The 56,320-nt window shown below is 40.7% G+C and carries 52 protein-coding genes (1 of these 52 cut by a window edge); 26 read left to right on the top strand and 26 right to left on the bottom strand.

What is annotated here, in order from left to right; translation table 11 throughout:
* Positions 1-354: 354 nt before the first annotated feature.
* On the bottom strand, positions 355-600 hold the full coding sequence (locus AC27JL_RS07240; RefSeq protein WP_006794873.1) for a YfhL family 4Fe-4S dicluster ferredoxin: 246 nt from the start codon (positions 598-600) through the stop codon (positions 355-357).
* A 416-nt stretch (positions 601-1,016) separates the two neighbouring features.
* Complete coding sequence (gene trhP / locus AC27JL_RS07235; RefSeq protein WP_487195248.1) at positions 1,017-2,405, bottom strand: prephenate-dependent tRNA uridine(34) hydroxylase TrhP; 1,389 nt, start codon at positions 2,403-2,405, stop codon at positions 1,017-1,019.
* A gap of 227 nt (positions 2,406-2,632) precedes the next feature.
* Between trhP and ndk the strand changes: the two genes are divergently transcribed.
* From ndk to der, 9 genes are all read left to right on the top strand, one after another.
* Positions 2,633-3,064 carry a nucleoside-diphosphate kinase gene (ndk, locus tag AC27JL_RS07230; protein ID WP_008111339.1) on the top strand — a complete coding sequence of 144 codons (432 nt, stop codon included), beginning with the start codon at positions 2,633-2,635 and terminating at the stop codon, positions 3,062-3,064.
* Positions 3,065-3,247: 183 nt separating this feature from the next.
* Positions 3,248-4,381 (top strand): dual-specificity RNA methyltransferase RlmN, encoded by a 1,134-nt coding sequence (rlmN, locus tag AC27JL_RS07225; RefSeq protein ID WP_006793574.1) that lies wholly within the window; start codon positions 3,248-3,250, stop codon positions 4,379-4,381.
* Between the two features lie 116 nt (positions 4,382-4,497).
* Positions 4,498-6,369, top strand: a complete 1,872-nt coding sequence (pilW, locus tag AC27JL_RS07220; protein WP_487195247.1) for a type IV pilus biogenesis/stability protein PilW — start codon at positions 4,498-4,500, stop codon at positions 6,367-6,369.
* Entirely contained in the window at positions 6,366-7,226 is an 861-nt protein-coding gene (locus AC27JL_RS07215; protein WP_039037221.1) for a RodZ domain-containing protein, read from the top strand. Before pilW ends, AC27JL_RS07215 begins: the two co-directional genes overlap by 4 nt.
* Before the next feature lie 5 nt (positions 7,227-7,231).
* Positions 7,232-8,350: a flavodoxin-dependent (E)-4-hydroxy-3-methylbut-2-enyl-diphosphate synthase gene (ispG, locus tag AC27JL_RS07210; protein WP_006793571.1), complete on the top strand. Its 1,119-nt coding sequence runs from the start codon at positions 7,232-7,234 to the stop codon at positions 8,348-8,350.
* A 256-nt stretch (positions 8,351-8,606) separates the two neighbouring features.
* On the top strand, positions 8,607-9,887 hold the full coding sequence (gene hisS / locus AC27JL_RS07205; protein WP_487195245.1) for a histidine--tRNA ligase: 1,281 nt from the start codon (positions 8,607-8,609) through the stop codon (positions 9,885-9,887).
* A gap of 19 nt (positions 9,888-9,906) precedes the next feature.
* Positions 9,907-10,527, top strand: a complete 621-nt coding sequence (locus AC27JL_RS07200) for a YfgM family protein (RefSeq protein WP_006793569.1) — start codon at positions 9,907-9,909, stop codon at positions 10,525-10,527.
* Between the two features lie 10 nt (positions 10,528-10,537).
* Positions 10,538-11,716, top strand: coding sequence for an outer membrane protein assembly factor BamB (bamB, locus tag AC27JL_RS07195; RefSeq protein WP_487195244.1), 1,179 nt, complete (start codon positions 10,538-10,540; stop codon positions 11,714-11,716).
* A gap of 74 nt (positions 11,717-11,790) precedes the next feature.
* On the top strand, positions 11,791-13,257 hold the full coding sequence (gene der / locus AC27JL_RS07190) for a ribosome biogenesis GTPase Der (protein WP_010556037.1): 1,467 nt from the start codon (positions 11,791-11,793) through the stop codon (positions 13,255-13,257).
* A 78-nt stretch (positions 13,258-13,335) separates the two neighbouring features.
* Here der and AC27JL_RS07185 read toward each other — a convergent pair whose 3' ends face one another.
* Both AC27JL_RS07185 and AC27JL_RS07180 read right to left on the bottom strand, forming a co-directional pair.
* Complete coding sequence (locus tag AC27JL_RS07185) at positions 13,336-13,839, bottom strand: TFIIB-type zinc ribbon-containing protein (RefSeq protein ID WP_487195243.1); 504 nt, start codon at positions 13,837-13,839, stop codon at positions 13,336-13,338.
* A gap of 27 nt (positions 13,840-13,866) precedes the next feature.
* Positions 13,867-14,454, bottom strand: coding sequence for a DUF4202 domain-containing protein (locus tag AC27JL_RS07180; RefSeq protein ID WP_487195241.1), 588 nt, complete (start codon positions 14,452-14,454; stop codon positions 13,867-13,869).
* Positions 14,455-14,682: 228 nt separating this feature from the next.
* Here AC27JL_RS07180 and AC27JL_RS07175 point away from each other — a divergent pair, with 228 nt between their 5' ends.
* Together AC27JL_RS07175 and AC27JL_RS07170 are read left to right on the top strand one after the other, a co-directional pair.
* Positions 14,683-16,410, top strand: coding sequence for a DUF885 domain-containing protein (locus AC27JL_RS07175; protein ID WP_487195240.1), 1,728 nt, complete (start codon positions 14,683-14,685; stop codon positions 16,408-16,410).
* 159 nt (positions 16,411-16,569) lie between these two features.
* The gene (locus AC27JL_RS07170) at positions 16,570-17,880 is read left to right on the top strand and encodes a DASH family cryptochrome (protein WP_487195239.1); all 1,311 of its coding nucleotides are present in this window, start codon (positions 16,570-16,572) and stop codon (positions 17,878-17,880) included.
* Positions 17,881-17,906: 26 nt separating this feature from the next.
* Here the strand turns inward: AC27JL_RS07170 and AC27JL_RS07165 are convergent, their stop codons facing one another.
* On the bottom strand, positions 17,907-18,983 hold the full coding sequence (locus AC27JL_RS07165; RefSeq protein WP_487195238.1) for a YeiH family protein: 1,077 nt from the start codon (positions 18,981-18,983) through the stop codon (positions 17,907-17,909).
* Positions 18,984-19,135: 152 nt separating this feature from the next.
* On the opposite strand from AC27JL_RS07165, the gene AC27JL_RS07160 reads away from it, so the two are divergent.
* Complete coding sequence (locus AC27JL_RS07160; RefSeq protein ID WP_487195237.1) at positions 19,136-20,014, top strand: LysR family transcriptional regulator; 879 nt, start codon at positions 19,136-19,138, stop codon at positions 20,012-20,014.
* 449 nt (positions 20,015-20,463) lie between these two features.
* Here the strand turns inward: AC27JL_RS07160 and AC27JL_RS07155 are convergent, their stop codons facing one another.
* Positions 20,464-20,925 carry a TlpA family protein disulfide reductase gene (locus AC27JL_RS07155; RefSeq protein WP_487195236.1) on the bottom strand — a complete coding sequence of 154 codons (462 nt, stop codon included), beginning with the start codon at positions 20,923-20,925 and terminating at the stop codon, positions 20,464-20,466.
* A gap of 125 nt (positions 20,926-21,050) precedes the next feature.
* Complete coding sequence (locus AC27JL_RS07150) at positions 21,051-21,968, bottom strand: LysR family transcriptional regulator (protein ID WP_487195234.1); 918 nt, start codon at positions 21,966-21,968, stop codon at positions 21,051-21,053.
* Positions 21,969-22,133: 165 nt separating this feature from the next.
* On the opposite strand from AC27JL_RS07150, the gene AC27JL_RS07145 reads away from it, so the two are divergent.
* The 6 genes from AC27JL_RS07145 to AC27JL_RS07120 all read left to right on the top strand — a co-directional run bounded on the left by AC27JL_RS07145 (position 22,134) and on the right by AC27JL_RS07120 (position 29,438).
* Positions 22,134-22,811 (top strand): glutathione S-transferase family protein, encoded by a 678-nt coding sequence (locus AC27JL_RS07145; RefSeq protein ID WP_487195233.1) that lies wholly within the window; start codon positions 22,134-22,136, stop codon positions 22,809-22,811.
* Positions 22,812-22,854: 43 nt separating this feature from the next.
* On the top strand, positions 22,855-23,982 hold the full coding sequence (locus AC27JL_RS07140) for a zinc-binding dehydrogenase (protein ID WP_487195232.1): 1,128 nt from the start codon (positions 22,855-22,857) through the stop codon (positions 23,980-23,982).
* 223 nt (positions 23,983-24,205) lie between these two features.
* Entirely contained in the window at positions 24,206-26,764 is a 2,559-nt protein-coding gene (locus AC27JL_RS07135) for a CotH kinase family protein (RefSeq protein ID WP_487195230.1), read from the top strand.
* A gap of 77 nt (positions 26,765-26,841) precedes the next feature.
* Positions 26,842-27,756, top strand: coding sequence for a polyphosphate polymerase domain-containing protein (locus AC27JL_RS07130; protein WP_487195229.1), 915 nt, complete (start codon positions 26,842-26,844; stop codon positions 27,754-27,756).
* A 1-nt stretch (position 27,757) separates the two neighbouring features.
* Complete coding sequence (locus AC27JL_RS07125) at positions 27,758-28,345, top strand: DUF4956 domain-containing protein (RefSeq protein ID WP_008126572.1); 588 nt, start codon at positions 27,758-27,760, stop codon at positions 28,343-28,345.
* Between the two features lies 1 nt (position 28,346).
* Positions 28,347-29,438 carry an OprO/OprP family phosphate-selective porin gene (locus AC27JL_RS07120; protein ID WP_487195228.1) on the top strand — a complete coding sequence of 364 codons (1,092 nt, stop codon included), beginning with the start codon at positions 28,347-28,349 and terminating at the stop codon, positions 29,436-29,438.
* Between the two features lie 342 nt (positions 29,439-29,780).
* On the opposite strand, the gene AC27JL_RS07115 is transcribed toward AC27JL_RS07120, so the two are convergent.
* The 7 genes from AC27JL_RS07115 to AC27JL_RS07085 form a co-directional block, all read right to left on the bottom strand.
* The gene (locus tag AC27JL_RS07115; RefSeq protein ID WP_303430737.1) at positions 29,781-30,167 is read right to left on the bottom strand and encodes a hypothetical protein; all 387 of its coding nucleotides are present in this window, start codon (positions 30,165-30,167) and stop codon (positions 29,781-29,783) included.
* Between the two features lie 58 nt (positions 30,168-30,225).
* Entirely contained in the window at positions 30,226-30,801 is a 576-nt protein-coding gene (locus AC27JL_RS07110; RefSeq protein ID WP_487195227.1) for a DUF7010 family protein, read from the bottom strand.
* A gap of 190 nt (positions 30,802-30,991) precedes the next feature.
* On the bottom strand, positions 30,992-31,345 hold the full coding sequence (locus tag AC27JL_RS07105) for a hypothetical protein (RefSeq protein ID WP_006793547.1): 354 nt from the start codon (positions 31,343-31,345) through the stop codon (positions 30,992-30,994).
* A gap of 112 nt (positions 31,346-31,457) precedes the next feature.
* The gene (locus AC27JL_RS07100) at positions 31,458-31,865 is read right to left on the bottom strand and encodes a hypothetical protein (RefSeq protein WP_010556052.1); all 408 of its coding nucleotides are present in this window, start codon (positions 31,863-31,865) and stop codon (positions 31,458-31,460) included.
* A 109-nt stretch (positions 31,866-31,974) separates the two neighbouring features.
* Positions 31,975-32,622, bottom strand: a complete 648-nt coding sequence (locus tag AC27JL_RS07095) for a hypothetical protein (RefSeq protein ID WP_487195226.1) — start codon at positions 32,620-32,622, stop codon at positions 31,975-31,977.
* Positions 32,623-32,758: 136 nt separating this feature from the next.
* Positions 32,759-32,992, bottom strand: coding sequence for a hypothetical protein (locus AC27JL_RS07090; RefSeq protein WP_487195225.1), 234 nt, complete (start codon positions 32,990-32,992; stop codon positions 32,759-32,761).
* Positions 32,993-33,108: 116 nt separating this feature from the next.
* Positions 33,109-33,531: a hypothetical protein gene (locus AC27JL_RS07085; RefSeq protein ID WP_487195224.1), complete on the bottom strand. Its 423-nt coding sequence runs from the start codon at positions 33,529-33,531 to the stop codon at positions 33,109-33,111.
* 546 nt (positions 33,532-34,077) lie between these two features.
* Here AC27JL_RS07085 and AC27JL_RS07080 point away from each other — a divergent pair.
* A complete protein-coding gene (locus tag AC27JL_RS07080; protein WP_487195223.1) occupies positions 34,078-34,563 on the top strand; it encodes a hypothetical protein in 486 nt (161 codons plus the stop codon).
* 20 nt (positions 34,564-34,583) lie between these two features.
* Here AC27JL_RS07080 and AC27JL_RS07075 read toward each other — a convergent pair whose 3' ends face one another.
* Positions 34,584-35,789, bottom strand: coding sequence for an anhydro-N-acetylmuramic acid kinase (locus AC27JL_RS07075; protein WP_487195222.1), 1,206 nt, complete (start codon positions 35,787-35,789; stop codon positions 34,584-34,586).
* A 147-nt stretch (positions 35,790-35,936) separates the two neighbouring features.
* Here AC27JL_RS07075 and AC27JL_RS07070 point away from each other — a divergent pair, with 147 nt between their 5' ends.
* The 3 genes from AC27JL_RS07070 (at position 35,937) to AC27JL_RS07060 (ending at position 38,306) form a co-directional block, all read left to right on the top strand.
* The gene (locus AC27JL_RS07070) at positions 35,937-36,425 is read left to right on the top strand and encodes a GNAT family N-acetyltransferase (protein WP_487195221.1); all 489 of its coding nucleotides are present in this window, start codon (positions 35,937-35,939) and stop codon (positions 36,423-36,425) included.
* 180 nt (positions 36,426-36,605) lie between these two features.
* The gene (locus tag AC27JL_RS07065) at positions 36,606-37,634 is read left to right on the top strand and encodes an NADP-dependent oxidoreductase (RefSeq protein WP_487195220.1); all 1,029 of its coding nucleotides are present in this window, start codon (positions 36,606-36,608) and stop codon (positions 37,632-37,634) included.
* A 54-nt stretch (positions 37,635-37,688) separates the two neighbouring features.
* Entirely contained in the window at positions 37,689-38,306 is a 618-nt protein-coding gene (locus AC27JL_RS07060) for a glutathione S-transferase family protein (RefSeq protein WP_006793540.1), read from the top strand.
* Positions 38,307-38,460: 154 nt separating this feature from the next.
* On the opposite strand, the gene AC27JL_RS07055 is transcribed toward AC27JL_RS07060, so the two are convergent.
* Both AC27JL_RS07055 and AC27JL_RS07050 read right to left on the bottom strand, forming a co-directional pair.
* On the bottom strand, positions 38,461-39,129 hold the full coding sequence (locus AC27JL_RS07055; RefSeq protein WP_487195218.1) for a winged helix-turn-helix domain-containing protein: 669 nt from the start codon (positions 39,127-39,129) through the stop codon (positions 38,461-38,463).
* Positions 39,122-40,447 carry a DUF4118 domain-containing protein gene (locus AC27JL_RS07050; protein WP_487195217.1) on the bottom strand — a complete coding sequence of 442 codons (1,326 nt, stop codon included), beginning with the start codon at positions 40,445-40,447 and terminating at the stop codon, positions 39,122-39,124. Before AC27JL_RS07050 ends, AC27JL_RS07055 begins: the two co-directional genes overlap by 8 nt.
* A gap of 281 nt (positions 40,448-40,728) precedes the next feature.
* Here AC27JL_RS07050 and AC27JL_RS07045 point away from each other — a divergent pair, with 281 nt between their 5' ends.
* Both AC27JL_RS07045 and AC27JL_RS07040 read left to right on the top strand, forming a co-directional pair.
* The gene (locus AC27JL_RS07045) at positions 40,729-41,382 is read left to right on the top strand and encodes a potassium channel family protein (protein WP_487195215.1); all 654 of its coding nucleotides are present in this window, start codon (positions 40,729-40,731) and stop codon (positions 41,380-41,382) included.
* A 2-nt stretch (positions 41,383-41,384) separates the two neighbouring features.
* Positions 41,385-42,749 carry a TrkH family potassium uptake protein gene (locus tag AC27JL_RS07040; RefSeq protein WP_487195214.1) on the top strand — a complete coding sequence of 455 codons (1,365 nt, stop codon included), beginning with the start codon at positions 41,385-41,387 and terminating at the stop codon, positions 42,747-42,749.
* A 36-nt stretch (positions 42,750-42,785) separates the two neighbouring features.
* On the opposite strand, the gene AC27JL_RS07035 is transcribed toward AC27JL_RS07040, so the two are convergent.
* From AC27JL_RS07035 to AC27JL_RS07020, 4 genes are all read right to left on the bottom strand, one after another.
* Positions 42,786-43,094: a YkgJ family cysteine cluster protein gene (locus AC27JL_RS07035; RefSeq protein ID WP_058429407.1), complete on the bottom strand. Its 309-nt coding sequence runs from the start codon at positions 43,092-43,094 to the stop codon at positions 42,786-42,788.
* Positions 43,095-43,234: 140 nt separating this feature from the next.
* On the bottom strand, positions 43,235-43,642 hold the full coding sequence (locus AC27JL_RS07030; RefSeq protein WP_010556059.1) for a substrate-binding domain-containing protein: 408 nt from the start codon (positions 43,640-43,642) through the stop codon (positions 43,235-43,237).
* Positions 43,643-43,654: 12 nt separating this feature from the next.
* Positions 43,655-44,728, bottom strand: coding sequence for a porin (locus AC27JL_RS07025; protein WP_039037250.1), 1,074 nt, complete (start codon positions 44,726-44,728; stop codon positions 43,655-43,657).
* 117 nt (positions 44,729-44,845) lie between these two features.
* Positions 44,846-46,774, bottom strand: coding sequence for a RecQ family ATP-dependent DNA helicase (locus AC27JL_RS07020; protein ID WP_487195213.1), 1,929 nt, complete (start codon positions 46,772-46,774; stop codon positions 44,846-44,848).
* Between the two features lie 238 nt (positions 46,775-47,012).
* Here AC27JL_RS07020 and AC27JL_RS07015 point away from each other — a divergent pair, with 238 nt between their 5' ends.
* Together AC27JL_RS07015 and AC27JL_RS07010 are read left to right on the top strand one after the other, a co-directional pair.
* Complete coding sequence (locus tag AC27JL_RS07015; RefSeq protein ID WP_487195212.1) at positions 47,013-48,317, top strand: NAD(P)/FAD-dependent oxidoreductase; 1,305 nt, start codon at positions 47,013-47,015, stop codon at positions 48,315-48,317.
* Between the two features lie 110 nt (positions 48,318-48,427).
* Positions 48,428-49,927 (top strand): phospholipase effector Tle1 domain-containing protein, encoded by a 1,500-nt coding sequence (locus AC27JL_RS07010; protein WP_487195211.1) that lies wholly within the window; start codon positions 48,428-48,430, stop codon positions 49,925-49,927.
* 123 nt (positions 49,928-50,050) lie between these two features.
* On the opposite strand, the gene nagP is transcribed toward AC27JL_RS07010, so the two are convergent.
* The 5 genes from nagP to AC27JL_RS06985 form a co-directional block, all read right to left on the bottom strand.
* The gene (nagP, locus tag AC27JL_RS07005) at positions 50,051-51,343 is read right to left on the bottom strand and encodes an N-acetylglucosamine MFS transporter NagP (protein WP_006793532.1); all 1,293 of its coding nucleotides are present in this window, start codon (positions 51,341-51,343) and stop codon (positions 50,051-50,053) included.
* 28 nt (positions 51,344-51,371) lie between these two features.
* Positions 51,372-52,505: an N-acetylglucosamine-6-phosphate deacetylase gene (gene nagA, locus AC27JL_RS07000; RefSeq protein ID WP_487195210.1), complete on the bottom strand. Its 1,134-nt coding sequence runs from the start codon at positions 52,503-52,505 to the stop codon at positions 51,372-51,374.
* Positions 52,506-53,504, bottom strand: coding sequence for a glucosamine-6-phosphate deaminase NagB-II (gene nagB-II / locus AC27JL_RS06995; protein ID WP_487195209.1), 999 nt, complete (start codon positions 53,502-53,504; stop codon positions 52,506-52,508).
* Complete coding sequence (gene nagK / locus AC27JL_RS06990; RefSeq protein WP_487195208.1) at positions 53,504-54,412, bottom strand: N-acetylglucosamine kinase; 909 nt, start codon at positions 54,410-54,412, stop codon at positions 53,504-53,506. The genes nagB-II and nagK overlap by 1 nt, the downstream gene beginning before the upstream one ends.
* A gap of 161 nt (positions 54,413-54,573) precedes the next feature.
* On the bottom strand, positions 54,574-56,320 hold the 3' portion of the coding sequence (locus AC27JL_RS06985; RefSeq protein ID WP_487195207.1) for a family 20 glycosylhydrolase. Its footprint extends 923 nt past the window's final position; the window shows 1,747 of its 2,670 coding nt (coding positions 924-2,670); the start codon falls outside the window, past its right edge; it ends in the stop codon at positions 54,574-54,576.

The following is a 56,320-nucleotide window of genomic DNA, read 5'->3' as shown; positions in this document are numbered from 1 at the left end:
GCTTTACTCGACTCACTAAGTGATTTGCTTGGCTCGCTAAGCGTTGCCTGCTCTGCCGTCTCAGTGGGGTCGCATTATAGGGATATTCGAATGATGGTCAACGTTTATTTCACGCTTATTCAAAAGAATTTGGTTTTAGTACAAAATACATACAAACCGCGGTTTGAGGGGGTATAATTTGCATATAAAAAGACCTTTCAATCAGTTTATACAAAGGATGAGGTTATTTACTTTGAACTAATTTCACTTTTACGAAAATAATAACTTTGAGCTTCCTCATAAATATTCATCTTAAGCACTCACACAAACTGCCTTTATATATAACTGTATGAGTGAAATTGTTAGGTACTATTACTAACCATTAATACGTATATATTTATCAGCTAACTCATCAATAGTTTCTCGGCAATTTGGATCTGGTTTTATGCAATCTATTGGACATACACTGATACAGGTTGGCTTTTCATAATGCCCTATACACTCGGTGCACCTTTCAGAATCTATCTGATAAATTTTAGCGCCCATATAAATTGCTTCATTTGGGCACTCTGGGTCGCACATATCACAGTTAATGCATTTATTATTTATTAGTAGTGCCACTATTACCTCCTTCGTTGACCTTTAATAAAGTGCGAATACTGAATCGCACTTGTTTTATATAGTTTATAAGTTACTTAACGCTTTTCATCTCTAAAAAAATACACCGAGCACCCATTAACTTTTTATTGCAAACCGCTAAGAAAACATTAATCTTAATGTCATTAATTAAGTTTTGGAGTTAAAAACAATGGCTGATTATGTATGGATATTCCCCGCAGTTGTACTTACTATCATTTTGGTTAAACTGGTTATAACTCATATAAACACTAAGAAAGAAGAGTCTTGATTTAACAGACTGCATGTAAATTAGTTCATTTCTTTAATAAGTAGCTTTTATTATGAATAAACTTTTTCGTTTTATTTAAGCAATAAAGTTCACAGTGATATACAGATACCTTCATTACTAAGTTTAATCGTTAAGTTGCTACAGCATGCTTATGTGGGTTACGTGTATCTTGGTGCTCATCTAAATTACGCATCAATATAGCGTGCTCTAAATTAATACCTTCATCTAACGGAACTTTTACAATATGCCCTGAGCCTTTGGCATCGCTAATACTTTCGCCCTTTTTGTTTTGCATGTATTCAAGCTCAAACGTAATGTTTCCTTGCGGTGTCATCAGCTCTAAAGAATGCCCAACACAAAATTTATTTTTAACGTCTATTTCAACTAGTCCATTTTCGCTGCGCCCTAGTACTTCACCCACAAATTGCTGCTTAGTAGACACCGAATGACCGTATTCGTAGTTTTGATATTCTTGGTGAACATGGCGCTTTAAAAAACCTTCGGTATAGCCTCTATGTGCTAAGTTCTCAAGCGTCTTAAATAAGTTTGTATCGAATGGTTTACCCGCAACCGCATCATCTATTGCTTTTCGATACACTTGAGCGGTGCGCGCAACGTAATAAAATGATTTAGTACGCCCTTCTATTTTTAAACTATGTACGCCCATTTTTGTAAGCTGTTCAACATACTGCACGGCACGCAAATCTTTTGAATTCATAATATAAGTGCCATGCTCATCCTCAAATGCTGGCATATACTCACCTGGGCGACCTTGCTCTTCGAGCATAAATACATCGTTACTTGGCACGCCTTCGCCAAGAGTAGGAATTACCTGTTTCGGATCAAACTTATGTACCATTTCGCCGGTTTCGTTCTCAGTACCGGGTTTTACATCGTATTCCCAACGGCATGCATTCGTACACGTACCTTGATTTGGATCGCGCTTATTTATATAACCCGAGAGTAAACATCGTCCAGAATAAGCCATACATAATGCACCATGCACGAATACTTCTAGCTCGGTGTCTGGACACTGTGTGCGTATTTCCTTTATTTCTTCAAGCGATAGCTCGCGAGATAAAATAACACGCTCAATACCTTGTTTTGCCCAAAACCGCACACTAGCGTAATTAACGGCATTTGCTTGCACTGATAAATGAATCGGCATTGTTGGCCATTTTTCACGAACAAGCATAATTAAACCCGGATCGGACATAATCAGCGCATCGGGCCCCATTGCTATTACCGGTTCAATATCACGTAAATACGATTTAACCTTAGCGTTATGCGGTGCAATATTTGATACCACATAAAACTTTTTATTTAATGCGTGTGCTTCATTAATGCCTATTTGTAAGGTCTCTAAGTCAAACTCATTATTACGCACACGCAAACTGTAGCGAGGCTGGCCGGCGTAAACGGCATCGGCCCCATATGCAAAGGCATAACGCATATTTTTTAAACTGCCTGCAGGGCACAACAGTTCAGGTATAAAAGGGCTTGAAGAAACAGGTGACATTTGCGCTCCCTACAACAAAGGACATTAAGCCAATTGTGTGCGTCATAAATTTAAATATAAAATCAAAGCGCGGCAGTATAAATAGCACTAAAAATTTCCCCTTGATCAAGATCATAAAATTGTAATTGAACTGGTTTTTAATAAAATTAGGATTTTTCAGCTAAAGCGCGTATAATTCGCGCCCGTTAATATTCACACTTTTACTTATAAATTATTGGAGCATAAAGATGGCTTTAGAGCGTACTTTCTCAATCGTAAAACCTGATGCAGTAGCTAAAAACCACATCGGCGCTATCTACAACCGTTTCGAAACTGCTGGCCTTAAAATCGTTGCAGCTAAAATGGTTCACCTTTCACAAGAGAAAGCTGAAGGCTTCTACGCTGAGCACAGCGAACGTCCTTTCTTCGGCGCTTTAGTTTCTTTCATGACTTCTGGCCCAGTAATGGTTACCGTTCTTGAAGGCGAAAACGCTGTTCTTAAAAACCGTGAAATCATGGGTGCTACTAACCCTGCTGAAGCACTAGCTGGTACTTTACGTGCAGACTACGCTGACAGCATCGACGAAAACGCTGTTCACGGTTCTGACGCTGTTGAATCTGCTGCTCGCGAAATCGCGTACTTCTTCGCTGACGAAGAGCTTTGCCCACGTACTCGTTAATTTGAGTTTCACAGTTAACCCTGTGATGCAAAGTATGAAAAGGGCTTTCGAGCCCTTTTTTAGTCATTAATTAAAGTATTACACTGGCATATTTGATGTTTTACTTAATGATTAAAATGAGTGAATTGTGTACAATTCATCATTGTAAATTTTATCACCACCGTTACTGATTAAGGTTGTTTCATGACCACTGCGCAAAAAAAGATTAACTTATTAGATTTAAACCGAGATGCAATGCGTGAGCTATTTGTATCGTTCGGTGAAAAGCCATTTCGTGGCGATCAGGTGATGAAATGGATTTATCATTTTGGCGTAGATAACTTCGACGAAATGAGCAATGTAAATAAAAAGCTTAAAGAAAAGCTTAAAGCTGAATGCGAAATTGTAGCCCCTGAAATCTCAGTTCGCCAACAAGCGAGCGACGGTACAATCAAATACGCATTAGTCCTTGAAGGCGGCCAAGAAGTAGAAGCCGTGTGGATCCCAGAAAAAGAACGTGCAACGCTATGTGTATCTTCGCAAGTTGGCTGTGCTTTAGAATGTACGTTTTGCTCTACCGCACAACAAGGCTTTAACCGTAACTTAAAAGTGTCTGAAATTATTGGCCAAGTATGGCGTGTAGCTAAAGATATTGGCCTAGATGGCAACAGCGAAAAGCGCCCTGTTACTAACGTAGTAATGATGGGTATGGGCGAGCCATTACTTAACGTTAAAAACGTAGTACCTGCTATGGAATTAATGATGGACGACTGGGGCTTTGGTTTATCTAAGCGCCGCGTAACATTAAGTACATCGGGCGTGGTACCGGCACTTGATTTATTAAAAGAGAAGATTGACGTAGCGCTTGCTATTTCACTTCACGCGCCAGATAACGCACTGCGTGATATTTTAGTGCCTATTAATAAAAAGTACCCTATTGAAGAGTTTTTAGCGGCATGTCGTCGTTACATTGATGGCTCTAAAGCCAATAAAGACGTAACAATTGAATACGTAATGCTTAACGGCGTAAACGACAGCACTGATCAAGCTCACGAATTAGTTAAAACGTTAAAAGGCACGCCTTCTAAGGTAAACCTTATTCCGTTTAATCCATTTCCGGGTAACGAATACACACGCTCGAGCAATAGCCGAATAGACCGCTTTTCTAAGGTTTTACAAGCTGCTGGCATTACCTGTATTGTGCGTCGTACTCGCGGGGATGATATTGATGCGGCATGTGGGCAATTAGCTGGCGATGTAGTTGACCGCACTAAACGTATGGCGAAAAAGAAAATGCGTGACGATAACAAAATCTCAGTTAACATCCAGCAAGCCTAAATTTAGTTAAATTACTAAAAGCCCTCCTGTTAAATCGTTTATTATTAAATAATTGATGCAACATGAGGGCTTTTAGGTAATATAGGCAATATGGACAAAAATAAAGAGATAAGGTAATGCGATCTATACTTGCTATAACACTATCGGCACTGGCTTTAAGTGGCTGTGTTACCGAAAGTAGTTATAACGGCAGTAATAAGCCCGTTGTCAAAAATAAAATCAATAACGCCGGGGCAGCACGCACTCGAATAGCTTTAGCCTTACAGTACCTAAAAACAGGTAATAATTCACAAGCAAAATACAACCTAGAACGCGCTGCTGAATTCGCTCCCAACTTACCTGAAGTTCATTACTCTATGGCCTATTACTACCAGCAAGTAGGTGAAAACCCATTAGCCGACAGAGCCTATCAAAAAGCATTAGATATAAAGCCTGATGATCCTAATACACTCAACAACTACGGTGTATTTTTATGTGGTATTGATGAATACGACCGCGCCACTGATCAATTTTTAAAAGCCATTGAAATTCCAACGTATATTCGTGTTGCCGAGAGCTACGAAAATCTAGCATTGTGCGCCATTGAATTTGATGATTTTGAAAACGCAGAAGCTTACTTTAAGCAAGCGCTTAATCACAGCTCTCAACGAACCTCTACTCTTATAAGCTTAGCGGCTCTGTTTTATGCAAAAAGTGACTTATACAAAGCGAACGACATTCTTAAAAAACATGACGACACAGGTCGAGTATCCTCGCGTGCTTTAATGCTTAGCTATTTAGTTAAAAATCGCATGGGTCGAATAGAAGAAGCCGAAAAAGTAGCAAGTACACTTTTACAAACCTATTCTACTAGTAAAGAAGCATACGCAATTAGAGAGCAACGCACACGATTTAACGAATTTGAAATGCTGCGCGAGAAATATCGTAAGGCAAAACTCAACGAGTTAAAAGCTGATGCAGACGGCACATATATAAGTGCAAAACCAAAAATAAAAATAGTAAGAAAAAAGGCACCTAATCAAGACAGCACAACAAGCCTGGTTATTAAGCAACCGGCGCAAATAAGTCCAGCAAAGCCTGAACAAAACACGCAAGATGCGAATCCGGTCATAGCCAGAAATGATATGAACACAAGCGCAGAAACAGCTGTTAATGAAGTTGAAACAACACCAGAAGTCACTCCAAAAAAAGTTACACCTAAAGCACCTGTAACAACAATTGTAAAACAGCCAGTACAAGCTGAAACACAACAAATTAAATCCTCTGGGCCATCAACAGATACGTCTGCGGTATTACTTGCGTTAACAACTCAACCAAATACAACAAATATGCCTGAGTCAGTTATTGAAGAGCCTGCTACTAAGTCAAGCACAGCAGCTTCAACAGTTACAGCTAAAGTCGTACCAGCAGCACCAAAAGAAGAAGTGAAAATTATTTCTTTTGGGGCGCCTAAAACGGCTAACTTTAATTCACCTCAAACAAATCAGCCAGCAGTCACGACGAACACGACAGCTGCCAGTAACGACTCAAATGTTGTTTTTTACGAAGCCACTAAAAATGAAGATATTTTTGAAACGAGTCGTTACCAAAACGGTAGTGACGTTACATTTACAAACTTATCATCAAATAAGCAAACAGCGTTACCTATGTTAAATCCTAAAGTCGCTACATTACGAGTGCCTTTTCATATCATTGAGTTTGGTGAAAACCTATTTAGCATTTCGGTGCGATACAATGTTAAACTACAAAAACTCCTGCAATGGAATGGATTAAAAGAGTCGGATCGGGTAATGAATGGCAGTAAAATTTACTTAAACGATCCTAATATTTATTACGAAATTAAATCTGGCGACTCCCTTTACGATATTGCTACCCAGAAGCAAGTATTAATTGATGAATTAATGCGATGGAATAAATTAAGTCCTGATATAGAGCTAAAACCAGGACATAGACTTTTACTAGTGGATCCAGACTCATACCTATTATGAATGAAGAAAATACGCAAAGCGAACAGCCTACAGTAGGCCAAATTTTAAAAGCACACAGAGAGCAAGCCAAGGTAAGCATTGAAACCATCGCTAAACCACTAAAGCTATCTGAGTTTCAAATTAAGCACCTTGAAAATGACGACTTTCAAGCGTTAGGACCTATTACTTTTGTTAAAGGCTACATAAAGAACTATTGCCGTGAATTAAAAGTAGATAGCGCACCTATATTAGCCATGTTGCCAGCACCACCTGAACCAGCAAAACCAGCTAACATGCAAAGCTTTTCTCGTCGTACAGAAAAAGAAGCAAGCGATAGCCGTTTAATGTTGGTAACTTACATTATTATAGCCATTGTTATTGGCTCGTCTGCTTTATGGTTTTGGCAAAACGCCACCCCAATTGAAGAACAAACCACAAATATAAATATTGGTAACACCATAATGAGTGAACGCCAAGCCATTCAATCAACTAATATTGAACAGCAAAAAACAGCAAACGATGTTGATGAGTTACGCCAAGAGCCTGTTGAGCAAAGTACAGATTTAACAAATAACGAAATAACACAAGCAGTTAACGAACAAACTTCTGAGTCAGATACCGATAAAGCCGACATCAGCACAATAGAAATGCTATTTAATGACGAAAGCTGGGTCGAAATTCACGACGGCGAAGGCGAAAAAATAGCCTTTGGCGTTAAAAAAGCAGGTTACAGAATGACTGTTTCTGGTACACCTCCTTTTGCTGTTGTGCTTGGTAAGCACAATGTAGTTAACATTACCTTAAACGGTGAGCCAATAGATATTTCGGCTTTTCCTAAGAACCGTTTAGCCAAATTTACATTACCATTAGCAGAGTAGTCGCTATGTTTTCAGAATCTCCTATCAAACGCAGAAAATCCACCCGTATTAATGTAGGCAATGTGCCTATTGGCGACGGCGCTCCAATTGCCGTGCAGTCGATGACTAATACCGACACCATGGACGTTGATGCAACCGTTGCACAAATTCAAGCCATACAAGATGCTGGCGCCGACATAGTACGAGTATCGGTACCGACTATGGACGCAGCTGAAGCGTTTAAAAGTATAAAAGAGCAAGTAAGTATTCCGCTTGTTGCCGACATTCATTTTGATTACCGCATAGCCCTAAAAGTGGCAAAGTATGGCGTAGATTGCTTACGTATAAACCCTGGTAATATAGGTAGCGAAGAGCGTATTAGAGCTGTTGTTGATTCAGCTCGCGAGCACAACATCCCTATTCGTATTGGCGTTAATGGCGGCTCACTTGAGCGCGATTTACAGGAAAAATATGGTGAACCAACACCTGAGGCGTTATTAGAATCAGCAATGCGCCATGTTGATATATTACGTCGCCTTGATTTTGATCAATTTAAAATATCGGTAAAAGCATCAGACGTATTTTTAGCTGTTGGCGCATACCGCTTGCTTGCAAAAGAAATAGACCAACCTTTGCATTTGGGTATCACTGAAGCTGGCGGCATGCGTTCAGGTTCAGTGAAATCGGCTGTTGGCTTAGGCATGTTACTAGCTGAAGGCATAGGCGATACATTACGTGTATCACTCGCCGCCGACCCGGTACAAGAAATAAAAGTAGGCTTTGATATATTAAAATCACTGCGCATTCGCTCTCGTGGTATTAACTTTATTGCCTGCCCCAGCTGCTCTCGTCAAGAGTTTGATGTAGTAAGCACTATGAACCAATTAGAAGAACGCCTTGAAGATATAATCGAACCGGTTTCTGTATCGGTTATTGGTTGTGTAGTAAATGGCCCTGGTGAAGCACTCGTCAGTGATATTGGCCTTGCAGGTGCAAATCGCCGTTCTGGTTTGTATATTAATGGTGAACGTCAAAAAGCCCGTATCGACAATAACAATATTGTTGAGCAATTAGAGGGCTACGTTCGCGATTTCATAGATAAAAAGCAAAGCCAAACCCCTATCGATGTAAAAATAGTCGAATAAATAACGCATAAACCGCCAAGCATTCGTGTTTGGCGTTGACCCTTATAATAGATTTACCCAAGCATTCAAAAATACAGAGCTCAGCGCTTCATCGGGCTTTATATCAAAGTATTACTTTTAATAATGGTAATTTCTTTTAATTCCAACGACGCTCGCATCTTGAGTTGGTTTGGGTATATAATGTCGGGTCAATTTTAAGCATTCTCGTTGTGTAAGCATTTTTTTATTACACATAAACAGTAATTAGGATTTATCAGTGGCAAAACAAATTCAGGCAGTTCGCGGTATGAACGATTGTCTGCCGGGCGATACACAAATTTGGCAGAAAGTAGAAAACATTTTACGCGAGACTGTAGCATCGTTCGGTTATCAAGAAATTCGTTTTCCTATTGTAGAATCAACCGATCTATTTAAACGCTCTATTGGTGAAGTAACCGATATAGTAGAAAAAGAAATGTACACCTTTGCCGATCGCAATGGCGACTTACTAACACTTCGCCCAGAAGGCACCGCAGTGTGTGTACGTGCTGGCAACCAAAATGGCTTACTGTATAACCAAGAGCAACGTCTTTGGTATATGGGCCCTATGTTTCGTCACGAGCGTCCGCAAAAAGGGCGTTATCGTCAATTTCACCAATTTGGTTTAGAAACCTTTGGTATTGCCACAGCCGATATAGATGCTGAAGTTATTTTATTAACAGCACAGCTTTGGGAAGCATTTGGCATTACTGAGCACGTACGTTTAGAGCTTAACTCTTTAGGTTCTAATGAAGCTCGCGCACAATACCGCGATGCGCTTGTTGCTTACCTTGAACAACATACCGACGTGCTTGATGAAGACTCAAAGCGCCGCATGTATTCAAACCCGTTACGTGTACTTGATAGCAAAAATCCAGACGTACAAGCAATATTAGTTGATGCGCCAAAACTATCTGAGCATTTAGATGCTGAATCAAAAGAACATTTTGAAAATTTATGTGAACGTTTAGACGCAGCTGGCGTCTCATACACGGTTAACGAAAAATTAGTGCGCGGTTTAGACTATTACAACCGCACAGTATTTGAATGGGTAACCGACAGCCTTGGCGCGCAAGGCACTGTGTGTGCAGGTGGACGTTACGACGGTTTAGTAGAGCAACTTGGTGGAAAGGCAACCCCAGCAGTTGGCTTTGCAATGGGCCTAGAGCGCTTAGTATTGCTACTACAAGCACTTGAATGTGTTGGTGACATACGTCGTAATGCTGATGTATATTTAGCGGCAATGGGCGACAAAGCAAGTATTCAAGCCCCAATTATCGCGTCAGAACTACGCCGTGATGTGGCTGGCCTTCGTGTGATGGTTCACGCGGGTGGCGGAAACTTTAAAAAACAATTAAAACGTGCCGATAAAAGCGATGCACTTGTTGCCGTAATTATTGGTGAAGATGAATTAGAGCAAGGCGTTGTGACCATAAAGTATTTACGCGAGCGTAAAGAACAAGTCACATTAAAATTAGAACAAGCTAAAGCGCTACTAGCTGAGCTTATAAACGGCTAAGCAGATATTAGAGGTAATCATGGATATACATTCAACAGAAGAAGAACAAGCAGAAGCAATTAAACGCTTTTTCCGTGAAAACGGTCTTTCACTGGCACTTGGTGTAATTGTCGGCTTAGGTGGCTTATACGGTTGGAAAGCTTACAACCAAAACCAAATTACAACCGCTGAGCAAGCGTCAGATTCTTACACTAAATTAGTTGAAGGTGATGATGTTTTATCGTCAGCTGATGCTTTTATCAGTGAAAATAAAGACACGAACTATGCTGCACTTGCGGCGTTTGTTGCCGCTAAAGATGCGGTAGAAGCACAAAAATTAGATGTTGCTAGCGAAAAGCTAAGCTGGATTGTATCAAACGTTGATAATGCAGAATTAAAAGCGATTGCGATTACACGTTTAGCGCGTATTCAAATTGCACAAACTAATTTTGACGATGCTTTAAGCACACTAAATGCACCATTACCTGAAGCATTTAATGCAAACGTAGCAGAACTTAAAGGCGATATTTACGCTCAGCAAGGCAATAAAGAGCAAGCACGTACTGCTTATCAAGCTGCGGTAGATGCAGGAGGGTTAACAGGCAACCCACTTTTACAAGTTAAGTTAGATGACCTAGCAGTAACTAGCCCAGCGGCATAAGGTTTTAGGTATGAAAAAATTAGCGACCGCAACCCTTGCCCTATGTATGGCAACGCTAATGGGTTGTTCATCAAGTGATGAAGAAGACGAACTAGTCCTTCCTGAAATCGTCAATCAGTTTGAAACTGATGTGGTTTGGCAAGAGTCTGTAGGTAGCGGCGTAGAGCATTATTTTTCTCGCTTAACACCTGCTGTTTACAAAGACACTGTTTATGTTGCTAACCGCGAAGGTCAAGTAGAAGCGTTATCGCTTACTAACGGCGATGTACAGTGGGACACCGACGTACGCCAAGACACCTCTTTTTGGCCTTGGAGCGACGACGGTTCAGCAAAATTATCAGGCGGTATATTACAAGCTTATGGTAAACTGTATATCGGTTCTGAACATGGCTTTGTTGTAGCACTTGACCGTGAAACCGGTGAAGAAGTATGGCGTAAAAACGTACCTGGTGAATCACTTTCAAAAGCAGCAGCTGGCGATGGCTTAATATTTGTAAACTTAGGCTCGGGTAAATTACTAGCCCTTCATCCCGATACTGGTGAAGAGCGTTGGAGCTTTGAGCAAGAAGTGCCTGCGCTTACATTACGCGGACAAAGTGCACCCACTGTTGCCAATGGTGGTGTTTTAGTTGGCCTTGAAACAGGTAAATTAAGCGTATTAATTTCAGAAAGTGGTTACTCAGCTTGGAGTGCAGAAATTGCAGCTGCAAAGGGTGCCTCAGAATTTGAACGCCTAGTTGATGTAGACACACAGCCACTCATTAGCGGCCCATACGCTTATGCAATTGCATATAACGGTAACTTAGCTGCAGTGGATATTCGCTCTGGTAATGTTGTTTGGAAGCGCGAATACAGTAGCTATCGCGAAATTTCGATGGATGCGCAAAGTATTTATGTAGTAGACAGCAACGGCGTTGTTTATGCATTAGATAAAAATTCAGGTATTGAACGTTGGAGCCAACCCGCACTTCGTGGTTGGTACTTAACAGGTCCTGCTGTTACAGGTAACTATTTAGCCTTAGGCGACCAAGAAGGTAACCTACATTGGCTAAACAAAGACACTGGTGAGCTTGTATCTCGTGAAGACTTTGACAGCTCAGGCTTCTTTGTTGAACCTGTTGTTGCCGACGACAAACTGATATTATACACCCGTGACGGTGAAGTAAGTGCGGTAACAATACCAAACTAACTAGCTAACACTTAAAGGTTTTTTGTAAGGCTTCGCTCTGCGAAGCCTTTTGTTGTTTTTTAAAGAGGTAGTTTATGCTTCCCGTGATCGCTCTAGTTGGGCGACCCAATGTGGGCAAATCCACATTATTTAACCGTTTAACACGTACTCGTGATGCACTCGTAGCCGATTTTCCAGGTTTAACACGAGATAGAAAATATGGCCAAGCTAATTACGATGGCTATGAATTTATCGTGGTGGACACGGGCGGTATTGATGGCACAGAAGAAGGCATCGAGATCGAAATGGCTGACCAATCGCTACTTGCTATTGAAGAAGCCGACATCGTACTGTTTTTAGTAGACGCACGCGTAGGTATGACCGTTGCCGACCAAGCTATTGCCAATCATCTTCGCAAGCAAGACAAAAAATGTTTTGTTGTTGCCAATAAAACCGATGGCATAGACGCTGATTCAAACTGTGCTGAATTTTACCAGCTATCACTGGGTGAAATTCATCACATAGCAGCAGCGCATGGTCGTGGTATTACACTTTTACTTGAGCACACACTTCAACCTGTGATTGCCGAACTAGCAGCACAAGATGAAGACGTAGCCGATGACGATGAAGAGCTAATAGACCTTTACGAAGAAGGTGAAGGCGATGATACCGACCACCAAGCATTTGCAGATAAGCCGGTAAAGCTTGCAATTATTGGTCGTCCTAATGTAGGTAAGTCAACACTTACAAACCGTATACTAGGTGAAGAACGTGTAATTGTGTACGATATGCCAGGTACAACGCGCGACTCTATCTATATCCCTATGACACGTAACGAAAAAGAGTACGTGTTAATCGACACAGCTGGTGTACGTAAACGTAAAAAAGTAAGCGACGTAGTAGAAAAGTTTTCAGTTATTAAAACACTGCAGGCTATTGAAGATTGTAATGTTGTTTTACTGGTTGTAGATGCGCGCGATGGTATTTCTGATCAAGACTTAAGTTTATTAGGTTTTGCGCTTAACTCAGGTCGTTCATTGGTTATTGCCGTGAACAAATGGGATGGGCTTGATGACTACGTTAAAGATCGTATTAAAACCGAGCTTGACCGCCGTTTAGGCTTTATTGACTTTGCACGCTTGCACTTTATATCAGCACTTCATGGCACAGGTGTTGGCCACTTATTTGAATCCGTTGATGAAGCGTACGAGTCAGCAACTAAACGTATAAGTACTGCAATGCTACGCCGTATTATGGACATGGCACAGGCCGATCACCAGCCGCCACTTGTTCGTGGTCGTCGTGTTAAGCTTAAATACGCGCATGCCGGTGGTTATAACCCGCCACGTATTGTAATTCACGGTAACCAAGTTCACGATTTACCAGATAGCTACAAACGCTACCTGATGAACTACTACCGTAAAGCACTTAAAATTATGGGCACCCCAATCAAAATTGAATTTAGAGAAGGTGATAACCCATTTGCAGGGCGTACTAATAAAGTAACGCTTTCGCAAAAACGTAAAATACGTGCCTTTGCAAAAGAAAACCGTAATAAATAAACGGCATAAGCGTTAATTTATTACAAAAAACGGCGTACTTTTTAGTACGCCGTTTTTGTTTTAATACGTTATTAAACGTTACAAGCTAAGTAAAGCTAAGCGCACTAAGTTCTCAACCGTGGTTTCGTGTGCACTTTTATTTTTATTAGTTGGCATAAACCTAGAAGCAGGCGGTTTAATAGTTATAAACCCATGATTGATGGACATTTCGTGCACTAACAGTTTTCGTTCTTTGGGGGTTAGGTGGTTTTCGTGTATTTTTGCAAGCTCGCCGCTATCAAGCCATATGCCAGCGCAACCTGGGCACTCGTCTATTTCGACAGCCTTAACTGGCGAAAAATACCGGCGCATCATCACAATACTTGGGCATTTAGGGCAATTTACTCGCATTGAAACATCGCCTTCATTTTCGGTATAGTTACTTAAGTGTTTAAGTAAAACCTGACCATGCTTTAACTCAGGCGAGCTAAATTTAAAAATTTGGCTGTTATCAAAAAACACGCCGCCTTGCGCTGACGTAAAAACAGTAATGCCGCCAACGAGTAAAGGTTCAAGTGGCGTATTAGTTCTAGGGCAATACATTTAAAATTCCTTTTCATTGATGCTTTTTTACTCAATCGCTTTATGAATAAGCCCAACAAGCGGCGCCGGTAGAGTAATATTACCTGTAAGTACAAACTCATGGGCTTCATCTGACATTTTTTGCCATGTGCGGCGAATAATACCAACCCACTTTTCTTCATTATAATCGGGTTTATTATTAGCAAACCCCAGCATGTAGTGTTCAATAAACACCAAACTCGCTACATCTTCTACTAATTGGCTATCTGGATTGCGTTTAATATCTTTTTTAGCAACCGCGTTATAAACACGGTTTTGGTCTGTATCGCTAAACCCAGCTTGTTTCATTAATTCAACAACGAGTGACGCATGAAAAATATAAAGTGCGCTACGCCATTGATGATAACCCTGCTTGTTCATTTCAAAGTCACTACGTGGTGACTTCCAACGCTGAATATGCTGCCCGCGCACTGCAATTTGCATGAGTTCATCTGCATCGGGTTTAAAACGAGTTAGCATGTCGCTCATACGGGTAGCATAAAGGCTCTCTTTGGGAACACTTTGCTCGTTAAGTTGCTCACTGTTTGGATCTTGGCTGTTGGCTTCATCAATTAGGGCGATTACTTTATTAAACATGACGGTCTTTTATTGTAATTAGTTTTAATCATTCTAAACGCTGATAAAGCAATAAACTAGTGCGCCACTCACTTGCACAGTGAAATTTGTTCAATCAAAAAGAAAAACCAATAGTTACAGGTTATAAAAGTAAGCGCATTGATTAAGTTAACTTGGTATTATCTTAGAAACAAAAATGGCACATGTGCGTAAACTAATAAAAATTAACGCGCTAAAAATGAGAATAATATGTTTAAAAAAACAATTTTAGCTATTTGCTTAGCTGTAGCATCACTGCCGAGCGCAGCCGATAGCAATGCAGATTTAAAAACCATTATTGATAACCACTGGCAAAATGCAAAAGCCGAAAAAATATTCTTTCGTACCGACCCTGATGGTTGGAAACCCAGTGGTACATTACCAAATTGGACCGAACAAGCCATTACAAAGCGCCAAGCTTATAATAACAATGTATTAAAAAGCTTAAGTAAAATAGACTCTAAAACGCTGAGCAGCTCGCAACTAATGAACTACCGCTTATTTAAATATGAGCGAGAAACCGAGCAGCAAAGCTACCTTTATCAAGATAAGTATTTTCCGGTTAATTTTTTAAGTGGCTGGCACACTTACTTTGCAGAAGCACCAGCTAATATGGCATTTTTAACAACCGATGATTACAACGCATTTTTAGTAAGCCTTGCCGACTATCCTCGCTTTAATCAAGAAAACATTAACTTGATGAAGGAAGGAATTAAACTGGGGTATACGCACTACTGCAAAACATTTGAAAATTACAGCCAGAGCATCAGCGCTCATATAGTTAAGCAACCTGAAAACAGCGCCTTATACGAGCCCTTTACACGTATACCAAATACGTTTACAGCAGAGCAAAAGGCAATATACCAAAACAAAGCAAAAGCCTTAATTAGCTCAAAAGTAGTTCCGGCTTATCAACACTTTTACGACTTTTTTGAAAACGATTACATGCCTAACTGTAGAACAGAGCCAGGTATTTCAAGCGTTAAAGGCGGGCTTGATTATTACAAATACACCGTTAATTACTACACCACAACTAACGCGACGCCTAAACAAATACATGAGCTGGGCCTAAAAGAAGTCGCGCGTATTAAAGCGCAAATGCAAGCCATTATTGATGAAGTAGAATTTGATGGCACCTATAGTGAGTTTTTAGAATTTTTAGCAACCGATGAGCAATTTTACGCAAAAGACGCGCAAGACCTACTTGAAAAAACCGCTTTTATCACGCAAAAAATGTATGGCAAATTGCCTACTTACTTTGGCCACTTACCGCGTAACACCTTTACTATTAAAGGCTCAGCAAGTCGTGGCGCGTTTTATATGCCACCGCCAGATAACCGCTCGCCAGGTACTTATTTTTTAGCCTCAACACCTAAACTGCAGCCTTTATATAATTTAGAAGCACTCAGCCTGCACGAAGCCATACCAGGGCACCACCTACAAAACGCCATTGCTATGGAGTTAAATGTACCTGAATTTAGACGCACACTCAGCCACTCTGCATTTGGCGAAGGTTGGGCGCTGTATACAGAGCGCTTAGGTAAAGAAGCGGGCTTTTATCAAAGCCCTTACAGCGATTTTGGCCGTTTAGGTTACGAAATGTGGCGTGCAGTGCGCTTAGTGGTTGATACCGGTATTCATGCGTTTGGCTGGAGCCGCCAAAAAGCAATTGACTACCTAGCAAGCCACACAGCGTTGCCACAAAGCGCCGTGGAAGATCAAATAGACCGTTATATTTCATGGCCAGGCCAAGCGCTCTCTTACAAAATGGGCGAAATAAAAATACGCGAACTGCGCGCAAAAGCCGAAAAAGAGCTTGGCCCACAATTTGATATACGCAGCTTTCACGATACCGTTATTGGCCAAGGTTCACTCCCTATGGCTGTACTTGAAGATGTTATAAACGATTGGATAGCAAAACAAAAAGTGACAAAGTAAAACCGTACTTCAATAAAATATGAGGCGATTACTCTATCGCCTCTTCTCAAATTGCAACCTTGCACGTATTTATAAATTTACTCGATTAAAAACACGATTAACTAATCCTCAGCTACCTTTGTTTCGTAAATACAACATCGACAAAACCAGAGCAAAAGTATGAGCAAACGCATTTTATATTGGCTACAAAACGATTTACGCCTAAACGACAACCCAATTTTTAGCAAACTCGCACTACAGCAATGCGCACTAGACGTGGTGTTTGTAATTAACCCCAACTGGTTTAAAAACACGAATTATCAGCAAAAGCAGTATGGTGAAAACAAGTACACCTTTTTAATGCAAAGCCTTTATGAGTTACAGCAAGCATTAATTGCGCGTGGCCAAACTCTGCACGTGCTAGAAGGCGAACCCGTTAGTGTTTTAAAGCAACGTATTAAAGAGCAATACATTGATGAAGTGGTTTACAGTGAGCAATTTGGTGTGTACGAACAACGCGAAATTAATTTATTAAAAGCTCATTGTCCTGAAACCCAGTTTACCGGTACCCTGCAGGATACCTTGTATCAGCAAAACGACCTGCCATTTAACTTAACAGATTTACCCAAAAGCTTTACCCCATTTAAAAAGAAGGTTGAAGCTGCCAACATACCAATCACACTGTCGCACATTACAACCGAGCTATTGCCTAAACCTATTACGCTGTGCGCTAAAAACCCAATTGAGTTACCAAAAGCAGTTAACAACTCAATGCATGGCGGCTTAACAAGCGCACAAAAACACTGTGAACAATACTTTGCAGGCGAATTACCTAGCACGTACAAAATAACTCGCAACGCGCTTGACGGCTTTGACAACACCACTAAATTTAGCCCATGGCTTGCTTTTGGGTGTATTAGCGCAAAACAAATATACAATGCGGTTGAGCAATACGAACAAACATATACCGCTAACGATTCAACCTATTGGATTAAGTTTGAACTACTGTGGCGCGAATACTTTAAATGGCACGCGCTAAATGTACAAAGCAGCTTGTTTAGTTTTAAGGGGCAAAAGCAAACTAAGCCACTTACTACGTTTATGCCAAACCGTTTTGCTGCTTGGTGCCAAGGCACAACGCCTTACCCCTTGGTTAATGCCATCATGAAAGAGCTCAATGCCACCGGTTTTATAACAAACCGCTCAAGGCAAATTGTGGCAAGCTGTTTAGTAAACGAGCTGGCACTCGATTGGCGTTACGGCGCAGCTTATTTTGAGCAGCAGCTAATTGATCATGACGTAGCAGCCAATTGGGGCAACTGGCAGTACATAGCGGGAGTAGGCGTTGACCCACGTGGCGGGCGGCACTTCAATATTGAAAAGCAAACACAGCAGTTTGACCCTAAATCCATTTACACAAAAAAATGGGGAGGCAATCAAAGCCCAGATGCACAGCTAGATCATCTAAACGAAGTAGATTGGCCTATTTAAGCCAATCTACCTCCACCTAGTTATATTTAAAACAGCTGAGCAATGCCTACATTAATGGAAAAGCCACCTAAGGTTAAAAACAAAAATAAACAGCCAGCTAATAACAGCGGTTTTATACCGGCTTGGCGAATAGCGCCAACATGTGTACGCAGCCCAAGTGCGACCATGGCAATGGTAAGTAGTATATTGTCAAACCATATAATGGCGTTTGTAGCACCTTGGGGAATAACCGATAACGAATGTATCCCGCTTGCCACTATAAACAAAACCGCAAACCAAGGGATTGTAATACCCGAGTTTTGCTCGCCGCCCTGTCCGTTTATGTTTGCATGCTTTTTACTTTGCCAAAATGATAAGCCTACTAAAAATGGCGCAAGCATCATTACACGTAGCATTTTTTCTATCACGGCGGTGTCGGCCGCATTGGCACTTACCGCAGTCCCTGCTGCTACCACTTGTGCGACTTCATGAATGGTTGAACCAACAAAAATACCATATGCGTGCTCACTCAGCCCCATGTACTCAAACATAATAGGGTAGGCAAACATACTTAACGTGCCAAACACCACAACCGTTGCCACCGCTACCGATACTTTATGTGCCTGAGCTTTTATAACCGGCTCTGTTGCCATTACCGCTGCAGCGCCACAAATAGAGCTACCCGCACCTATTAGTATGGTTGTTTGTTCATCAAGCTTAAAAACGCGCTTACCTAGCTGTACTGCTAATATAAACGTACCTAACAGCATTACCACATCGGTTAATAGGCCATGCCAGCCTACACCCGCTACTTGCGCAAAAGTAATTCTAAACCCAAATAAAATAACGCCCGCTTTAAGTAATATACTTTTAGCGTAATCAACGCCTACATCTGTACGCGTAGCAATGTGCGCAAAAACGCTGTTGCCCACAATAATGCCAAGCACAATACCAATTGTTAACGAGCTAAATTGCGCACTTTGCATTATAGGTAACTTACTTAATGCAACAGATGCCCCCGCTAACACAACCACCAGCAGCATACCTAACCACCAGCGCGTATCGCCGTATTGCTTAGTATTAATACCTAGAGGCTGAAAACTATTTTTAATAGCGCTAAGCATAATATTCCCTCACTTAAACCATGTTGATGTATTGACTTAATTGTAAGAAAGCTCAAAATATAACTCCAATATATTAAAATCATGATTTGATAACTTAAGGTTATACAATTTAAAGTTATACAATTTAAAGTTATACAATTTAAGGTTGTTCAATGAATTTACATGCACTTAGGGTGTTTTATACAGTGGCTAAATTGGGTAGCTTTTCAGGCGCAGCCCAAGCACTTTTTATAAGCCAGCCTGCTGTTTCTAAAGCGCTAAAAGAGCTAGAGCACCAATTAAATATGCAACTTATTGAACGTGCATCTAAAGGTAAAAAACTCACCTTAAGCGAAGGCGGCCAAGCCTTGTATGATCACGCCCGCAGTATTTTTGCTATCGAAAAAGCCGCCGTAGACGATATAAAATCGCGTACAGGGCTCAAACGTGGCACGCTCGTTATAGGTACCAGCACCACTATTGCCAGCTATTGGCTACCGCCCTACTTAGCCAAATTTTGTGCGCAGTACCCACACATAAAAGTAGAAGTACAAGTAGCTAATACCGCGCAAATTGAGCACGCATTACTTGAATGCACCATCGATTTAGCACTGGTTGAAGGCACACCTACCGAGCCGCATATAATAAGTAAGCACTGGCAAAACGATTTAATGAGTGTGGTTATACCGAGTAACTTTAAGCCCGCTAAAGACTTAAAAGCATGGTTAAACGAGCAGTTTTGGTTATTACGCGAGCCAGGCTCGGGCACGTTAGAAATGTCTGTAAAGTTATTAGCAGAGCATGGCGTGCAAGCTGAGCGCAGTATGCAATTAGGCAGCAACGAAGCCATTGCAAGGGCCGTTGCGCAAGGTATGGGAGTCGCTTTATTGCCAAATGTAGTTACTGAGGATTTAGTGCAGCTAGGTAAATTAACACGCCTGAGCCAAAAAAATAACAAGCAACTATCAAGACCGCTTTATCAACTGCATTATAAAGACAGACCGTCCTCGCATGCTGCGCAAGCATTCGAAAAAAACCTGTTTAGTGAATAGAAGTTATTCGTGTAAAACTATGGCTAAATTGTAAGTCACCTATAAGCGAAAAAACTTTAGCTAAATACAATTTGTTGGCATTTTTCATAAACCACAATTGAGTTTTTTCAGATCACATCAATGTCATAAGCCACATAACTTTAAGTAAAAGACTAATAATCAATACCACAGTATTATTCATTCACATGTGTGGATAATATAACTAAGGTTAAGACAAATACTTTGATGCTAAACCAATACCAATAATTAAAATAATTAATAAAACCCAATATTTTTTTGAACCATCTAAATTTTCACCGCACACAGGGCAAGATGATGACGCGATTGGAGTCCCGTTAAGATTTGTCGTTTTAACTACTGGTGAGGTAATCCCTGCTTTACACTTTTTACACTTCATAAATATCCGTTTTAATTATAAATAAAATTGTTGGTTAATGCTCACATAACACTTACAGACCCTGTGTTAAATCTTCTGCCAATGACCCCGTGGGTTTTTCAATCACACGCACCAACTCTTTACCATTTTGTTTAACAATAAATGTAGGGGTGTATTTTAAATCATGTGCCTCAGCAACACCTGCATCGTCTCGCTTGGTGAAACCCACAGCCACATAGTTAACACTTGCCAGTTCAACTTTTGACTGTTCAAGAAGTTTAATGAGTTTAGGTACTTCGCGGTGGCTGTCGTGACACCAAGTACCAAATAAAACAACTAGCTTTTTACCTTTAAGCTTTTGCATTAACGCAATGTCTTGTGCTGTTGGCGTGAATGCTTTGTATTGCTCGCTAAACTTATCGTAATCGTTTAGTAAAGCCTGCGCGCTTATCTCACCTGAAAATGGCGCAACATCGTCAGCACACGCTGCCAATGGTAGGCTTAAGGCGCATAATAAAATTAATTTTTTAAACATAAGGATACTTTATAAAAAAATTTGTTTAACTATACCCAATGTTGAGTGCGGAGTGAATAAGAGTGATTTTAAATGCAACTTTAAATATAAATGCGGTGATACGGTTGCTACTTCTATACTCCCTATTATCCCCCTTCATTATTAATAACTTGTAATTTTTGTACTAAAAAATCCACAGCAGCTTTAACTTTAGGCACTAAATAGCGTTGTTTTTGATACAGTAAATAAACCGCCATTTTTGCATTTTGGGTGATAGCTAACGTATGCTCAAATTTAAGCTCTTTTAACTCACCCGACCCCAAATACGATTCAAGCGCCCACCGGGTCGACATTAAAATACCCTCACCATTACACGCTTTTTTAGCAAGCCAAGGCCCATTATTTGAAATAGCGATAGCAGGTGCAGATACGTCGTGCCACTGCTCGTTTATTTTACACAACCACGGCGTAGGGCCCGATGGCGTTTTATAATAAAGCCCAACATGTTCTTTTAATTCTAAAACATGAGTAGGCTCCCCGTACTCTTTTAAATAACTTGGCGACGCAACAGGTATAAACTCATTATCCATTAGCTTAATTGCTAATACACGCTCGTTAGGTGCATATCCCCCGCGAATAGCTATATCAACATCGTCCCGCCCCAGGGTTGAAAGTTCATCACTTAAGCTTACATCTAATATAATTTGTGGATACAAAGCACTAAATTCATCAAGCAATGGCATTAAAATTTTGTCGCCAAACCCAACCATGCAACTTATAGATAACCGACCCATAGGCGTTGTTTGGTAGCTTTTAACCGTTTCGTGGCTTTTTGCTAGCTGCCCCAATATTTGCTGCACATCGTTGTAATAAATGCGTCCAACCTCTGTGAGTTTAACAATACGGGTAGAGCGCTTTAAAAGCGTGGCACCTAAGCTTTTTTCTAAATCAGCCACTCGGCGCGATAACGACGAGGGCGGTACACCAAACTCTTTTGCGGCTTTGGTAAAGCTACCTGTATCAACCACCTTAATAAAATACCGTATAGCTTTAAGCTGATCCACATTGCACCTCCATCATACACACCAATTATTGCCTAAAAGACAAAGCTGATTCGCATTTTCTGCTATATATGCATCAATTAAAACAAGTAATAATAAATTTAACGTATTACACACTTTAGTAATGCCTTATGGCACAACAATAAAGCAAATAACATGGACTAAATTATGATTACTTTGCACGGCTTTGCGTCAAGCAACTATTACAACTTAATAAAGCACGTACTTTTACACAAAGCACTGCCATTTAATGAGCACCTTATATACAACAACGATGAGCCATTTTTAGCAATTAACCCAATGGGTAAAGTGCCCGCCATTACTACAACAGATGGGCTAAATATTGCAGAGTCGAGTGTTATTTGCGACTACCTTGAGGAAACCTACCCAAGCAAGGCGCTATACTCTGAAGATTCAACCGAGCGCGCTTTTGTTCGCCAAATAATGAAAATAAGTGAGCTTTACTTTGAATTACCAAGCAGGCGCTTAATCCCATATGTATTTTCAGGCTCACCTACTCCAGAGCAAATTAAAAACGAAGTACGCCAACTATTAGAGCGTGGCGTAAATGCGTTTTGCGAATTAACGCATTTTTCGCCGTGGATAGCTGGCGAACAATTCACCATGGCAGATATTTACGTTTACTACGTAAATTCCGTTGTGAACGAGTTTGCTCCAAAAGAGCTTAATTGGGATGTACTGGCCGAAATCCCTGGTATGAAAGAATGGCAAGCAAAAATGAGCCAGTCGACTATTGCACAGCAAATAGAGGCAGATCGCCAAGCAAATATGCCTGAGTTTATGCAAAAGGTAACAGCACAAATACAGGCAGCTCAAAGCAAGTAATTACGCTATACGCTACCCATTCTCAATTTATAGGAACAGTATTATGACAGATACAAATACACAACTTACTTCAACAATTAACAACGACAACACCCTAACGCTTGCTTTAAAAAATATTGATATGCCAACACCACAGGCCGACGAAGTAGTTGTACGTATAGAAGCCGCACCGCTAAACCCGTCTGATTTAGGTGTGCTATTTAGCGCAGCCGATATGGGCGCAGCAAAACAAACCGGTACTGATCAAAACCCTGTTATAACAGCCAACGTACCCGCGCAATTTATGCCGTCGCTTGAAAAACGCGTAGGTAAAGCCATTCCTGTTGGTAATGAAGGTGCAGGCACTGTAGTCGCAACGGGTACGTCGCCTGCGGCACAAGCATTAATGGGTAAAACAGTGGCTGTTATTGGTGGTGGTACTTATCGTCAGTATTTATGCACCAAGGTACAAAGCTGTTTAGAACTAAAAGAAGGCACTACCGCTAAAGAGGGGGCATCATCTTTTGTAAACCCACTTACTGCACTAGCCATGGTAGAAACCATGCGCGCCGAGGGCCATAAAGCAATTATTCATGCAGCTGCGGCTTCTAACCTTGGCCAAATGCTAAACCGTATTTGTATTGCCGATGGCGTTGATTTAATTAATATTGTACGCAAAACAGAACAAGAAAAATTACTGCGCGATATGGGTGCAAAATATATTGTTAACTCAAGCAGCGACACTTTTCTTGCTGACCTAACAGCTGCAATAATTGAAACCGGTGCGACTATCGCATTTGACCCAATTGGTGGCGGCCAATTAACAAGTGACATACTGAACTGTATGGAAGCGGCAGCTGCGCGCGATATGAAAGAGCACAGCCTATATGGCTCAGACACGTTTAAACAAGCATATATTTATGGTGCGTTAGATCGCGGGCCTATTACACTTAATCGTAACTTTGGCTTTGCTTGGGCTGTAAACGGGTTCTTGTTATTTAATGCTTTAGGTAAATTAGGCACAGATACAGTAATGAAAATGCGCAAACGCGTTGCTAATGAAATCACTACTACATTTGCGAGCAACTACACGCACGAAGTGTCATTAGCTGAGGTATTACATTTACAATCAATTGCCGCTTACTCTAAACAAGCTACCGGTGAGAAGTACTTAATTAAACCTCAAGCTTAATTATATATTCTTCGTTAAAATTAAAAAGCAGATGCTAATTAAGTATCTGCTTTTTTTACGTTTAAATACACGCACCCTATTATTGTGAGCCTTGCAGTTAACGCGTCCTTAAAGCTCGTCACAAAACCATCATAAAAATGTAATTTACTGAATGTTTACACATTGTTTGCACCTTCTTTTTTTATTGTTTTACCACGTTATTAAAATAAAAAAGATCGCATCAATGACCATAAAACCCCTACTATTTTATTCATTAATTACCTCCATTACATTTTTGTATGGCTGTGGCGGTACTGAGCAAACAACCGATAGCAGCACAGAGCAAAGTACTGACTCATCATCAACAATCACGTCAACTGGTTTAGTTATTAACGAAATTGTCGCAAGCCCAAGCGATACAACCTACGATTGGATTGAGCTATACGCCACTGAAGATATAGCCGACTTATCGGTATTTTCACTTGTTGATGATAACACCGACAGAGAGCCTCAATCTTTACCCGCAGCAGCGCTTTCGCAAGGTGAGTTTATTGTTATTCAAGCCATTGATGAAACCGACACCCCGCCCGATAACGGTTATTACGTTACCTTTAAACTAGGGAGCGACGATGCTGTTACGTTATACGAGGACGGCACTGCGGTCTCTGTACTTGATTGGGAAGAAGGCGAAGCCCCTGAAGGTTTTAGCTACGGCTTATACACCGACGGCACCGGCACCGCGCAAACATTAACGCCAACAGAAGGCGCAGCTAACCAAACAGCCGATACCTCTACACTTGTTACAACGCTAATTGCTGAAGATGCCCCACTTCGTATAAACGAAGTAGTAGCAAAAGATAGCGGCGGCGGCGAGGACTGGATAGAGCTTTATGTAACAAGCAGTAGCGATGTGTATTTAGCAGACTACACCCTAAGTGATGACAATAACGAACAATTTGCTCTACCCGATATCACGTTATCGCCGGGTGAGTTTTATCGTATTTACGCAAGCACCGATGATTTAGGCGTTCTGCCAAGCGTTGCGTTTAAATTAGGCGCAAGCGATACCGTAAGCCTTTACAGTAACAATGTAATTATAGAGCAGTTATCATGGAATAAAGGCCAAGCGCTGAGTGGTTACAGCTATGGTCGCTACCCTGATGGCAGCGATGCAACTGCGGTACTCACTCCAACAGAACTTAGCTCAAACAGCCAAGCAACCCACGGGCCACTCGTTATTAACGAAATAGTGGCAAGCGCCGCAGACGATGGCAACGACTGGTTTGAGCTATACAACAACAGCGCAAATACAATTAACTTAGCCAACTACAAAGTTATTGATGAAAGCGACGACATAGACCCCATCACCCTGCCCGACATAGATTTATACGCAGGCCAATACATAACTATTTATGCCACCGATGAAGACCCAGGCACTTACTACGTCCCGTTTAAACTAGGCAAAGAAGACGAGCTAAGCTTAATACTCAACGATGAAGTAATTGACTACATTGACTGGGACGAAAGCGATGTAGCCACAGGCTTTAGTTACGGCCTAAGTAGCAGTACTGGCTTTACTCATGCGTTTTTAACACCTACCCCAAGTAGTGAAAATACAGTGGCAACCGCCTTTACACCTACAGCGGTTCATACGCTTTCTATTACAATTACCGACGAAAACTGGCAAGACATTCTAGATAACCCACTTGATGAGGAATATCACGAAACCGCTATTACCTTTAATGGGGTTACACTCGATAGCGTGGCTATTCGCACTAAAGGTGGCTCAAGTTTAAGAAATGTTGCCAACTCTAGCAGCGACCGTTACAGCTTTAAGGTTGATATTAACGAATATGTGTCGGGGCAAAAGTTTTTTGGGCTAAAAAAATTCACACTACAAAACTCGTTTAACGACCCGTCGTACATGCGTGAAGTAATCGCCTACGAGCTAATGGATGAAATGGGTGTACCAACGCCTGAGCATGCTTACGTTAACTTTTATGTAAACGGCGAACTATTTGGTTTGTATTTAATGGTAGAAGCCGTGGATGGCGAATTTGTTGAAAAACACTTTACCAACAGTAATGGCGATTTATACAAGCCAGATGGCACAGGCAGCGATTTACTCTGGCTAGGTGACGACATACAAAGCTACACCGATATAAACCTGCAAACCAACAAAGACACCACCGATAACGGCGCCTTTATTAACTTTGTAGAATCGCTCGATAAAGGCGAAACCAGCGCCATAGATATAGACACTCTGCTACGTTATATGTCGGTTAGTACTTCACTGTCCAATTTAGATAGCTACCACGGTCCGCTTGCGCATAACTATTATATTTACGATGACGATGGCGTATTTAGCATTTTGCCATGGGATTTTAACGAGTCATTTGGCACATTTAACATGGATTGTAATGGCGTAGATGTAAGAGAGCTCTACATTGATGAGCCTGTAAGCGGCGCATTAAGCGAGCGCCCATTAATTGCTAATGTCTTTGCCGAGCAAAGCAACCTCGATACGTACCACAGTTACTTAACACAGCTTATTAATGGCTCACTTTCAAGCAACACATTTAACGCACGCGTAAATGAAATAGCCGACCTAATTCGTGAGCACGTACAAAACGACCCAACTAGCTTTTATGGCTCAACCTACTTTGAGCAAAACCTAACCTCTACAACGGGGCAGTTTTACGGCTTAACGTCTTTTATGCAGTACCGCGTAGCAAATATGGCCGCGCAGCTCGATGGCACATTGCCCTCAGCGGGCGATGGCAGCGGCTTTTGCGCTAGATAAACAACCCATCCTTTGCGCGGTGCCAGCACGCTGGCACTGCACTCTATTACTTTGCAATTTAATAATCTGAGAAAATTATGACAATTCAAGCACGTTTTAAGGATGAACTTTTTGAAAAGGATACTTCAATCTCACCAGTAGCAATTACTGTAATAAACACTAAAAATAAGCAGGCTCAGCCCGAAAAGCCAAATGCTGATGGCTCATTATCAACATTAATTAACGAGTTACTCACCCCATTTGAAGGCTACGGATTAAACGATCTTAATAATGCTAATTTAATGAACCGTGTAGACAGTAAGTTTATGCTGCCACTGTCTTTTTTACCTGAGTTACTAACTCACTTACAAGGGCAGTACCGCGTACTTGATATACAAGGTAAGCGTTTATTTTCTTATTATAATCAGTATTTTGATACGCCTGCTCTCGATTTATATAAAGCCCACCATAACGGTAAGCTAAATCGCTACAAAGTGCGCCAAAGGCGCTACGTTGATACCGCCACCGAATACCTAGAAGTAAAACTAAAAAACAACCAAAGCCGCACTGTTAAAACACGTATAAAGCTCGAAAAAAACAACGAGCAAGCCCATTGTACTGCGTTTATGAAAGAGCAAATGAAAAACAGCTTTGCACATTTAAACGTAACCCAGCAAAGCGGCTATAACCGTATAGCGCTAGCCAACGAAGAAAAAGCCGAGCGCTTAACGCTTGATTTTAACCTGTGGTACAACACCCCAAAAGGGGATAACAAAATAACCTTACCAGGCTTTTTTATTGCCGAACTTAAGCAACGTAAAAAAACAAAACGCTCGCCATTTTATAAACTTATGAGCAAACACCACATATTCCCAGCCTCGTTTAGTAAATACTGCATTGGCTGTGCTTTGCTCTACCCCGAGCGCTTAAAAGTAAACCGCTTTAAACCTGTTTTAGCCCGTTTAAAACACCTTAACCGCACTAACCCACTATTACCATTAGAGAATAATTAAAATGACAAAATTAGATCTTATTTTTCTTTCCCGCTTTTTAGTAAACATCCTATCGCTGGCTGTACTTTGCTATGGCTGTTATTTTCGCATCAGTAAAAATGCAGTGGTGGCAGGCTCGTTTATTTTATTTGGCGTAGGCGTTTTTATTATTACCTTTTTGCTGCACGGGGTTGATATGTCAATGGAATTTGCATTTGGCCTATTTGCAGTATTTACCATGCTAAGGTACCGCACTGAGTCTATTTCGATTAAAGAAATGACCTACTTATTCCTTGTTACTGCCATTGCTTTACTGACCTCTGTAGGGCAAATGAGCTTAATTGAGCTAAGTATTCTTAATGGCATTATTTGCTTAATTGCCTTTTTGATTGACTCAAGCGTATTTGTAAAACGCTACGAAGTACAAAGCGTTTGCTACGAGCGCATAGAAAACATAACCCCGCAAAACCAAGCCACACTAATTGATGATTTAAAACAGCGCACAGGCCTAAATGTAGTTGCCGTAGATATAGAACACATCGACTTTTTAAGAGACGTAGCGCAACTAAAAGTAAGTTACCTAGCCGAAAAACAAATAAAGGCAGCCTAACATGATCTCTAAACAAACGATGACTTATGCGGCACTTTCAGCACTTTGCTTTGTTAGTAACGCAAGCTTTGCCAAAATTAACGACGATATAGACCTAAGCGGCTATATCATGCTCGACTACAACAAGTTTGATACCTCATTATTAGAGGGGCAATACGACAGCAGCGATTCAGAAAGTACCTCTGAAATACGCCGCGCTCGCCTAAGTTTTAAATCAGACATCAGCAAAGACTGGAAAAGTAAATTTCAGCTTGGCTTTGCCGATGGCGAAACCGAAATAAAAGACGCCTACCTAGAATACTCTGGCTGGAAATATGCCGATTTAACCATAGGCAAACAAAAAGAAGGTTTTGGCCTAGAAAAACTAACTAGCTCGCGTAAATTGCTAATGCTTGAGCGCAGCATGATAAGCGAAACGTTTTCACCAGGACGCAGCTTAGGTATTAGCCTTTCCGGGGACATAGCCTCAGTAAATTGGCAGCTAGGTTATTACGAGCCCGATGAAGACGAAGCAACGTCTGCTATTACAGGGCGCGTAGCCTGGGTGCCATGGCAGCAAAACACCAACCTTTTACACCTAGGCATCGCCTTTAGTGAGAGGCAGTACGACGGTAACGAATTTAGAGTGAATGAACCTCTTGAAGTTTATACCGCCGACTCATTAATAGAAGGCGATAAAATTAATGCAGATAGCCTTTCACAACAAGGCGTAGAGCTACTATGGCTTAAAGATAGATTTACCATGATGGCCGAGTGGCAACAAGCACAAGTAACCAGTATTGAAAAGTCAACTATCGATTACGAAGGCGGCTATCTGCAATTTGGTTATCAGCTATCGGGCGGATACCGTAAATATAAAAACGCAAAACTAGGCGCAAGCTCAGAGCCAGGCTGGGAGCTCACTGGCCGCTACAGCCTACTTAAACTCAAGCAAGAAAACCAAGACGCTAAAACCTACGCCCTTGGCGTTAACTACACCTTAAACAAGAATATAAAGTTTATGGCCGACTACATTAAAGCCGATTACTTTGAAGCAGGCGGTACTATCACATCGGGCAATGCAATCTCATTAAGGCTGCAGTATTCGTTTTAATGCGCTTTGTAGTTTTAAGCCGGTTAATCTAAAACTACAAAGTCCTGTGTTAAACGTAACGTTTAGCACAGGGCTTTTTAATTAAGCTGTTATGATCAATATAATAAATAAACTGCCAGAAGGTTACTAATCAAACTGGAACTCATCCCACTAACTTAAAAACTTGAGCTCATTTCCAAGCCAAGCTCTCTCTGAGCGGGCAACTGTGGGGCTAATGGATGAAGTAAAGCTTGCCCCCTTTGGCTGCAAAGTAATGAGGAGGTGTACACTAAAACGGGTGAGGAGCACTTATCGTTTCATGTTCTTGTTATATTTATTGTTTTCAAAGTAACAACATATGTATTAATGAAACAACCCAAAATAATATGCTGGTAAAGAGAGGGCTATAAATAAAATACCTAACCCCGCACCATTACCTTCAGCTAGACGAGCATTTTCTTCATCACCTTTGTGGTATAAAACATCTGCATAATGACCTACGGGAATGATTTTAGAATGAAATGAAGTTTTAGATTTAACAACATAGGTAGAGCCATTAACTGTAAACTCAAAGAATGGCCTATACACTTTCCTCTTAATGTTATCAGTATCTTTAGCAATGTATTCCTCATAACGAAGAACTCTGCCTTTAATCTTAAGTGCGTTCTTATTGAAGCGTCGGTAGTCGTAGCATACATAAATGCCTAGCGCGCTAAAAATAACCCCGCCAAATAATGGAATAATATTCATTTGTCTCTCCTTGACAGTATTCAGAGTGTAAACCGACCCTGCGATTAAACATAATGCCTTAAGATGAGGCGTCGCTTGCGCCGCCCTTCTGGCTTAAATTGTTATGTGGTAATGGTCTGCTTATCATTTGCCAAATACTTAAACAGTATACAAAAACAATAGAAACGCCTACTGCCAAAATACGTGATTCTGGGAATGAAAACCACATAACTAAAATTAACGCAGTGCGTAACCCCGCATGAATTAGCCCTAAAGGGTGTTGAATAATCCACGAGTACACTACCCAATGCAAACCTAAACCAATACCAAAACTTAAAGTTAGGAACTCAGGAGCATATAAAAATAACGGTATATGGACTGCCCATAACAAATTTACCATTAAGACAGAAGCGCCCATAAGTTTTGCCAAAGGATTTTTTGAAGAGAAAACAACTTCTTTGGTTATTTTTGATATCAATAAAGCAATTGGAAAAATTAACCCTGAACAAAAAAGTAACACTAACAGACCCGCACTAACAGGAACCTGAGTTGATACTATTGCCACCACAAGCCAATAAATAGCTCCCGCTATAGGCATAGATAATGATCGTTTAGCAGACCATTCAAAGTCCGCTCTTAGTTCTTCCAATGTCATACTATTTCCTCAATCCTTCATTTTACATAACGAGACTGTAGAACAACTCCAACTGGCTATTTTTTAAAAAATGAGTAAACCTACTGCCTCAACAACCGCATAAGGGGCTGATAATAACTTGCTAAAATGTGTTGCGAAGCGGAACTGAGCAAGCTGTTAGCAGTCCCATTTCTTAATGCGCTTGTTATATTTACCTTTTTAATTCTTCGTAAATTTTATTAGCGTAATTATTCATTTCCTGAGTAACTTCAACTTTGTTCCAAGAATCTGATTCAGCCCACGCATAAATGCCTATATCCGAAGAATATAGGATAATTATGTTTGACTCTTTAAACCAATCAACTCCCCAATAATGAACATGGGATGCGCCAGTTCTGATTAAATCACATTTCTCAGATTGAGCTTCGCATACATTGAGATAAACAATCGAGTCGACTACTTCAGGCATTAAAACATAAAAGTCGTCATTGGATTTGATGGGAGCAAGTTTGTAGTTTGAACATCCAGACAAAACGAAAATTAATAGAAAGAGAATTTTACGCATAAACTTCCATGTAAATACAACTTGAACCTAACGGACAATAATACTGCGGTAAAGTGCGCAGCACCGCAGTGTTATTGCCCCTGTGACCGCAGGGAACGAGTTAAGCGCCTTGTCATGTTTTGCTGTTTCTGACTAGCAAATACACTCCAAAAATTACTGAACATATTCCAATTCCTGCAGCTAAATAAACGTGAAAATAAAATTTATCTGGGTTATCTGCCAATGTAACTAATACTTCTTTGCTTCTATGTTTATGAATGATGCCTTTTTCTTCGGCCAAAAAGCCCCAAAGAACAAAAAACGCCCCGACAGCAATTATGAAGTAAGATTTGAAATCACTTTCTTGGTTGCCCATTTCAGCTTCTAACTCGCTGAGAACTTCATCATTAGACCTTTCTGGTTTAGAAAGCTCATCTTTAAGCTGTCTGTAGTTCTCAGGAAATTTTTCACTATCAATGCTGTCCAAAGCTTCGTATAGCTCTTTTAGGGAGTATTTTGAATAGTCTATTTTTTTACTCAAAACAACCTCTGAAAAACATAACGCCGCATTAAGCGGACTAAAATTGTGGGTTATACTGTGTAGCGAAGCGGAACGTAACCCACTGTTTTAGTTCCGTTTAAATGCCTTGTTAGCATTCTTTTGCATGATTAGCGAACAATTGGTTTTCATGTTGTTGGTAGTCTGAAAACTCATGTAGCTTATAAGAAGAACAGCCAGTTTTGGTTATATGCAACACATTGATTCTGCCACCAATATATATTCTCTCATTTAAAGCCACATTACCCTGAATCTCTCTTTGCTCATTCATCATATCGACAAATACAGCTGGGATTTCATAATCCCCTTCTGGAAATGAGCATTCTGGCTTTGCCGCTAATCCATATGGTCTAGGCTCAGACTCGAAATTGTTTGTGGAACGATAAGCTATCGCCATCATTTTGTCTGTTTCCTGGCAATACCCAAATTGATACACAGTAGTTGTCGCATTATCAGTGATATTAAACTCATCGCAGTAAGTATTCCAAAGGTCACGCAAACCTTGAGGGGTATGAAAATCTAAATTATTGATTCCATTTATTACCATTCTGTCATTAACGTGCATAGCCCAACGAGTGGCAAAACCACCTTGACCAGTTCCAGCGATCACCGTATTCAAATGAGGTAGGTGGATTGCTTTTGAACAAAATAATAGCGGATCACCTTCAGGTTTCACTGCAAGAGTATCTGTTGCAATAAGAGCCTGTTCCGCATCAGAATAAAATATTAAGGATGACATAAATTCTCCAGTGAATGCTAACTTTTAAATAAGGGGCGCAGGCACGTAGGGCATAATGGCGAAGCCGCCCTGCGTGTTTGCGTCCCTGCCCGCGCAGCGGGCGTGCTTAATTTTTTTGTTATGTGATTTTGCTAATTTAATCTTCGAACTCTTCGGGTATTTCTTGTTTAAATATTTTGGTCGCTTTCTCAACAAGAGCAAGTGGTAACTCTTTTTCGTATAAAGTTACCTCTCTTGTTTTTTTCGTATCATCTCTGAAAATTTCCATGATCATTTTTCCATGGCAATAATACTCTACTCCTATACCATCTCTGTCGCCTACATCACTAGCGATAGTATAAGACTGTATTTCCAAAAATTCCGTTTCCATATGGTAAACAACCAGTCACATAACGCCGCAAATAAACGGCTAAAAATAGTTGGCTATAATTTGTGAGGTACGAACAAAGCCAACTATTTTTTGTCCGCACTTTTTAATTTGCCTTGTTATATGCCGTTTGCAGACATGGCCTCTGCACCTTCTTTTACTTGTTCATTTGATAAAAACACACCACTTTGCGGTTCGAATGTAGCGGAGTTTTTTTGATATCCGAGAAGATAAGCAGAGTTTAAAGCCACAACCATTTCATTCATGTCACCGCCCCATCGAAATGTTACCACTACTGGCTCTATAAAAGCTGAGGAATCGAACGCAGGAAAGTAATCTGAGAACTCTGATAAAGGCGACATAAATGTTTCCACTCCAGAGTCTTCGCCTTTCAGTTGGACAGGGAGAAACCCAGTATGCTTTTTTAAATCTACATTTTCTAAATATTGAACAGGAGTGTTTAACTGTTCTGATAATTCGTTTAGTGAGTTCGTATTTGGAACATCACTAAAAGATAAGATTACGTACATAGTCATCGACATTGATAGGTCCCTCTCAAGTTAACCAAGGCATATAACATGTTTATAGCGAGCGAATCGCGCGTTTTTCTACCACGGCGAAGCTCGTTTTCCTTGTTTGTTTATTAGTAACAAACTTGCCAACTAATTGCCAGCGTTATTAAAATCCTTCAGTGCTCGCTTTTCTTCATAGTATAAAACGAGCAATGGGGCCGCTTTCTTGACTATGCAAGCGACCGTACTATGGCTGTATATATACAGCTAAAATTCATAGAATTGAAAATGAAAACTCGCTCTGCGTATATAAATTATATTGCTGCCTACATGCTTACCCCACAATATTTATAAGCACTATTTATAAGCACTATTAATACCCTTTTAGGCTGGATCGCAAGTTTCACCAACTTTCACAACAAACGTCACCTAAATTCCATGAAAACCTTATAACGATCTTTTTTGATCAAAAAGCAGCGATTATCCGATTAAGTGCAATTTGTCATAAAACTGCAATCTAAGTAGGCGATAATTTAAACTCAAACTGTATTTTTTATAATCTAGAAGACGAAATAAATGACCACACCTCTAGTGCAACTAACATTTGCACTGCAATCACTTGATGATCCGATGTCTGCGGCTATGAGCCACACCATGGAATACGAAAACCTTTCGGTACAAGCTAATGCGCTTCATGCAATTACATTGCAATGCGATTTGCCAGATGCTGTACATGAAGGTGATGTTATTTCGCTGAGCGCAACACATCCAAGTGCCCGTGGCGCTCAGTATTTTACTGAGAACGTTATTACGCAAGCCGATTTAGAGCGTGGTTACGTTAACCTTACTTTAAACAAAATTACCCATAGCCAATGTTTTGTAATGCAGCTGATGTTGCACGGTAAATACGCTACATTAAAAAATAGCCTTCAGTTTGATATGAATATTAACGCATTTGAGGGCGGCTACAACGCGCCACTTATAAATATCGAGCAATCAAAACCACAAGGTTTTCGCCGGTATTTTGCTGGGGTAGGCTCGACCTTTTTATCATTGTTTTAAAACGCTTTTATCAATAGCGGTTAGTCAGGAAAACTTATTTTTCCCATAGTCACTCCCGCAATACCTTGCGCGGTATTATTAAGGTGTTGCTGCTCACCTGCTAGGCATTCGTTGGCTAAAATAGCAAATAACACGGCTTCTTTAGCATCGGGATCTATTCCTAATACCTGTGTGTTTTTAAACGCCTTAACCTCTGGGCAAAGGTTTAAAAGCTGCTCCATTAATAGTGGGTTATGTATTCCACCACCACTGGCATACACTACACAATTAGCCTCGTGTTTAGCACACTTTTTTATTGCATCGCTTATTACATTAGCACTAAATGCATTGAGTGTTGCCATTACATCGTGGTGAGTTAAGTCAAGCGTATTGGTGAGTGCTTGAGCGGCTTTTAAATACGCTAAATTAAACACTTCTGGCCCTGTTGTTTTGGGCATGCTTAAATTAAAAAAGTCATCTGCGCATAATGCATGAAGTAAAGGCATATTTACTTTCCCTGCTTTTGCTATTTTTGCACCGTCGTCAAAATGCATCCCCTCAAAATATTTTTGTACATAGGCATCCATTATTGTATTACCCGGGCCAATATCAGAGCTAAATACACTGTTTGCATCACCGCTTTTGGGTAAAAAAGTTAAGTTAGCTATACCACCCATGTTAAGTAAAATACGGTTTTCAACAAGGCTTGAAAAAAACAAGTAATCGCCATATACCGCAAGTGGGGCACCTTCGCCTCCTGCGGCTATGTGTTTTTGCCTAAAGTCGCCAATGGTTGTAATGCCGGTAGTAACGGCTATTTGGTCGCTGTCGCCAATTTGTAATGTGCCATTAGTAAAGCTTTTATGATTATGCTGTGACTGTGGGCAGTGGTAAATTGTTTGCCCATGACTGGCTATAACATCAATACTTGCTGGATTTACCTGCCAAGTATGTAAGCACTGATTAACCATATTGCCATGGAGCTTACCTACCCAAGGGTGTAGTAAGGTTACTAGTTCTAAATCGCACTCTCGCTTTGCAAATACCTGCTTTATTTTAGTTTTATAATCGTCGCTATATTCAACGGTGGTAAAATTTAATATTTCAATATGTGTGTTTAAGCCCGCGCCGCTTACCTTACACAGCGCTACATCGAGTCCATCTAACGAGGTACCACTCATTAAACCTACAATTAAACGGCTTGGCTTTTGGGCACTATTATATAGGGCGGCTATGTGTGGGTGCATAAAAAGTATCTTAAACAGTATTATATTTTGCTTATATTAGAGTACTTTAAAACAAAGTTATAGGCGTAAGCGGTTAATCTTTGTGATTGTGCAATCTCTAATTGCTTGCTAAGTTAAACCGTATTCACCCTATACTTAATTAAAACAATGATTACCCTAAGAGACTTTAAACCAAAGGACGCGCCACACATTATTAATACCTTAAACGATGAACAGGTGACGCGGTTTTTATCGTCTAAAATTCCATTTCCGTATACTCAAGCCGACGCCGATTGGTGGATAAACCAGGGTTCTAAAAGTGGAATAGTTAAGGCCATTGTTGTAGATGGGCAATTTGCAGGGTGTATAGGCATAACGCCCGGAGAATTCGAGTATAGCCGAAGTGGCGAAATAGGCTATTGGCTTAATAGCCACTTTTGGGCGCAAGGAGTAATGACTCACGCTATTACAAAAATTTGCGATTACGCGTTTAAAACCTCAAACCTAAACCGTATTTTTGGCGCTGTATTTGCTGGTAATACTGGTTCTATAAAGGCACTGACTAAATGTGGTTTTAAGGCCGAGGCCGTTCTTAAACAAGCCATTTATAAAAATGGCGCATTTTACGATAGTCATATTTTTAGCAAGCTCAAATAAACCTTTTAGAATAATTACTCCGCTTAAGGTTGAATTAACAGCCCCTCGCCCAAAACTCCTGTTGTAAGGTACAAATTTGTACATACATTTACTACTTAGCGCGCATTATTGTTTATGCCAATCGGGTTATTAAACGCATACACATTCGTTAAGTGGGTTCATATTCAAAAGGAGAATTTTATGTCTGCAACTAGTCGTCAACTTACTTTAGCATCACGCCCACACGGTGCTCCAACCGATAAAAACTTTGAGTTTAAAACAGTCGATTTACCAGCCCTTAAAGATGGCGAGGTGCTGCTGCGCACTATTTACTTATCACTTGACCCATACATGCGTGGCCGCATGAGCGACGCAAAGTCGTACGCCGATCCGGTAAACGTGGGTGACGTAATGGTTGGCGCTACTGTGTGCCAAGTAGAAGAGTCTAAAAACGATAAATTTAGCGAAGGCGAGTGGGTACTTGCCTACACAGGTTGGCAAAGTTACGCCATTAGTAATGGCGAAGGCCTTATGCAATTAGGCAAAGAACCTGCTAATCCTTCGTACGCGCTAGGCATTATGGGTATGCCGGGCTTTACGGCTTACATGGGCTTACTTGATATTGGTGCGCCTAAAGAAGGCGAAACGGTAGTCGTAGCCGCAGCAACGGGGCCAGTTGGCGCAACCGTTGGCCAAATAGCTAAAATCAAAGGCTGTAAAGTGGTAGGCGTTGCTGGTGGCAGCGAAAAATGTGCCCATGCAGTTGAAAAACTAGGGTTTGATGCCTGTATTGATCACAAAGCCGATGACTTTGCAGAGCAGCTAGAAAAAGCCTGTGATAAAGGCATAGATGTTTATTACGAAAATGTGGGCGGTAAAGTGTTTGATGCCGTATTACTATTACTTAATACCGCAGCTCGTGTACCGCTGTGTGGTTTAGTATCGCAGTATAACGCTACAAGCTTACCTGAAGGCCCTGATCGTATGGGTATGCTAATGGGGCAGTTGCTTACTAAACGTATTAAAATGCAAGGCTTTATAATTTTTGACGACTACGGTCACCGCTACGATGAATTTGCCCAAGACATGCAAAAGTGGCTACAGGATGGCAAAGTACAATACCGCGAGCACATGGTAGAAGGTATTGAAAACACTGTAAGCGCATTTAACGATATGATCAGTGGTAAAAACTTTGGTAAAACCGTTGTTAAAATCAACGATGCACTTTAACTAAAATATATAAACACAGCGTTACTGCAACCAGCAACGCCAACAAGGACTGACATGATAAAACTACACCATTTAAATAAATCGCGCTCAAAACGTATTATTTGGCTTTTAGAAGAACTAGAAGTTGATTACGAAATTGTTGCTTACCAACGTAACAAAGACACATTTTTAGCGCCTGATGAGCTAAAGCAAGTTCACCAACTCGGTAAGTCGCCGGTTATTGAAGACGATGGGTTAATTGTTACCGAATCTGGCGCTATTACTGATTACTTAATTACTAAATACGGTAACGGAAAGTTTGCACCAAAGGCTGGCACCGCTGACTACGTTGATTACCAACAATGGCTGCACTTTGCTGAAAGCTCTGCCATTTTACCGCTACTACTTAAAATGTTTGTGCTTAAAGATGGCGCTAAAACACAATTTTTAGAAGGCTACGCCGACGCCGAAACCGCTAAAGTAATTAGCTACTTTAACGACCGTCTAGAAGGTAAACGTTATTTAGTTGGCGACACCCTAACCGGCGCCGATTTTATGATGTCGTTTATTGTTGAAATTGTTAAAAATTCAGGCCAGCTAGGTCACTTTAAAAACCTAGTAAAATACGACGAGCAATTACAAAGCCACGAGAAGTTTCATACGGCTAATGAGCTAGAAGCTAAATACGACTAATTTTATACGCCTATGACTGTGGAAACACAGTCATAGCAAACATTTTTGCTGCTCTGTTTTATTTACACTAATTTGCTCAAGCGTATTAAAATTCAATTAAAAATAATTTATCTGGATCATTGTGCTGTAGAGTAAAACTCTAAAGTTCTCATTTTTAGTCAACCAATCGATAACCCACGGCCGGTTCAGTTAAAATATATTTTGGACTCGCAGGGTTAGCCTCTAGTTTTTGTCTGAGCTGTGCCACATGGACTCTTACGTATTCAGGACGCTCTACATACTGCGCTCCCCAAATATGGCTTAAGATTGCATTATGGGTGAGTACTTTATTTTTATTTTGAAACAGCAATAAGAGTATTGCGTACTCTTTTTTAGTGAGTTTTACCTCATTTCCAGAAGTGGTAACACTGTGCTTTTGCGGATCTATTTTTATATTCCCGCAGGTAAATGCCACACTCGGTTGGCTTTGGGTGCGTAATAAAACCCGAATTCGGGCTAGCAACTCATTCGCGCTAAACGGTTTAGTAATATAGTCATTTGCCCCATTATCAAGCGCTGTGACTTTTTCAACTTCGCCATCTCGAGCCGACAGCACTAAAACAGGTAAGGCACTCCATTGTCTAAACTCAATTAACCAGTCTTGACCATCCATGTCTAAAAGGCCCAAGTCTAACAATACAAGATCGTAACTTTGCTCACTTAAACGTGCAAAGCCATCTAACCCTTTATCACAAATACTTAGCTCGTAGCCACTGGCTTGCAACAAAGTTTTTAAAAAGCTTTGTAGGGGGGGAGAATCTTCTAATATCAAGATTTTAGTCATTACTTTTTTCCCAGATTAACTTTGCGTACGCCATATTTGTTTCGTTATTAATTGTTAATGTAAATGTGCCCTGATGAAATTTAGCAACCACATCACAAATAATGCTGCCTAACCCAACGCCTTCATCGTTACTTGTTTGCCCTTTAATTACCAAGTTATTAGTTAGAAGTAACTGATAAACTACCTTTTGCTGATTAGTACTTTGCGTAAATTCAACGCTCACCTTTTTATCACCATAACGCCATGCATTTTCGAGCATATTAGCCAGCGCAATTTCTAACAAAGTCACATCCCCTTCGCATGTTGTCTGAGCGTCTATATTGGTATTTATGACAAAATCAGTGAGTTGCTGCTGCCTTCTAGCTTTAGCTTCACTAAGTAGTGCTTGTAAGTTTATTGTTTGCCAACTTAGGTTTTCACCCATTTTATTAACTCGGCTTAACTCCATTACTTTATCAAAGTGCTCATTTAGTATTTTACTTTGCTCATAAATATTACTCGCTTGCTCTTTTATCACGATGTCACTGAGGGTAATCTCATCATCTGCAAGCATGCTCGATGCGCCCATAATGGTTGCCAGTGGTGTGCGTAAATCGTGAGACAAACTACGTAAAAGTGCATTTTTAGCGCGCTCTAATTCCGCTTGCACCGAAATAGCAGCCGACTGCTGGCGTAATAACGTTTTTTCATGTACCTGATAAAGAAGCGAAATAGCAGTGTCAGCAAAGGCTTTTTGCCCTTGCGTTAACCGTTTAGTAAAATTAAACCCGCCCCAACTAGGGTTAACTTCACTAAGCAATATAAACTCACTATTGCCCTGCGATGTTGCAGGTATAAATGTACAAGATGCGTTTAAATGCTTACTGATGCGCTGCGCAAAGTACTTTTTTTGTTCATCCAGCGTATCTAGGCTGTTTAAGTCTTTGGCCAGTTCGTACAAGGTGCGACTATTACTTGCATGTAATTGCACATCCCTAACTTTAGTACTGAGCTCCCCTGCCAATTGGCTGATCACAAAACCAACAATGAGCATAACCATAAAGGTTACTAAATATTCTATGTTTTCAATATGAAAAGTGAAATTTGGAGCAACAAAAAACCAATCTGTACACGCTACACTCACTAAGGTGGTCAGTATGGCAAGACGACGATTACTGCGCACAGCAACCCAAGTCACCCATAATAACTGAAGCATCACGATATCGGTGGTAGTAAACCAATTACGCACAGGGTAAATGGCAATAACAACAATTAATGGCATTATTACTGCCAAAAACAATGCGTTATACCAACGTGGTTTAGCCTCTGCCTGATTCATTAATTATTCCTCTAACATTTGAGCACCTAGACTACTGCCTTTTCGAGATTGTCTCTATAAAGTTTTTATAAAGTTTTTTATCTAATTCGTTAAATCTTTATAAAGCTTTTAACGCCTACCTACATTGTTACTTTAATAACTCATATTCTAACTTCAGCAGAAGGAGTAATACGTATGTTGGGTTGGATAAAAATAGTGATGCTTACAGCCTATGTATTAACTGTTTATTGACCAAATGGACTTTACCACTTCTCTCTTTTAACTTTAATTTAGGTATCAACATGGCACATTTTACAGTGATCGGATTGGGTCGATTTGGCATTGCAGCAAGCCTTGAGTTAATTCATTTAGGGCATACAGTCACTGGGGTAGATAGTAACCCTAAACTCGCTGAAAAATATGTTGAGCATTTATCTGAAACCGTTGTTTGCGACTCCACTGATGAAGCCGCACTTAAAGAGCTTGATTTAGCGAGCAGTCAGGCAATTTTAGTGGCGATTGGAGAAGACATGCAATCGAGCATTCTGTGCACCCTTGCATTAAAAAACCTAGCTGTTAAGCAAATATGGGTAAAAGCGAGCACCAAAGCCCATCACACAATTATTTCTAAGCTAGGTGTAACACGCATTATTCATCCTGAAGAAGAAATGGGCGTGCGCGTTGCACAAGCGCTTAATTACCCTGTAGTAAACGACTATATTTCCTTAGGCAATGGCTTATACGTTGTTGAAGTAAGTATAAAAGCGCACTTACATAAAACAAAACTAGGGCATTTACTTAAAGAAATAAAAGGCACTGTAAACCCATTATTGGTCAAGCGCGCAAAGCAAACGTTTGTCAAACTTGATGACGACTTTGAGTTACTTACCTACGACACTTTACTGTTATCAGGTAGCCGAGTCGAACTAAACTATCTTGCACCAAGGCTTTTATAATTATGGTTTTATGGCACCCTCTCAAAACACCTATAGATCGAAAAGCCAATGGGCATAAAAAACTCAATGCGGCTCCACCGCTTGTTCTCTGCTGTAGTTTTTTAATATTAATAACGCTAGGGGCGTTGGCGTTAAAACTACCTTTTGCAACCTATGCGCCTATTTCATGGATACAAAGTGCGTTTACAGCAACCTCCGCGGTGACTGTAACCGGATTAGTTGTAGTCGATACTGGTTCAGTGTTTACTCCTTTTGGACAAGGCGTTATTGCGCTATTAATTCAACTAGGTGGTCTGGGTTTAATGACCTTTGCGGTTGTAACTTTAATGGCACTGGGTAATAAAGTTGGCTTTATTCAAAAAACAGTGACCAAAGCTGCTTTTAATCAAACAGATACATCTACTTTGGTAAATACCGCTAAGTCTGTTTTGCTGTTTGCGCTAATCGTTGAATCTGTAGGCATTATTATTTTAACGCTGTATTGGCTACCCGAAATGGGCTTACAAAAAAGCTTTTTTCATGCACTTTTTTATACTATTAGCGCTTTTAACAACGCAGGGTTTGCATTGAGCCCCAATAGCTTAATGCAATATGTAGAAGACCCCGTTGTAAATTTAACAATTACCTGTTTGTTTATTATTGGTGGCCTTGGCTTTACCGTATTAACCGATTTATATAAGTCAAAGCGTTGGGCTAAGCTCAGTCCCTACAGTAAATTAATGCTGATCAGCACTGTTATTATTAACGTTATTGCATTGTTGCTTATTTACGCAATTGAATACGATAACCCAAAAACACTGCAGCCGTTATCTGAAGTAGGTAAATGGCTAGCAGCTTGGTTTCAAGCCGTTACCCCTCGTACTGCGGGGTTTAATACCATTGCTATTGAAGAGTTAAAAAATGCAAGTACCGCTTTAACTATGATGCTTATGTTTATTGGTGGCGGCTCTTTGAGTACTGCAAGTGGCATAAAGGTCGTTACGTTTATCGTTTTAATATTAGCAACCTATAGCTACTTAAGGCGTGACAAGGGCGTCACCGTGTTACGCCGAGAAATAGACAAAGATTCAGTGTATAAAGCATTAGCCTTAACCGTTATTTCAGCGGGAGTCACTTGGTTGGCTATTTTTACATTACTGGTCGTTGAAGATGCACCTTTTTTAGATATTGCTTTTGAAGCGGTATCGGCACTGGGTACGGTAGGACTTTCACGCGGTTTAACGTCATCGTTATCACCGCTGGGGGAGTTTATCATTATGTTTTTAATGTTTATGGGCAGAATAGGCCCGCTCACTCTCGCCTACTTTTTAGCAAGTCCACGAAGTAAAAAACTAAGATACCCAAGCGCACAACTCTCTATTGGTTAAAAACACAAACGCGGGTTTATTAGTTAGTCCGTATTTTTAAATACCGGCTATTTCGCGCTCTGTAATACACTCGTTCGAGGCCATTTCAAACTCACGGCAAGTAAGTGGGCGGTTTTCATAAATGGTACACATTAGCGTATTGCGGTCGAGTGCTTGGCACCAACCATCATCGCCGCGTTTCATTACTTCGCTGCCCCACTTGTCGTAATCAATGTACTGAAAAGGCACACCGGTGTCGGTTACTATGCGCACTTCTAATTGGCAACAACACGCTTGGCAGTTAGCGCAGGTTACGGACTCAGGTGTAGAGGAAATAGTTTTACTTGGAATAACAGTGTTAGGCATAGTGGCTTAAATAAAAGAAACACACTAAGTAGGATACACGAACTGGCTAAACGCGCTAGTTAATTTTAATGGTGAATAAATAGAATAATAAAAAGCGTGCTACTCGCTAACACGCTTTATTGTTGGCCTTTAATTTTAAATTAAAAGTTTAATACCACCTTCACATCATCAGACACGGCAGATGCCGAAACAAACCCAATCGTATTTGGGTTAGCTGCAACCATTTTGATCACCTCTGAATCATTTTCTAGCTCTTTGGGTGGTGTTCCTTTTCCCGTAAAAATAAGCTTTGACCAATAAGCTCTTAACTGCGACGCACTTTTATTAAGCAGTTTACTGTTAAACTGCTCCGTAGTCGGATTTTTTGAATCTTGTGATATTGGAATGATCGTATTGCCATTACTAAACGACTTTTCTTTTCCGGTATAAATTCGACTAATGACGGACTCATCAAAACTACTCTCGTTTGAAGGATGTACAATAATAGCAAAATCAGCAAAGGCAACATTGCTAAACAAAAACAGTACACATAACATTAATTTTTTCATTTTTAATTCCCCTTAAAATACAACATCAACACCAAGCGTGATTGCTTTACTATCACCCGCTACCGCTAACTCGAATGAATCATCTTTTACCCTGTCGTACTGCATTTTGAGTGCCGCCGAAGGATGAAAATCCCAACGAACCCCCACCGCAAAGGTATTATGGCTTTCAGTATCTCCCTCACCTTCTTGCTCAAAATCTGAAAACATCACATAAGGCGTAATTGCATCAAACCGATACCCTGCACTGATCATATAAGTGTCTAGGTTTCCGTCTAGATCTAAACGGTTAAGTTCGCTTAGTACAAAAAAGTCGCCAAAATCAAAATTGGCAGCTAAGCCATAGAATTTGCCATCACGGCTATCTTTTCCATCCCATAAAACCGGCTCTCCAGAACGAAAGCGTTTATTAGTGTATTGCATATGCGTTACTCTCAATTCAAGCCAATCATGGCTTAACGAAAGTACACCACCTAGCATATCTTCCCAAATTTCTCGGGTAGGCTCTTGAAAGAAAAAGTCTGATAGCAGTTTGTTGTCGTCATCGTCTTCTTTACCAGCATACACATTAGCAGACACACCCCACTCTCCAATCGAGCCAGAATAGAGAAGGTTTATGCCCTCATAGTTAAATACTTGCCATGTATAATTGTCGGCAGGTGCACGCATCCATACATATGCGTAACCTACGTCAAAAAAATCTGAGTAATAAAAAAGAGGCAAACGCTTTTTACCTGCTTGAACCGTCCAATTATCATTTATTTCGTACGAAATATATGCCCACTCAAAATTAGCATCAAAATCGTTTACACCTCGGGCAACAATTTGACCTGTGACAGATAAGCCCTCACCAAGATCCCCCGACACTTGTATACCAATTAACGACTCTGGAGAGAAAGATAAGTCTTCTGTGTAGCCACTCACATTAGGGTAGTCAGCCAAAAAGGTTGGCTCAACACCATATTGCGGCACACCACTTCCACTGAGTACTTTACCCGCGTTAATACTTGCAAAGCCTGAAATATTAATTTCAGCGTAACTAGTCCCTGAAATAAACACTCCTAACAGCATCAATTTTTGCAGTTTCATCGTTCACCTCGTTTTATATGACCTTAATAGTCATGTTGAGTATAGTTAAACGCTGAAAAAACAAACAAAAATTTAACATTTTTTATAATTATGCAGGTTTGATCATTACTTTAATAGCTATCTGCCAAGCAGTGTGGCTTTTATATCGCTATACCGCTGTTGCTCACAAAGCGCAAATCCGCTGAGTTGGCGTACCTTATTACGAGCAAACAATGGCACGCTCATACCCGCTAAAAAACGGCACTGGGTTTCAACACCCACGTTATGAACTCCCTTTGTGGCCATATGCGCCAAAAACTCATCTACTTTTTGATAAATAACGTCATCATTAATAGTTACAGGCGCTAGTGAGTATTCTAGTTTTACAGCATTACCACGGCATACACTGCAATGCCCGCATTGCGCTGGCGCATTTTGGTCGTCAAAATAGCGCGCTAAGTTATAACTCAGGCAAGTTTGTAGCTCAAAAAAGCGCACTAAAGCAGCAATTCGTTTTATTTCAGCTTGTTCTTTATCAGCAAAGTAGTGGTGTAACTGCTGGGCAAGCTCTGGGTTATTTATAACTTCACTATGCACTTTATATACTTGGGTAATGCGTTTGGTTTCAAGCGTTATAAGGTTTTTTTCGGCTAGGTAGTCAAGCGCGGCCACAACCCGTTTACGGTCAACCTGCGCGGCTTGGGTAAGGGTGTCAAAATTGAGCGTGCCCCATATTTTTTTAAAATCGGTATGGCTAAATATTTGCGTTAAAAAGCCTTGGCGCTGCTCGTCAAACTGGCTAAGTAGCTCGTTTTTATCAACCAAGAACTTGTATTTAAAATCGGCGTAATAGGCGTACTGCGGCGTAATTGCGCCTTGCATTTCAAGTTGAACCAGTAATGTTTTAAGTGCTAATTGGCGAATATTACTTTCGCTTGAAAGGCTGTATTCTTGCATTTCCCATTGCTGTTTGGCTTGGCGAATATCGTTAATTACATATTCAATGCCACTCAGCTCAGGGGTGTCGCCATATACAAAGTTTTCTACTGTGTTTAGGCCATCTAAATTAGCAAGCGTGTAGCAGTTTGATGGGTTGCCATCGCGCCCTGCGCGGCCAATTTCTTGACTGTAGTTTTCAATCGATTTTGGTAAATCGTAATGAATAACAAAGCGAATGTCTGATTTATCAACGCCCATACCAAAGGCTATAGTTGCTACAACTACGTTAATTTTACCCGCCATAAAATCCTCTTGAATTTGCCACCGGAGTGTATCTTCAAGCCCTGCATGATACGCAACCGCCTGAATACCTTGCGCACTTAGCGTGTTAGCCACTTGCTCAGCACTTTGCTGCAGTGTTACATACACAATACCTGGGCCATTTTGCGCACGCACTATGTTTGTAAGTTCGGTGTTTTTATCAGCCGTTTTTACACTTAGCACGCTTAAATCGAGGTTAGCGCGGTAAAAGCCAGTTTGTACAATGCATTCAGGGGCAATATTAAAACGCTCGCTCATATCGCGTTTTACTTTTTTAGTGGCGGTGGCGGTAAGCAATAGTACTAGTGGAATATTTAGCTCTTCGCGATATCGCGGTAGTTTTAAGTAGTCAGGTCTGAAGTTATGGCCCCATTCAGATATACAGTGCGCCTCATCTACCACCAGCATAGACAGCGCAACTTGGCTTATAAACTCTCTAAATCGCTCGTTTTTAAAGCGCTCTACCGACACCATTAACACTTTAATTTTACCATTTCGCACATCGTTCATTACGGTGCTGCTTTGCATTTGGTCTTGGCTTGAGTCTAGGCTTGCCGCGTAAATACCTTTACTATTTAAAAAACTAATTTGATCTTTCATTAAGGCTAGTAATGGCGACACCACTAACGTTAAGTTTTCTAAATGCATAGCCGTTAGCTGATAACATAACGACTTACCCGATCCTGTAGGGAATATAGCAAGGGACGATTGCCCATTTAAAAGCTGCTCTATAGTTTGCTGCTGCCCTGCTCTAAACTGATTAAAACCAAAATGTTGCTCAAGTGATTGTAAAAGCGGCGTATTCATAAAAATGTCCTTTTTGGCGTTGATAACACAGGGCTATAACAGAAAAATGCAGCCTAGATGAAGTATTTGCAAGTTAGTATACCGTAAATTAGGGGATTTACTGCTGACATATCCATTATTTAGGCGCACACTATAGCCCCATAAAAGTGAGCTTTGCCAAAATAATTTTTTGATACCCAAGTCATTTTAAAAATAATAAAACAGATTGCTTGGGTATATTATTTTTAAGGGCATAGTCATGAACATAACCACTCCTAAAATCGTCGTTATTGGCGGCGGCGCTGGCGGATTAGAGCTTGCAACTCAATTAGGGCATAAACTAGGAAAGAAAAAACACGCAGAAATTCTACTAATAGACAAAAACCGCACCCACATATGGAAACCGTTACTGCACGAAGTAGCTACAGGCTCTATTGACCCCGATTTAGATGGCGTAGTTTACTCTGCCCATGCCGCAAAACATCATTATAATTTCCAACTTGGTACCTTTTGTAACATCGACCAAAGCAATAAAACAATTACTCTCGCACCACTTTTTGACGAACTTGGCCACACTATTTTGCCCAAGCGTACTGTACGCTATGACCACCTTGTTATTGCTATTGGCAGTGTAAGTAACGACTTTAATACCCCAGGCATAAAAGAGCATTGCTACTTTTTAGATTCAAACCAGCAAGCTGAGCGTTTTCAGCATTCTTTGCTCGATAGCTTTACCCGCCTTCATCAAGACGACAACCAGCAACAATCTCTTGATATTGCCATTGTTGGCGGCGGCGCAACAGGCGTTGAACTATCAGCTGAGCTTTACCATGTGTCTGAATTACTAAAGCTATATGGGCTTACAAATATGTCGTCTAAGCGTTTGCACATTCATTTAATTGAAGCCGGCCCACGTATTTTACCTGCATTACCAGAGCGTATTGCCGTAAGTGCCAAACGCGAGCTGTTAAAATTGGGCGTAAACGTGCTAGAACAAACCCAAGTAAAAGAAGCCACAGAGCAAGGGTTTATTACAAAAGACGAAGAACATATTAATGCCGATATTATGGTATGGGCGGCAGGCGTAAAAGCGCCAGACTTTATTAAAGACTTAGGTGTTTTTGAGCTTACTCGCAGCAACCAAATTCAAGTAAACAAGTTCTTACAAAGCACCGTAGATGAAAGTATTTTTGTACTTGGCGATTGCTGCGCCTTTACCCAAGAAGATGGAAAACTTGTACCGCCACGCGCGCAATCGGCCCATCAAATGGCACAATGTGTTGAAAAAAATCTTATTGCAACACTTAAACACCAGCCGCTAAGCGAGTTTAAATACAGCGACCACGGCTCTCTCGTTAACTTATCGCGCTACAGCACGGTAGGTAATTTAATGGGTAACTTAACCAGCAACACCTTTTTTATTGAAGGTAAAATAGCCCGCTTTATGTATATCTCGCTGTATCGTATGCACCAGCGCGCCATACACGGTAGCGCAAAAACCTTTGCATTATGGATAAGCGAAAAGGTACTACGTGTTGTGCGCCCTAAAATGAAATTGCACTAATAAATAACCCATGGCGGTAATAAGCAGATTTAATAAATTTTTATTACCGCTGTCTTTGATTTTTCACAATTCCCATGTAAATTTATACAAACCACTTAGGGAATAAGGCAATGACGGGAAAAACACTAGTTTTTAACTTTGATGGCACAGGAAATGAGCCCCGTGACGCAGACCAATTTAGCTCAGAGCATTTTAAAGAAGACAGTAGTATTTCTAACATTGTTAAGCTGCACTTATTATTAGGCGGCAAACTTGATGGCTCTCCCACTACACCTTTCTCGCAACAAATGAGCTTTTATTACCAAGGTATTGGCACTAAAGGTAGCCGGTTAAAACGCATTTTAAACCAAACTTTAGCGCCACGTGGTGACGATGTTGCCAGTATTTTAAATCAAGCCATGCATGATTTTAAAAAACATTACCAGCTAGGCGATACCCTTTTACTTACCGGTTTTAGCCGAGGTGGCGCTCTCGCTAGACGTTTTGCAAAAATTCTGGAACCTTTGATTAGTAATAATGTGTACGTATGTGTATTTGATACCGTGGCCTCAATTGGCTTATCAAAAGTGAGTAAAGCGACACGCGGCGCCGAGCATGTTATTTTTGAAAACCACACCATTGCTAATAATATTTCACAAGCACTGCACTGCGTGGCACTTGATGAAAAACGCCGTGCGTTTGAGCCTACGCTGATGAACCATCAAAATAACATTACTGAACTGTGGTTTGCAGGCGCGCATTCAGACATTGGCGGTGGATACTACCGTGATGGTTTAGCTGATATTTGCTTACGTTATGCACTTGAGTGGATTATTGAGCAGCCGTTAGCTATTTCATTGTTAACAAGTCACGATATTAACTACAAAACTCTTCTTCCAGATAGTAATTTAATTGCACAAGACGATCTCACTGTTATCCCCGACTCACTTGCACTGAGCCATCAGCAAAATTACTTTTGGTTAAACTCGTTCTTTAAGCTAGTAGATAGAGAGTGCTTTGTGCTGGTGGATAACGAAGCAAGTAATATTAAGCCATTAGTTCACCACAGTGTGGCTACACGGATTAATAAACTCACCAGCTACCGTCCAGAGTCACTTAAAAAACAGTCATACAAAGTAAGCTACAGTGACAACAGCACCTTAAGTTTTACCGGCATAAGTGCTCACATTACGCTTGCCAACCAAAATATGAGCGTATTAAGTATTGGCCAAAGCCAAGATGTGGTGGTATTTGCCAGTGAATTTTATAACAAAACGGGCTTAATGCTTGAGCAGGGTGCAACCTATCGCTTTACCCCCTACCCTGATCAACATTGGTTTGACGACGGCATAAAGTGTACACCTATGGGATGGCATCGCGATGACGTGCAATTAGGCGTTAAAGAAATTCCAATGGCGTTACTTGAACCATTCAGACGACTTCCAGATGCTCAGTGGTTCTCATTAGTTGGTGCAATTAATAATAACGAAGAATTTTTATTTAAAATAGCTAATGACGCTACGGTGACTATTACTAAATCAGGTGAATTTAGTCCCTTCGCCAATGACTTAAGCCGTTTTTATGGGGCAAACGCAGGCAGGATAAAACTAAAAGTAACGCGCCTAAGTTAACGTGTAATAGTTAACTTTAGCTGTGGGTAATCAATGTACCCCTCGCCAGAGCTCAGGTTAGTTAAGCATCAGTGCACTTTATACTGCAAAGTGCACTGGGGTTTGGGTCGCTGGTGGACGTTATTACTTTTTCATTTTATGGCCTTTTACGGCATAAAATAAAATAAATAAATAACATGGTAACAACACCGAATACCCTGTTTGTAATGAAGTAAACCCGCTTAATAATCCCCATAAAACTGGACCAAACGCCCCCCCGGCTATCCCCATAACCAAAAGCGCAGAGCCTGTGCTTGTTAGTTTTCCAAGCCCAGACAACGCAAGTGGAAATACCGCGGGCCAAACAATAGCGTTTGCTAAGCCTAAAAACGCTATAAGTAGTAATACATCGGGTAAATTAGCGCCGCCTAATGGTATTAATAATGCGTTAGCAATCATAAACGACTGTGCATCAATTAATAAAATGCACAAGGTAATAGCAATACCTAATACGGCTGATAGTGTGAGGGCTGCTTGTTGAGTTATAAATTTGGGAATAAGCAAAATACCCAAAATATAGCCAAACACCATAAAGATCATGGTGTAGGAGGTCATCACACTATAATTAGCAACGCCAAGAGAGAGCGCAAAAGTACCAATGGTATCGCCAGCAATAACTTCTACTGCAACATATAAAAAAATGGCAATCGCCCCAAAAACTAAGTTAGGGTGAGATAACGTTTCGCTTATTTCACTGCTACCTCTTGTTTGCTCAGCATCGTCAGTAATAAGTTCAGGTAATGGTGATTTTTTAACGGCAAACGCTAATAGTCCAATAAATAGTGCCATACCTAAATAAGGAAGAATAAGACCATTCGCCATGTCATCAACTTGTTGCTGGCTAAGCTCAGTGCCTACTGTATCTGTAAAATTACTTAAAATTAACGCGGTAAACACTAAGGGTGAAATAACACCCGCCCCTTTATTGAGTATGCCCATAATACTAATACGAACCGCTGCAGACTCTTCAGGCCCAAGCCTTACAACATAGGGATTAACCGCAGTTTGAAGCAATGTTTGTCCTGCGCCCATCACTAGCTGTGCCAACAAAAATAAAGGAAAAACTTGCGACATCGCAGCAGGAATAAATAACAAGCCGGCAATCATCATCAACCCCATGCCCATCGCCATACCGTTTTTATAACCAACTTTTTTAATTAACATTGCCGATGGTAACGCTGTAAAAGTCACCGCTATATAAAACGAAAATAAAATTAACGATCCCTGAAATGGCGTTAACTTTAATATTTGGCTTAAATAAGGCATTAATGAACCATTTAGCCACGTTGCAAACCCCAGTATAAAAAATAATACTGCCACAATAGCCATGGGCAGTATGCTACTGCTTTTAGGTGTATCCATAACATTTGTTGTCATGTTATTTTTCCTTTATTTATATTTATTATCATTTTTTAAAAAGCTGTTCGCCACCAATCCACGTGCTTATAACCTGTTGGTTTGTATCGAGTTGAACAAAATTAGCAGGGCTGCCAACAATTAACCTTCCATGTGTTGTGGGTGAGTTAATATACTCTGCTGGGTATAAAGATGCCATTTTTAGTGCTTCTGATAGTGGCAACTGCAAATGCTCAACGCTATTTTTTACAGCTGTTGCCATATCAAGTACAGAGCCTGCAAGCTCCCCCGTTGTTGAGGTTAACTTGCCTTGGTTAAGTGTTACTGTTCGATCGAAAAAAGCAAATTCAGTTTCATTTGTACCCACAGGTGGCATTGCATCGGTCACTAAAAACACACGCCCTTTAGGTTTAGCTTTTAGTGCTACTTGGCATGTAGCATAATCAACATGATGACCATCAACTATTAAGCCACAATAGGCATTATCATTTAGCAAAGCACACCCCACAACACCCGGCTCACGCCCTTGCAAAGGTGACATTGCGTTGTATAGATGTGTAAATCCTGTAGCGCCAGCATCAACGGCTCGTTGTGCCTGCTCAAAACACGCATTTGTATGGCCTAAGCAAACATGTATGCCTAACTCACGCATTTGAGTAATATCACTTGGAAGTACATTTTCAGGGGCTAATGTAACCACCACTTTGCCTATATCTTTGCGCGATAAAACTTGCCACTCATTATCTGAAATAGGACGAATGAATTCTTCGCTATGTGCCCCTTTTTTAGCTATAGATAAATGCGGTCCTTCAAAGTGAATGCCCATAATGCCAGGTATGTGTTTAACAATCGCATCGGCTATTACATCAGCCGCTTGACGCATAACTTCAACTGTATCGGTAATTAAAGTAGGCAGCATGGCTGTCGTGCCATACTTAGCGTGCGCCATAAGCATTCGTTTAACCTCTGATGCATTGCGTGCTCGGTTAAACAATACACCTCCACCACCATTTACCTGTAAATCTATAAACCCAGGGGTAATTAAGCCTGATAAGGTTTCATCTACATTATTAGTTTTATCATCAATAGCGGTAATAACACCCGCGTCAATTGTGAGCACTTTTTCTTTTAAAAACTGATCACCATCAAACAGCGTTGCAACCAAAATACGTTGAACTGACATTTATAATGTCCTTGTTACTTTTTTAAGCCCTTTGGGCTCGTCGGGGTTAAAGCCTCGCTTAACAGCCACTTTGGCAATATCTAAATAAAAGCGCTGCAGCACTAAAAACGGCGCTAAACGTGGGTGCACTGCAATCCCATTTTGAGTAAGGTTGATAATTTGAGCGCCGCGCTGGGTTACGTCTGCTATTTGCTGCTGGTGAGAGTATGCGGTTTCATCTTCTACCGTGCAGTTTAAAATCACTAAACCTTGTTCAACTAATGTAACGGGGCCGTGTAAAAATTCTGCACTACTAAATGCCTCTGCATGAATAGCACACACTTCTTTGAGTTTTAATGCCATTTCTTTAGAGACTGAAAACCCTAAACCGCGCGCTAATACAACCATGTTTTTAACCGGCAAAAATGCGTCTGGCTGAAGTTGTACTGGTGAGTCAATGATTGCATCTAATGCTTCAGGTAACAGCTTTAACCCTTGTAATAATTCGTTATTTTGAGTCCAATTAGCAACTAAATGCACTAAAGCTGACAACGTAGATAAATAACTTTTAGTCGCAGCAACCGATATTTCATCTCCCGCTTTAAGCCCAATAAAATCATCAACAATGTCTTTTAACGGTGACGCCTCATCATTTACCAGTGCAATACAGTATGCGCCAGCTTCTTTTGCCATTTTAGCTTGGGCAATAATATCTGGGCTTCGTCCTGATTGAGAAATAACAATCACCAATGCACCATCAAGTTTAAGTGTTTTACCGTACACACTGGCAACCGATGGCGCCGCTGAACTAACAGGGATACCGGCTTCAATTTCTATTAAATATTTACCAAATACTCCAGCATGATCTGACGAACCACGGCCTATGATCATTACCATTTTTGGCGCAATATCACGTAGCTTTTGGCCAATTTTTTCTACTAGAGGCTGATTAGCAAGAATTTGCTGTTTAATGACTTCAGGCGTTTGCGCCGCTTCTTTTTCCATTAATGTGTGATACATCATAGCTCCTGACTGCTGTAGTTAACTTGCTGTTGTTTCGCGTAAAGTACTGATCCCATTTCGGGAGATGATAAAGGTGCAGATAAAACACCTTGAATATCTTTATCTAGCCAAGGCGTCATAACCGAAGACAATCCACCTATAAAAGATAATCTTGGTGATTTTTTAGCTAATAATCGACGAGCAATGTCACTCAAATAGGCACCGCTTTCTTTTAAAATACTAATAGCAATAACGTCGTTTGCCGCAGCTGACTGAAATACACACCCGGCTAATTGAGCAAAAAATGCAGCGGGTTTATTTGCAATGATTTCAACTAACTCCATGGCATCATTGACCGATAAATACTTTAAAACACATTCAGTCAGCATGTTATTAGGCATTAGCTTATCTAAGCTCAACAACACGTTTTGACATGCTGTAAAGCCAATCCATGCACCACTTCCTTTATCGCCATGCGGAAAGCCATGCCCGCCAATCATAAAAGACTGTCCTTTAACATATGAAAAACCACACGAACCCGTACCAGCAATTATCACTGCACCATCATCACCTTGATGTGCACCCATACAAGCAATAAGTAAATCGGTAGTTAAATGCATTGTTTTGAAGGGGCTTTTCCAATGCATCATTTGTTTATGTAGGCTTGGTAAGTTAACACCCGCCAACCCCACACCTGCTACTAAGTAAGACAAAGGGGTTTCACTTAAACCTGCATCATTAAGAGCTAATTGGGCAGACTGCTCTATAGAATTAATGGCCTGTGTAAATCCATGCAAAGGGTTACCGGGCCCAGCAATACCCGTTCCTAAAATTTCATTCGCGCTGTTAACGATAATTGCTTTACATTTAGTGCCGCCCCCATCGATCCCAACAAAGAGTTCATTGTTAATTGTATTGGTGATCATTTTTGCCTCTTTACTTGTTCGACCGTGTTGCATAACACTCAAAATAAAACACGCTGCCAGAGCGGATGAATCTTATACTAACACAAATGACAGCGTTGTCATTATTTAGTTTTTATTTAAATTATGTTTCTACACCCCTTATAATTTAAGGGGTGTGCATGCTACGGCTGTGTTACTTTTAATGTACGACTAACACGACCTGATATAGGTAATTTGGAACGCACCCACACATCTTGAGTTACTTTTACCGGCGCATTATACGTCTGCCATTGTCCTCCAGCTTGCATATATTCTATTAGCAAACCGGGGTAAGCAACGTTAGCGTACAACATGCCGTTTTCAATTTTGGCTCCTGCGTTAGCAATCCGAAAGTGTACATTTGCCCTCTCTAACTTATTAAACTCTTTAAGCCCTAAACTGGCGGCAAATGTTAACCATTGTTGGTCTCGCTGCTGCTTCAGTGAAGGCGTAAAACGCTGCGTATTTCGACTATAAACAAAGCCATTATGATCGTAAGGCACCGCCCATTGCGCTTTGTGCCATGCGCGTTGTGCTAAAGATAATAAACGAGGAAAAAGCTTATACTCAGCCATATTATTGGTACGGGTATTTTCGCTCCATAGCTGACCTTGAATACCAATAAATTGTTTACCCTTTGCAAGCGGTGCAAACTCAACCTCACCTGCATCATTTTTTATAATCGTGTCGTCTGCGGTGTAAGGTCTATCTTCTCTGTCTAGCCAAAATTCGGCGTGCGCGGGTAAATTATCAGGCATGAATTGAAACACTTTTTCTGTATTAATATGCCTTGAAGCCCAGTAATAACCGTGCTCTTGAGGATCGGCTTCATAGGGAAAATCAAAATATAAAACATCTGGTGATGACACCACTACCTGCCAATTACGATTAGCAAATTGGTGCGCGCGCTGGTGGCCATTCCACATCAGCAAATCCCAACTATTACCTTGCACAATGTCAGGCATATTACTTGGGTTAGTATGCGATAGGCCATCACTCCATGCAGCTGTTTCAATATTCATGTCAGCTAACATGTTTGACACACGCTCTATAAAGTAGCTACCTAATTGTTCAGCTTTGGTAAACGGCAAATTATTTTGTTTAATAAACTCAGTACACGCTGGAGACGACACCCATGCACCCGCCGTTTCATCTGCACCTATGTGATAACGCGTTAGCGGGTGCTGCGCTTCATTATGAATTATTTTAACTTGCTCCATAACCTCGCGTATAAACTCATACGATGAATCTAAACATACATTGATGGTGTTATCGTTGTAATGCTGTACCGAAGAATATACGGTGGTATCGAGCGGATCATAAAGTAAAAACTGTTCAGCTTTTTGTTTATCACCCTGTTTTATGTACTTATTATAACGAGCCTGCATAGCCTTAATAGCCGCTCGCGAATGACCTGGCATATCTAATGAGGGAATAACTTGAATATGTCGCGCACTCGCAAATTTAAGGATTTCTTGGTAATCATCCACAGAATAAAAACCATTAACCTGGCTAGAAGTATCTATGCCAGCGCCAAGTTGTGGCATTAAACACTGCTGCTCTGAGAGATCAAAACAGCGTTTTGAAGCAACATCGGTAAGCTCTTCAAGAGAAGGGATTTCTAAACGCCAACCTTCGTCATCGGCTAAATGTAAGTGTAGTTTGTTAAGCTTATAGGCAGCCATTTGATCAAGTAACTTTAATATAAATGCTTTGTCTCGAAAGTTACGGGCAACGTCCACCAACACGCCTCTAAATTCATAATGAGGAGCATCATTTACCTGACCTATTGGCAATGTTGTATTGTTTACTTGGTATAAACTCGCCAAGCTCTGCAAGGCATAAAACACACCTGAGTCATCAGTGGCGCTTATATTTATTTCATTGGCG

This window comes from Pseudoalteromonas sp. 4NS20-0020 (genome assembly GCF_057554385.1).
Note: the sequence above shows the minus strand (reverse complement) of the source record. Positions and strands in the feature narration are given on the sequence as shown.

Excerpts from the sequence above, each read along its gene's own strand:
- trhP (WP_487195248.1), bottom strand. The coding sequence starts at position 2,405 with ATGTCACCTGTTTCTTCAAGCCCTTTTATACCTGAACTGTTGTGCCCT.
- ndk (WP_008111339.1), top strand. The coding sequence starts at position 2,633 with ATGGCTTTAGAGCGTACTTTCTCAATCGTAAAACCTGATGCAGTAGCT.
- rlmN (WP_006793574.1), top strand. The coding sequence starts at position 3,248 with ATGACCACTGCGCAAAAAAAGATTAACTTATTAGATTTAAACCGAGAT.
- pilW (WP_487195247.1), top strand. The coding sequence starts at position 4,498 with ATGCGATCTATACTTGCTATAACACTATCGGCACTGGCTTTAAGTGGC.
- AC27JL_RS07215 (WP_039037221.1), top strand. The coding sequence starts at position 6,366 with ATGAATGAAGAAAATACGCAAAGCGAACAGCCTACAGTAGGCCAAATT.
- ispG (WP_006793571.1), top strand. The coding sequence starts at position 7,232 with ATGTTTTCAGAATCTCCTATCAAACGCAGAAAATCCACCCGTATTAAT.
- AC27JL_RS07200 (WP_006793569.1), top strand. The coding sequence starts at position 9,907 with ATGGATATACATTCAACAGAAGAAGAACAAGCAGAAGCAATTAAACGC.
- bamB (WP_487195244.1), top strand. The coding sequence starts at position 10,538 with ATGAAAAAATTAGCGACCGCAACCCTTGCCCTATGTATGGCAACGCTA.
- der (WP_010556037.1), top strand. The coding sequence starts at position 11,791 with ATGCTTCCCGTGATCGCTCTAGTTGGGCGACCCAATGTGGGCAAATCC.
- AC27JL_RS07185 (WP_487195243.1), bottom strand. The coding sequence starts at position 13,839 with ATGTATTGCCCTAGAACTAATACGCCACTTGAACCTTTACTCGTTGGC.
- AC27JL_RS07180 (WP_487195241.1), bottom strand. The coding sequence starts at position 14,454 with ATGTTTAATAAAGTAATCGCCCTAATTGATGAAGCCAACAGCCAAGAT.
- AC27JL_RS07175 (WP_487195240.1), top strand. The coding sequence starts at position 14,683 with ATGTTTAAAAAAACAATTTTAGCTATTTGCTTAGCTGTAGCATCACTG.
- AC27JL_RS07170 (WP_487195239.1), top strand. The coding sequence starts at position 16,570 with ATGAGCAAACGCATTTTATATTGGCTACAAAACGATTTACGCCTAAAC.
- AC27JL_RS07165 (WP_487195238.1), bottom strand. The coding sequence starts at position 18,983 with ATGCTTAGCGCTATTAAAAATAGTTTTCAGCCTCTAGGTATTAATACT.
- AC27JL_RS07160 (WP_487195237.1), top strand. The coding sequence starts at position 19,136 with ATGAATTTACATGCACTTAGGGTGTTTTATACAGTGGCTAAATTGGGT.
- AC27JL_RS07155 (WP_487195236.1), bottom strand. The coding sequence starts at position 20,925 with ATGTTTAAAAAATTAATTTTATTATGCGCCTTAAGCCTACCATTGGCA.
- AC27JL_RS07145 (WP_487195233.1), top strand. The coding sequence starts at position 22,134 with ATGATTACTTTGCACGGCTTTGCGTCAAGCAACTATTACAACTTAATA.
- AC27JL_RS07140 (WP_487195232.1), top strand. The coding sequence starts at position 22,855 with ATGACAGATACAAATACACAACTTACTTCAACAATTAACAACGACAAC.
- AC27JL_RS07135 (WP_487195230.1), top strand. The coding sequence starts at position 24,206 with ATGACCATAAAACCCCTACTATTTTATTCATTAATTACCTCCATTACA.
- AC27JL_RS07130 (WP_487195229.1), top strand. The coding sequence starts at position 26,842 with ATGACAATTCAAGCACGTTTTAAGGATGAACTTTTTGAAAAGGATACT.
- AC27JL_RS07125 (WP_008126572.1), top strand. The coding sequence starts at position 27,758 with ATGACAAAATTAGATCTTATTTTTCTTTCCCGCTTTTTAGTAAACATC.
- AC27JL_RS07120 (WP_487195228.1), top strand. The coding sequence starts at position 28,347 with ATGATCTCTAAACAAACGATGACTTATGCGGCACTTTCAGCACTTTGC.
- AC27JL_RS07115 (WP_303430737.1), bottom strand. The coding sequence starts at position 30,167 with ATGAATATTATTCCATTATTTGGCGGGGTTATTTTTAGCGCGCTAGGC.
- AC27JL_RS07110 (WP_487195227.1), bottom strand. The coding sequence starts at position 30,801 with ATGACATTGGAAGAACTAAGAGCGGACTTTGAATGGTCTGCTAAACGA.
- AC27JL_RS07105 (WP_006793547.1), bottom strand. The coding sequence starts at position 31,345 with ATGCGTAAAATTCTCTTTCTATTAATTTTCGTTTTGTCTGGATGTTCA.
- AC27JL_RS07095 (WP_487195226.1), bottom strand. The coding sequence starts at position 32,622 with ATGTCATCCTTAATATTTTATTCTGATGCGGAACAGGCTCTTATTGCA.
- AC27JL_RS07090 (WP_487195225.1), bottom strand. The coding sequence starts at position 32,992 with ATGGAAACGGAATTTTTGGAAATACAGTCTTATACTATCGCTAGTGAT.
- AC27JL_RS07085 (WP_487195224.1), bottom strand. The coding sequence starts at position 33,531 with ATGTCGATGACTATGTACGTAATCTTATCTTTTAGTGATGTTCCAAAT.
- AC27JL_RS07080 (WP_487195223.1), top strand. The coding sequence starts at position 34,078 with ATGACCACACCTCTAGTGCAACTAACATTTGCACTGCAATCACTTGAT.
- AC27JL_RS07075 (WP_487195222.1), bottom strand. The coding sequence starts at position 35,789 with ATGCACCCACACATAGCCGCCCTATATAATAGTGCCCAAAAGCCAAGC.
- AC27JL_RS07070 (WP_487195221.1), top strand. The coding sequence starts at position 35,937 with ATGATTACCCTAAGAGACTTTAAACCAAAGGACGCGCCACACATTATT.
- AC27JL_RS07065 (WP_487195220.1), top strand. The coding sequence starts at position 36,606 with ATGTCTGCAACTAGTCGTCAACTTACTTTAGCATCACGCCCACACGGT.
- AC27JL_RS07060 (WP_006793540.1), top strand. The coding sequence starts at position 37,689 with ATGATAAAACTACACCATTTAAATAAATCGCGCTCAAAACGTATTATT.
- AC27JL_RS07055 (WP_487195218.1), bottom strand. The coding sequence starts at position 39,129 with ATGACTAAAATCTTGATATTAGAAGATTCTCCCCCCCTACAAAGCTTT.
- AC27JL_RS07050 (WP_487195217.1), bottom strand. The coding sequence starts at position 40,447 with ATGAATCAGGCAGAGGCTAAACCACGTTGGTATAACGCATTGTTTTTG.
- AC27JL_RS07045 (WP_487195215.1), top strand. The coding sequence starts at position 40,729 with ATGGCACATTTTACAGTGATCGGATTGGGTCGATTTGGCATTGCAGCA.
- AC27JL_RS07040 (WP_487195214.1), top strand. The coding sequence starts at position 41,385 with ATGGTTTTATGGCACCCTCTCAAAACACCTATAGATCGAAAAGCCAAT.
- AC27JL_RS07035 (WP_058429407.1), bottom strand. The coding sequence starts at position 43,094 with ATGCCTAACACTGTTATTCCAAGTAAAACTATTTCCTCTACACCTGAG.
- AC27JL_RS07030 (WP_010556059.1), bottom strand. The coding sequence starts at position 43,642 with ATGAAAAAATTAATGTTATGTGTACTGTTTTTGTTTAGCAATGTTGCC.
- AC27JL_RS07025 (WP_039037250.1), bottom strand. The coding sequence starts at position 44,728 with ATGAAACTGCAAAAATTGATGCTGTTAGGAGTGTTTATTTCAGGGACT.
- AC27JL_RS07020 (WP_487195213.1), bottom strand. The coding sequence starts at position 46,774 with ATGAATACGCCGCTTTTACAATCACTTGAGCAACATTTTGGTTTTAAT.
- AC27JL_RS07015 (WP_487195212.1), top strand. The coding sequence starts at position 47,013 with ATGAACATAACCACTCCTAAAATCGTCGTTATTGGCGGCGGCGCTGGC.
- AC27JL_RS07010 (WP_487195211.1), top strand. The coding sequence starts at position 48,428 with ATGACGGGAAAAACACTAGTTTTTAACTTTGATGGCACAGGAAATGAG.
- nagP (WP_006793532.1), bottom strand. The coding sequence starts at position 51,343 with ATGACAACAAATGTTATGGATACACCTAAAAGCAGTAGCATACTGCCC.
- nagA (WP_487195210.1), bottom strand. The coding sequence starts at position 52,505 with ATGTCAGTTCAACGTATTTTGGTTGCAACGCTGTTTGATGGTGATCAG.
- nagB-II (WP_487195209.1), bottom strand. The coding sequence starts at position 53,504 with ATGTATCACACATTAATGGAAAAAGAAGCGGCGCAAACGCCTGAAGTC.
- nagK (WP_487195208.1), bottom strand. The coding sequence starts at position 54,412 with ATGATCACCAATACAATTAACAATGAACTCTTTGTTGGGATCGATGGG.